At 42.9% G+C, this 41078-nt stretch carries 58 protein-coding genes; 52 read left to right on the top strand and 6 right to left on the bottom strand.

The features are described from left to right. Positions 1-29 precede the first annotated feature (29 nt). The 4 genes from J2T13_RS23965 to J2T13_RS23980 all read right to left on the bottom strand — a co-directional run bounded on the left by J2T13_RS23965 (position 30) and on the right by J2T13_RS23980 (position 3131). Positions 30-1511 carry a recombinase family protein gene (locus tag J2T13_RS23965; RefSeq protein WP_429374985.1) on the bottom strand — a complete coding sequence of 494 codons (1482 nt, stop codon included), beginning with the start codon at positions 1509-1511 and terminating at the stop codon, positions 30-32. Beyond that, positions 1508-1819, bottom strand: coding sequence for a recombinase family protein (locus J2T13_RS23970; RefSeq protein WP_429374986.1), 312 nt, complete (start codon positions 1817-1819; stop codon positions 1508-1510). The genes J2T13_RS23965 and J2T13_RS23970 overlap by 4 nt, the downstream gene beginning before the upstream one ends. Before the next feature lie 14 nt (positions 1820-1833). Then, positions 1834-2715: an ImmA/IrrE family metallo-endopeptidase gene (locus tag J2T13_RS23975; RefSeq protein ID WP_429374987.1), complete on the bottom strand. Its 882-nt coding sequence runs from the start codon at positions 2713-2715 to the stop codon at positions 1834-1836. A 65-nt stretch (positions 2716-2780) separates the two neighbouring features. Beyond that, positions 2781-3131 carry a helix-turn-helix domain-containing protein gene (locus J2T13_RS23980; RefSeq protein ID WP_429374988.1) on the bottom strand — a complete coding sequence of 117 codons (351 nt, stop codon included), beginning with the start codon at positions 3129-3131 and terminating at the stop codon, positions 2781-2783. Positions 3132-3320: 189 nt separating this feature from the next. Between J2T13_RS23980 and J2T13_RS23985 the strand changes: the two genes are divergently transcribed. From J2T13_RS23985 to J2T13_RS24230, 50 genes are all read left to right on the top strand, one after another. Further along, complete coding sequence (locus J2T13_RS23985) at positions 3321-3548, top strand: helix-turn-helix domain-containing protein (protein WP_429375082.1); 228 nt, start codon at positions 3321-3323, stop codon at positions 3546-3548. Positions 3549-3658: 110 nt separating this feature from the next. Continuing rightward, a complete protein-coding gene (locus J2T13_RS23990; protein WP_429374989.1) occupies positions 3659-3787 on the top strand; it encodes a hypothetical protein in 129 nt (42 codons plus the stop codon). Between the two features lie 206 nt (positions 3788-3993). Further along, on the top strand, positions 3994-4500 hold the full coding sequence (locus tag J2T13_RS23995; RefSeq protein ID WP_429374990.1) for a helix-turn-helix domain-containing protein: 507 nt from the start codon (positions 3994-3996) through the stop codon (positions 4498-4500). Between the two features lie 10 nt (positions 4501-4510). Next, positions 4511-4780, top strand: coding sequence for a hypothetical protein (locus tag J2T13_RS24000; RefSeq protein WP_429374991.1), 270 nt, complete (start codon positions 4511-4513; stop codon positions 4778-4780). Further along, positions 4777-5031, top strand: a complete 255-nt coding sequence (locus J2T13_RS24005; protein ID WP_429374992.1) for a hypothetical protein — start codon at positions 4777-4779, stop codon at positions 5029-5031. Before J2T13_RS24000 ends, J2T13_RS24005 begins: the two co-directional genes overlap by 4 nt. A gap of 112 nt (positions 5032-5143) precedes the next feature. After that, positions 5144-5383 (top strand): hypothetical protein, encoded by a 240-nt coding sequence (locus J2T13_RS24010; RefSeq protein ID WP_429374993.1) that lies wholly within the window; start codon positions 5144-5146, stop codon positions 5381-5383. Continuing rightward, positions 5367-5741 carry a hypothetical protein gene (locus J2T13_RS24015; RefSeq protein WP_429374995.1) on the top strand — a complete coding sequence of 125 codons (375 nt, stop codon included), beginning with the start codon at positions 5367-5369 and terminating at the stop codon, positions 5739-5741. Before J2T13_RS24010 ends, J2T13_RS24015 begins: the two co-directional genes overlap by 17 nt. Further along, positions 5738-6070 (top strand): hypothetical protein, encoded by a 333-nt coding sequence (locus J2T13_RS24020; RefSeq protein WP_429374996.1) that lies wholly within the window; start codon positions 5738-5740, stop codon positions 6068-6070. The genes J2T13_RS24015 and J2T13_RS24020 overlap by 4 nt, the downstream gene beginning before the upstream one ends. Beyond that, positions 6067-8058: a hypothetical protein gene (locus J2T13_RS24025; RefSeq protein ID WP_429374997.1), complete on the top strand. Its 1992-nt coding sequence runs from the start codon at positions 6067-6069 to the stop codon at positions 8056-8058. The genes J2T13_RS24020 and J2T13_RS24025 overlap by 4 nt, the downstream gene beginning before the upstream one ends. Next, positions 8059-8214, top strand: coding sequence for a hypothetical protein (locus J2T13_RS24030; RefSeq protein ID WP_429374998.1), 156 nt, complete (start codon positions 8059-8061; stop codon positions 8212-8214). 14 nt (positions 8215-8228) lie between these two features. After that, a complete protein-coding gene (locus J2T13_RS24035) occupies positions 8229-9293 on the top strand; it encodes a recombinase RecT (protein ID WP_429375000.1) in 1065 nt (354 codons plus the stop codon). Further along, on the top strand, positions 9293-10000 hold the full coding sequence (locus J2T13_RS24040; protein ID WP_429375001.1) for an MBL fold metallo-hydrolase: 708 nt from the start codon (positions 9293-9295) through the stop codon (positions 9998-10000). Before J2T13_RS24035 ends, J2T13_RS24040 begins: the two co-directional genes overlap by 1 nt. 195 nt (positions 10001-10195) lie before the next feature. Beyond that, a complete protein-coding gene (locus tag J2T13_RS24045; protein WP_429375002.1) occupies positions 10196-10483 on the top strand; it encodes a hypothetical protein in 288 nt (95 codons plus the stop codon). Between the two features lie 52 nt (positions 10484-10535). After that, positions 10536-11435, top strand: a complete 900-nt coding sequence (locus J2T13_RS24050) for a hypothetical protein (RefSeq protein ID WP_429375005.1) — start codon at positions 10536-10538, stop codon at positions 11433-11435. After that, complete coding sequence (locus J2T13_RS24055; protein ID WP_429375006.1) at positions 11413-11769, top strand: hypothetical protein; 357 nt, start codon at positions 11413-11415, stop codon at positions 11767-11769. Before J2T13_RS24050 ends, J2T13_RS24055 begins: the two co-directional genes overlap by 23 nt. Next, a complete protein-coding gene (dnaB, locus tag J2T13_RS24060) occupies positions 11726-13135 on the top strand; it encodes a replicative DNA helicase (protein WP_429375008.1) in 1410 nt (469 codons plus the stop codon). Before J2T13_RS24055 ends, dnaB begins: the two co-directional genes overlap by 44 nt. An 11-nt stretch (positions 13136-13146) precedes the next feature. Next, a complete protein-coding gene (locus J2T13_RS24065; protein ID WP_429375010.1) occupies positions 13147-13305 on the top strand; it encodes a DUF6906 family protein in 159 nt (52 codons plus the stop codon). A 35-nt stretch (positions 13306-13340) separates the two neighbouring features. After that, positions 13341-13496, top strand: a complete 156-nt coding sequence (locus J2T13_RS24070; protein WP_429375013.1) for a hypothetical protein — start codon at positions 13341-13343, stop codon at positions 13494-13496. A gap of 116 nt (positions 13497-13612) precedes the next feature. Next, positions 13613-14032 carry a RusA family crossover junction endodeoxyribonuclease gene (locus J2T13_RS24075; protein ID WP_429375014.1) on the top strand — a complete coding sequence of 140 codons (420 nt, stop codon included), beginning with the start codon at positions 13613-13615 and terminating at the stop codon, positions 14030-14032. Between the two features lie 24 nt (positions 14033-14056). Beyond that, positions 14057-15205 carry a hypothetical protein gene (locus J2T13_RS24080; protein ID WP_429375017.1) on the top strand — a complete coding sequence of 383 codons (1149 nt, stop codon included), beginning with the start codon at positions 14057-14059 and terminating at the stop codon, positions 15203-15205. Positions 15206-15231: 26 nt separating this feature from the next. Next, positions 15232-16410: a sigma factor gene (locus J2T13_RS24085; protein WP_429375020.1), complete on the top strand. Its 1179-nt coding sequence runs from the start codon at positions 15232-15234 to the stop codon at positions 16408-16410. 121 nt (positions 16411-16531) lie between these two features. Continuing rightward, complete coding sequence (locus J2T13_RS24090; protein WP_429375023.1) at positions 16532-17023, top strand: hypothetical protein; 492 nt, start codon at positions 16532-16534, stop codon at positions 17021-17023. A 695-nt stretch (positions 17024-17718) separates the two neighbouring features. Then, a complete protein-coding gene (locus J2T13_RS24095) occupies positions 17719-17856 on the top strand; it encodes a hypothetical protein (RefSeq protein WP_429375025.1) in 138 nt (45 codons plus the stop codon). Positions 17857-18026: 170 nt separating this feature from the next. After that, the gene (locus tag J2T13_RS24100; RefSeq protein ID WP_429375027.1) at positions 18027-18638 is read left to right on the top strand and encodes a hypothetical protein; all 612 of its coding nucleotides are present in this window, start codon (positions 18027-18029) and stop codon (positions 18636-18638) included. Positions 18639-18686: 48 nt separating this feature from the next. Next, positions 18687-19265 (top strand): terminase small subunit, encoded by a 579-nt coding sequence (locus J2T13_RS24105; RefSeq protein ID WP_429375083.1) that lies wholly within the window; start codon positions 18687-18689, stop codon positions 19263-19265. Continuing rightward, complete coding sequence (gene terL / locus J2T13_RS24110; protein ID WP_429375085.1) at positions 19258-20634, top strand: phage terminase large subunit; 1377 nt, start codon at positions 19258-19260, stop codon at positions 20632-20634. Before J2T13_RS24105 ends, terL begins: the two co-directional genes overlap by 8 nt. Before the next feature lie 4 nt (positions 20635-20638). Continuing rightward, positions 20639-22303 (top strand): capsid protein, encoded by a 1665-nt coding sequence (locus J2T13_RS24115; RefSeq protein ID WP_429375029.1) that lies wholly within the window; start codon positions 20639-20641, stop codon positions 22301-22303. 17 nt (positions 22304-22320) lie between these two features. Next, a complete protein-coding gene (locus J2T13_RS24120; RefSeq protein WP_429375030.1) occupies positions 22321-23907 on the top strand; it encodes a phage minor capsid protein in 1587 nt (528 codons plus the stop codon). Then, on the top strand, positions 23904-24107 hold the full coding sequence (locus tag J2T13_RS24125; protein ID WP_429375033.1) for a hypothetical protein: 204 nt from the start codon (positions 23904-23906) through the stop codon (positions 24105-24107). The genes J2T13_RS24120 and J2T13_RS24125 overlap by 4 nt, the downstream gene beginning before the upstream one ends. A 113-nt stretch (positions 24108-24220) precedes the next feature. Further along, entirely contained in the window at positions 24221-24802 is a 582-nt protein-coding gene (locus J2T13_RS24130; RefSeq protein ID WP_429375035.1) for a phage scaffolding protein, read from the top strand. A gap of 16 nt (positions 24803-24818) precedes the next feature. After that, positions 24819-25781, top strand: coding sequence for a major capsid protein (locus J2T13_RS24135; RefSeq protein WP_429375037.1), 963 nt, complete (start codon positions 24819-24821; stop codon positions 25779-25781). A gap of 13 nt (positions 25782-25794) precedes the next feature. Next, positions 25795-26103, top strand: coding sequence for a hypothetical protein (locus tag J2T13_RS24140; RefSeq protein ID WP_429375039.1), 309 nt, complete (start codon positions 25795-25797; stop codon positions 26101-26103). Positions 26104-26111: 8 nt separating this feature from the next. Beyond that, positions 26112-26474, top strand: coding sequence for a hypothetical protein (locus J2T13_RS24145; protein WP_429375042.1), 363 nt, complete (start codon positions 26112-26114; stop codon positions 26472-26474). 2 nt (positions 26475-26476) lie between these two features. Continuing rightward, on the top strand, positions 26477-26803 hold the full coding sequence (locus tag J2T13_RS24150) for a hypothetical protein (protein ID WP_429375045.1): 327 nt from the start codon (positions 26477-26479) through the stop codon (positions 26801-26803). Beyond that, positions 26804-27184 (top strand): hypothetical protein, encoded by a 381-nt coding sequence (locus tag J2T13_RS24155; protein WP_429375046.1) that lies wholly within the window; start codon positions 26804-26806, stop codon positions 27182-27184. It begins immediately after the preceding gene. Continuing rightward, complete coding sequence (locus J2T13_RS24160) at positions 27181-27567, top strand: minor capsid protein (RefSeq protein ID WP_429375049.1); 387 nt, start codon at positions 27181-27183, stop codon at positions 27565-27567. The genes J2T13_RS24155 and J2T13_RS24160 overlap by 4 nt, the downstream gene beginning before the upstream one ends. Positions 27568-27577: 10 nt before the next feature. Continuing rightward, complete coding sequence (locus tag J2T13_RS24165) at positions 27578-28021, top strand: phage tail tube protein (RefSeq protein WP_429375051.1); 444 nt, start codon at positions 27578-27580, stop codon at positions 28019-28021. A 71-nt stretch (positions 28022-28092) separates the two neighbouring features. Beyond that, the gene (locus J2T13_RS24170) at positions 28093-28395 is read left to right on the top strand and encodes a hypothetical protein (RefSeq protein WP_429375053.1); all 303 of its coding nucleotides are present in this window, start codon (positions 28093-28095) and stop codon (positions 28393-28395) included. After that, positions 28370-28756, top strand: a complete 387-nt coding sequence (locus tag J2T13_RS24175) for a Gp15 family bacteriophage protein (RefSeq protein ID WP_429375086.1) — start codon at positions 28370-28372, stop codon at positions 28754-28756. Before J2T13_RS24170 ends, J2T13_RS24175 begins: the two co-directional genes overlap by 26 nt. Continuing rightward, on the top strand, positions 28753-31746 hold the full coding sequence (locus tag J2T13_RS24180; RefSeq protein WP_429375055.1) for a hypothetical protein: 2994 nt from the start codon (positions 28753-28755) through the stop codon (positions 31744-31746). The genes J2T13_RS24175 and J2T13_RS24180 overlap by 4 nt, the downstream gene beginning before the upstream one ends. Next, entirely contained in the window at positions 31743-32111 is a 369-nt protein-coding gene (locus J2T13_RS24185; protein ID WP_429375057.1) for a DUF6711 family protein, read from the top strand. Before J2T13_RS24180 ends, J2T13_RS24185 begins: the two co-directional genes overlap by 4 nt. Positions 32112-32298: 187 nt before the next feature. After that, positions 32299-33882: a hypothetical protein gene (locus tag J2T13_RS24190; RefSeq protein ID WP_429375058.1), complete on the top strand. Its 1584-nt coding sequence runs from the start codon at positions 32299-32301 to the stop codon at positions 33880-33882. Then, on the top strand, positions 33882-34364 hold the full coding sequence (locus tag J2T13_RS24195; RefSeq protein WP_429375059.1) for a hypothetical protein: 483 nt from the start codon (positions 33882-33884) through the stop codon (positions 34362-34364). Before J2T13_RS24190 ends, J2T13_RS24195 begins: the two co-directional genes overlap by 1 nt. Next, positions 34364-35362 carry a hypothetical protein gene (locus tag J2T13_RS24200; protein ID WP_429375061.1) on the top strand — a complete coding sequence of 333 codons (999 nt, stop codon included), beginning with the start codon at positions 34364-34366 and terminating at the stop codon, positions 35360-35362. Before J2T13_RS24195 ends, J2T13_RS24200 begins: the two co-directional genes overlap by 1 nt. A 14-nt stretch (positions 35363-35376) precedes the next feature. Then, positions 35377-35673 (top strand): hypothetical protein, encoded by a 297-nt coding sequence (locus tag J2T13_RS24205; protein WP_429375062.1) that lies wholly within the window; start codon positions 35377-35379, stop codon positions 35671-35673. Between the two features lie 27 nt (positions 35674-35700). Beyond that, positions 35701-35880 carry a hypothetical protein gene (locus J2T13_RS24210; RefSeq protein ID WP_429375064.1) on the top strand — a complete coding sequence of 60 codons (180 nt, stop codon included), beginning with the start codon at positions 35701-35703 and terminating at the stop codon, positions 35878-35880. Between the two features lie 90 nt (positions 35881-35970). Beyond that, the gene (locus J2T13_RS24215) at positions 35971-36204 is read left to right on the top strand and encodes a hemolysin XhlA family protein (protein WP_429375066.1); all 234 of its coding nucleotides are present in this window, start codon (positions 35971-35973) and stop codon (positions 36202-36204) included. A gap of 1 nt (position 36205) precedes the next feature. Beyond that, on the top strand, positions 36206-36952 hold the full coding sequence (locus tag J2T13_RS24220) for a glycoside hydrolase family 73 protein (protein ID WP_429375069.1): 747 nt from the start codon (positions 36206-36208) through the stop codon (positions 36950-36952). 5 nt (positions 36953-36957) lie between these two features. Then, the gene (locus J2T13_RS24225) at positions 36958-37236 is read left to right on the top strand and encodes a holin (RefSeq protein ID WP_429375070.1); all 279 of its coding nucleotides are present in this window, start codon (positions 36958-36960) and stop codon (positions 37234-37236) included. 75 nt (positions 37237-37311) lie between these two features. After that, entirely contained in the window at positions 37312-39651 is a 2340-nt protein-coding gene (locus tag J2T13_RS24230; protein ID WP_429375073.1) for a collagen-like triple helix repeat-containing protein, read from the top strand. Positions 39652-39837: 186 nt separating this feature from the next. Here J2T13_RS24230 and J2T13_RS24235 read toward each other — a convergent pair whose 3' ends face one another. Further along, positions 39838-40035, bottom strand: coding sequence for a YqaE/Pmp3 family membrane protein (locus J2T13_RS24235; RefSeq protein WP_429375076.1), 198 nt, complete (start codon positions 40033-40035; stop codon positions 39838-39840). Positions 40036-40151: 116 nt separating this feature from the next. Beyond that, the gene (locus J2T13_RS24240; RefSeq protein ID WP_429375079.1) at positions 40152-40355 is read right to left on the bottom strand and encodes a hypothetical protein; all 204 of its coding nucleotides are present in this window, start codon (positions 40353-40355) and stop codon (positions 40152-40154) included. Between the two features lie 139 nt (positions 40356-40494). On the opposite strand from J2T13_RS24240, the gene J2T13_RS24245 reads away from it, so the two are divergent. Continuing rightward, complete coding sequence (locus J2T13_RS24245) at positions 40495-40701, top strand: hypothetical protein (protein WP_429375080.1); 207 nt, start codon at positions 40495-40497, stop codon at positions 40699-40701. Beyond that, on the top strand, positions 40701-40979 hold the full coding sequence (locus tag J2T13_RS24250; protein ID WP_429375081.1) for a hypothetical protein: 279 nt from the start codon (positions 40701-40703) through the stop codon (positions 40977-40979). Before J2T13_RS24245 ends, J2T13_RS24250 begins: the two co-directional genes overlap by 1 nt. Positions 40980-41078 lie beyond the last annotated feature (99 nt).

Raw genomic sequence — 41078 nt, forward strand, 5'->3', positions numbered from 1 at the left:
TTACCATACATATCAATTAACACACGATATTAATTGAAAGTGATCTTTTCGATAGATGCCGGTATGAATTTACCCTTACGAGCTTGAGCTTTTTCAACGGGGGTAAACAGCACAATTTCTTTGAAAATGTCTAATACGAGGTCGTGTCTTTCTTTGTCATTTAGCAGGGGCCAGAGATCAGGGAGCTCAAATAGAAGATCACCCGGTTCTGTGACCTCCTTATTTAGAGTTTCCGGCATTATCTTTAATTGTTCTACTATTGTCCTCTCGTTCGTAAGCTCGTCCCTCGTATGTTCTCTGAGTTCATTCTCATCAATAAGGTCATCGGCATACATGCGCTGCCATTTCTTTTTACGCTCTTTAACCTTCTCTAACTCCTTAACTAAAAATTCCCGTTCTCTTTCTTCAGTCGATTTTTCTATTGTGACTGCAATTTGCTTAAGTTGCTTATGGTCAAGAGAAATATCATTAATCCAATCCATTATTAAGTTTTCGACTAGTTCTTGTCGGAACATTGGCATCGTACAGCCTTTTCCCATTTGGCGGTTTCCGCACATATACGATTTTATTTTGTTGTAGCTTCCGTCTTTCCTCTTATTCTGGTGGTACCTGCCTGACATCTTATGCCCACACTTCCCACATATCAGCACGCCAGAGAAACAATATTCTCTCGACTGAGGGAAGCCCGTGAATGAACGGCGATCCATTTCAGCCTTGTGTTCCTGGTATTCTTCCCAAGTAAACAATTTCTCCTGTGAACCATCACCGAATGTAAGAGGGACAACGCCTTCCTTTTTGCGGCTGACATACTTTCCATTAGCTTTCTTCGTTCCATACCTGAGTTTGCCGGCATAATAGGGATTATCCAGTACGTACCATACGCTGAACGCAGACCATGTATATCCTCGCCGTATGAATCCCATTTCGTTCATTCTTTCTGCAACTGCCTTAATGCCATCGCCTTCCATATAAAATTTCCGCACTAGCCTAATCTGAGCTATCTCCTCCTCGACCAGACGTTCATACTTGTCATATCCAAAATTAATCGGACCTCCCGGACGACGCCCCTCAATCACCATTTGTTCCATACCCATACGTACACGCTCTGCGGTGTTCTCACGCTCCCACTGAGCGATATCAGCGACCAGGCGGATAAATAGTCTGCCTGTCGCTGTGCGCGTCTCAAATGACTCCGTACAGCTCTGAAACTTGACGTTATGCAACTCGAACATCTTTAATAGATTGTCGCAGTCACTCGCTGAACGGGTCATGCGGTCAAGTTTATAGACCAGCACCACATCAAATAAACGGCCCTCCACATCTTTAATCATCCGCTGCATTTCTGGCCTCTTTAAATCTTTGGCAGACCAACCATCGTCAATATAAACCTCAGCGACATCCCAATCTTGAGAATCAGCATATGAGATCAGTCTGCGCTTTTGAGCTTCAATAGAAAACCCATCGCTTGCTTGCTCATCAGTAGAGACACGAATATAAATGGCAGCCTTCATTCTTCGTGCACCACCGAATGAGATATATTTAATTTTTTCATCCTTTTTAAGAAAGCATTTATTTCTTTGATTTCTCGAAATAATCGGTAATGGCCACAAGTTACAATAACATCAAATTCTTTGTTTTCAGCATCCTCAATTAACAATTGCAACCCTTCACGATTAGAATCATGTCCACTTTTGCCCTCATCGCTGTAAACACCATACAATTCAGCTTTCTTAAAAGAAATGTACCTTTGACACAATTCAATTTGTTTCTCGATATGAGTTTCAGTGTTCAATGATCTAGCATAAATAGCAATTTTCATAGTAAAGCTCCTCCTTAGAAATCTCCATTTTCAAATATTAAAACTTGTTCAATGTCTTTCATCTGTACTACAAAACGTTTCGCTGCTCCACCGTATTTTAAACTGATAGTGGGAAAGTCGATGCCGATCTGCTCATCTTTATATCTCAAATCATTAACAGACAATTGGGTGCATTTATATCCATAGAAGTCTTCGATCTCCAAACGCTCAAAAGGACCATCTACAGAAAAAAAGAAGCCTGATTCCGAATTCATTGCCGCTGAGTCGGCTTCAATGACAATCTGAGATGGTCCAGGTATGTCTGCATTGCTGTCATAATAGGCATACAGTGTAATTCCATCCTCAAAAGGTAATTCAGTTGTTGCAGCCGTTTCATGTCGTGTAGTAGTAACATGCTTGGCTATTAAGACATCAAATTGTCCCTGCAAGATACGACGATCGATTTGAGTTAGGCGTTGCTCGGCTAACTTGAGTGTGACTTGGAATGTTTCAGCTATGTATTGAATTGCTTCGCTTCGTCTATCGGGAATTGGTAGAATTTCAAGCATAAAAAAAGGAATAGCGGCGTATAGAACAAATTGATCAGCTTCGGTTTCTTGGGCTTCTTTGAATAACCTAGCCATTTTTCTTTGGTCACCAAAGTGGCGAATGACATGACACAATTCATGAAAGAAATTCAGTCGAGAGGTAGCATTGTTATCTTTTATATTCAGGAAAATAACACGTCTTTCATTATCCGAAAATGGTTTGCAGGTGTCATAGAATACCTCAGCGTTAAAGCTTTCAGCAATCGCTTCGATATCGTTGAGATCTTCAGGGGCTTGAATGCAATTAGATAAATATAATTCATTGAGTAGTTGCTCGAGCACGGTCTCTTTATAGTAAGAGAAATTCATAATATGCACTCCTTAGGAACGTATGTTTGGTTTGATGGTAAAAAGAAAAGCCATTACTGGCTTAGTTATTTTTCATTATCTTCCATTTGTTTTTTTAGTCGTTCTTTAGTCTTTCTATACCGGAACAATGCAGCTTCCATTTCCTCAATTTCGTCTTCAGTGTATTTATCAGGCCCACCGAGAAAAGACATATTAGCTTCTATGAAGCGTAGTTTGTCAGTACGTCCAAGGAGATAGTCACCATCGACATCGAAAAAATCTGCAAACTTAATTAATTCAATATCCTCTACCGGACGCTTCCCCGCCTCAATACGAGATAAGACACTATTGTTCATATCTACTTTATCTGCTAGATCCAATTGTGTAAGTTTCTTTGACTCTCTCAGCTTTCTAATACGATCTCCTGTAATCGACATTTCCCACCACCTATTTTCCAATATAGCAATTATATAATATCATTTTTCTGATTTAGAAAAAGCTATTTTGCTAAAACAACAAAATTAGTATTGACATTGCTAAAATAGCAAAGTATATTTATGTTATTGGATTTGCTAATTCAGCAAATAATGGGGAGGTGCAAGATGAAAAAAGAAACTAAAATCACTATGGATATAGTTAACTTGTCATATGTGAAATATCGTAGATTGAAATTGAACTTGTCACTGCAAGACATGGCTGAGTCATTAGGATTTAAAAATGCTTCGACATATATGAAATATGAGGATGGAACGTATTTGTTTAAAGCTAATCACTTGCCTACACTAGCAAATAAATTGAAATGTACAATCAGAGATTTTTTTGAAGATACATTTGCTGAATTAGCAAAAAAATAAAAAGTCCGCAACATTTGAAGAGAAGGAGGTGATCTAGCTGGAAGATTGTTTGGTCATATGAACAAAGCTGTCCTCATTATACAATCATTAAATTTTAGGAGTGATCATTAATGAAGCCGAAAGGTATGAGTGAAACTGCTTGGATGAAACTTCATATTAGGGTCAAAGGCTACATGATCAAATATGAAAAGCAACTTCGGGAAACTTTGGAGAGTAAGCGCCAGAAAAATGCTTCGTGATAGAAGAAAGCCGCTGGAGCTGTACTGGCTGCCAGCGACGAAGGGGATGACGATAAGGGGGAACGTCTTGCTTACAACTAAATTTTATTCTAAACAAACGCCACAAAACAATCGGAGTAGTGAGCCATATTGTCCGTTTTGAAGTCTTAAATGAGCTATATTGTCCAGTTTATCGGATGCTATCGGACAGAAGGAGGTGAGATAATTTGTCTATAGGAGATGTGTTTCAAGAGTTCCGTAAAGAGAAGGGTTTGACGCAAGAGGAATTCGCTGAGCAAACATTTTTAGATCGATCCTCTGTTGCCAAAATCGAGAATGGAAAGCGACCGGCACCTAAGGATTTCATGTTACGGACGGCAACCACTTTTGATGAACCGCGCCTTTACTTGGCAGCACAAGAGGAAGTCACCGATGGTGCCTGCGTTCCATGGTTGGACAACGCAGACTTACATAGAGCTGCTACACATTATAAATCGATGGAAGAAGCAGAAGAGGCACTGGCCGCAATGAAGACTGCACCTATCATGAAACGGCCTGATCAATTGACTGCGGCGGATCGTGAAGCGATTAAGATAACAATTTTTGAATGTGTTGAGGCGATAACCGCCCTCACTCATCATGTTGCAGTACTTTGTAAGGAATACACGTTCAGTTGGTTGGGAATTTGGAAGGAACATCGCGCCGAATTAAAAGCCAAAAAATATATGAATTGAGGGGATCAAAGTGGACAGAACGCAGTTGGTCACAGAAGCAAAGCAGGCTGGAAGAAACGCTAAGTATAACCTGCAGGTCATCCAGAAGAATCCAACAAAGATGTTGCCAGGCAAGATGGAGAATGCAGAATCGTACTTGAACATGATGATTAACTTTGCAGAAGAAGAAATGAAAAATGCCCGCCGGCTAGGGCGGACACAGTTGAGAACTCGGTTAAAGAATCTCGTTACGTCTATTTTAACCCCTGAGAGCCATAAGGGCAAGGGTGAAGTAGTATGACCCATTCCATTCAATTGGCACAGTCATATGTTGCATCTTCTCAGGATATGAAGTCAAACACCAAGGCAGTTGTTGAAGCTCTTGCAGAAGGTCGCATAGAAAGTGATGAATTTCAGAGGCTTTGGGTAGAGAGGGATGCATTCTTTCTATCTTGGAACAATGCAACTGCAATATTACGGGAGCTACCATTTGAAGAGGCTTTAACTACTTACAAAGAAATTGAACGTTTGCGAACTCAAGTAACTCAATAAAGGACAGGCCATTCGGCCTTGTCTCACAGCGTCGGGTGATTTCATAACCTACCCCCATTCGGCGTTGTGAGATGCGGCTGAAGCATCAATACATATGAAAGGAGGACAAGCCATGCAAGTCATTCAGAAGTTGACCGTTGTATCGAATCCGACACGAGTATTTGAAGTTGGGACTGAGTTAAACGGTAGGGAAGTTATCGAGATCAGACAGGTTGGCCACGAATATGAGGATCATGTTCATTCGGAATTCATCATCCAAGATGAGAATGGAGATTTGATTTCAAGTATTGAAAATGCACCGGTGATCTTGGATTACAAACAAATTGTTGAGCACGATGAAACTGAAAAATGACCCTTGGCATAGGGTCATCGGCATTAATAATTCACTTGCCCCCATATTAGCAGATTGGGGGCTCAATACACAAGAGGGAGTGATCGGTTTGAATAAAGCACTTTCGGCTTATTCGCTTGATATTAGTAACGCAAACATTGAAACGATCGTTGAGCCAGCAACGCTATATGTTCCACCGGTACTGACAATTCGAGGGTCCTTTGGATCCATTCAACTTCACGCAATTAACGAACAACTGGCAGAGATAGAATGCGCTCTGCGGCAACACTTGGAGGGTATTCGTTACTCGGAGACACCGGATCAACAGCTGATTTTGAATGCTGAGATCAATCAAGCTATAGAGGAGGCAATCGCATGAACAAGCAGGATATTGTAGTCAGATTGTTGGCATTGCCCGCAGAAATCGCAAAAGCTGAGGAAGAAGTGTTACAGGCGAATGAATCTTTGGTGTCGGCAAAGGAACTGCTTCAGGGAAAGGAAGATGATCTGTTGCTCGGCAATATGATCGATGGCAAGAACGCTGAGATTAGGGCGGCTCAGATGCGTCAGAATACGGTGCATGAACGCGAGATTTTAGCTGAAGCCGAATTAAACCTGAAAAATGAAGTCACTCGCCTTGGGAGATTACGTGATGAGTTCCGAGCGCTACAAGCAGTAACCTCTTTGCTTAAGGGGGATGTTGCATGAAGAAGATTATTTTAGAGAGCTTGACGTATCGTAATTTTAAGGGGTTCCGTGAGTTTGTCCTGGATACCAAAGGTGGCAATACCGATGCCCTAGGAGATAACGGTACCGGAAAGACAACTTTGTTCGATGGATTCATATGGCTCCTGTTCGGTAAGGACAGCAGCAACAAAACGGATTTTAAGATCAAAGGTTTAGACGCTGCAGGTAAAGTTCTACAGCACAAACTCGAGCATGAGGTCGAAGGTGATTTCCTAATCAATGGCCGCCGTAAAACCTTCCGTAGAGTATATGCAGAGAAATGGACCAAGAAGCGTGGATCCGCTACGGACACCTTTGAAGGACATGAAACTAGCTATTTCATTGATGGAGTGCCTTACAATGCAGGCGAGTATAAGGCGGAAGTTGATTTGATCATCAAAGAGGATTTGTTCAAGCTATTGACCAGTCCAACGTTTTTTAATGAGCAGCTGAAGAAAGAAGAGCGTCGGAAGGTATTGTTGGAGATCTGTGGAGACATAACAGATGCCGAAGTTATTCATTCGAACGACGCTTTAGAACGTCTTCCTTCTATATTAGGAGATCGAGACGTTGAATCTCATCGTAAGGTTGTGGCAGCCCGTTGCAAAGCAATCAACGATGAGATTAAGGATATTCCAATCCGTATCAGTGAAGCACAACGGAGTCAACCGGACATTGCTGATCTAGATGAAGAACTACTGCATGATGACATCGATCATATCCGTAGTCAGATCAAGGGCAAGGAATCGGAGCTCCTACGAATCCAGAATGGTGGAGAGTCAGCGGTTAAGGAGAAGCGGTTACGCGAGATCGAAGGAGAACTGATCTCTATTGAGAACCGACTGCAGTCTGCGGTCCTGGATAAAGTATCTGTAAAGCGTGATGAGGTTGGCCAACTACAATCTGAGTTTGATGCATTACGTCGTCAGTTAGATGATAAGCAACATCGGATTAAGACGAATGAACGGACGATTGATTCCCGTAAGCTTGAATCAGAACGATTAAGAATAGAATGGACGGAAGTGAACGGATCGGCATTCGAGGGGCATGAACATGATGAGAATTGTCCGACTTGCCGACAAGCCTTGCCTCAGGAACAAATTCATGATGCATTTACAAAGGCTGTCGCTTCGTTCAACAAGAATAAATCGGAACGATTAGAACAAATCAGCGCCAAGGGTAAGGTTTCCACTGAGGAAGCTCGTCAGCTAGAGCAGAATAATATCCGCTTGGCTGATGAAATAAATATTTTGACTGATAAGTTAGCTATTTTACAAAAAAATCTAACAGCAGCTGAAGTCCAACTTACCGATCTACGGTCTGGAATTCAGGACCCAGGATCTGATGCAGAGTATCAAAAGCTAACAGAAGAGTCAGAAATGATTAAGCAGGAGATCACATTATTACGGGATTCTGCAAAAGAAACAATTTCTAAAGTACAGGCTAGTATTACATCCTTGACTACAGACCTTCGTAATCTCGAAGAGGACAATGCTAAATTTGCTCAGGTTCGTAAGACTGAAGAACGGATTGCTGTATTGGAGCAACAAGAGAAGGGATTGGCTGTCGAATATGAGCGCCTGCAGGAAGAGTTATTCCTGACAGAAGAATTTACTCGCACGAAAGTGTCTCTTCTAGATTCTAAGATCAACTCGAAATTCAAGTATGCCAGGTTCAAATTGTTTGATGAGCAGTTGAACGGTGGGTTAAAGGAGCTCTGTGATACCACTTTCAACGGTGTCCCTTACGGCGGCGGTCTAAATAATGCAGCTGAGTACAACGTTGGTTTGGATATCATTAACACACTCAGTCAGTACTACGATATATCAGTTCCAATTTTCTTCGATAATGCTGAGTCTGTGACAAAGCTGATCGATACAGATGCTCAGGTGATCCGTTTGATCGTATCAGAAAAGGATAAGAAGCTTCGCATCGTGACTAAGAGTAGCGACATACAGGAGGCGATTTGATTGTTGTTATGGTTAGGTGATCAGATCGAATATCGCACTACTGATGGAAAAACAATGATAAGTAAAGTAGCTGGTGTAACTGGCAGTAAAATTTATCTTCAAAACGGTGGAGTTACCTATGAAAGCTACGTGATTAGAAAAATAGAAAATAAATAGTGGAGGCGATTTAATTGAGCACCGCAGATCAAACAAAGCAACAATCAGCTCCGGCAGAGATTGCCAAGAAAGAGCCAACGCAATCAGAACGCTTTATGACCAAGGTTATTAGTGAGTTCGGATCCAATGTTGGAGAGGTTGCATTAACCAATTTCCAGAAGCGTCTAGCTCAAAACTATTTCATTGCTCTTGATTCAGTTTTAAAGACTACCGAAGAGAAGCGTTTGAAAAAGGCTGAGAAATACCGTGATGCATTGCCTGTTACCTGGGCTAACGTGAACATGGACAAGCTTGCCCGTGATGTGGTGGCAATGGCAAGAGTCGGATTTGACCCTTCTCAACCTAATCACATTAATCTGATTCCTTTCAAAAATAACAACACGAATAAGTATGACATTGCCTTTATCGAGGGATACCGTGGTATTGAGCTTAAGTCTACAAAATATGGTATGGATGTACCTGACCATGTTGCAGTGGAATTGGTCTACTCATCCGATAAATTCAATCCGATCAAGAAGGACATGAACAACAAATACGAAGGCTATGAATTTGATATCGTAAATGCTTTTGATCGGGGCGAGATAGTAGGTGGCTTTTACTATCATCTATTTTCGAAGGCTCCTGAAAAGAATAAGCTCGTCATCATGACGATCAAGGATATTGAAAAGCGTAAACCTGATCACGCTAGTCCTGAGTTTTGGGGTGGAGAGAAGGACAAGTGGGTGGACGGTAAGAAGGCCGGCAAGGAACAGGTCGAAGGCTGGCGTGAAAAGATGTGTTGGAAGACAGTGTATCGGGCTGCGTTCAGCGACATCACGATCGACTCACAGAAGATCGATGACGATTATCTACGTTTAAAGCAGATGGAGAGTGACCTCTCTGAAGCTGAGGTTGCACAGGAGATCAAGGCAAATGCGAATGGAGATATCATCGACATTACTCCGGATCCAGTAACAGCAACTAACGCTTCACAGAATCAAGATCCGGATCCACAGCAAGAGGGGTTAAATCAGGATGAAATGGATTTTTCCGGTGATGTTCCACCTATGAAAGGGACCGGCGACGGTCCGGACTTCTAATGATTGATATAACTTGTCTCGGCTCCAGTAGTGCAGGAAATGCCTATCGTATTACAGATGGGCATACCTCGCTTCTACTGGAAGCTGGTTTTCCTTATAAGTCGATTCAGCGAGAACTACAGTTCAAGATGTCGGGCATTGCAGGATGCTTGATCACACATGAGCATCTGGATCATTCAAAGGCTGCTCCTGACATCATGCGAGCAGGCATCAACATTTATACCAGTCAAGGGACAGCAGATGCCAGAGGGTTGTCTGGGCATCGTCTGAAGGTCATTAAGGCTTTAGAACAATTCACTATTGGAACATGGACAATACTACCTTTCGATATTCAGCACGATGTGGAGGAGCCGTTGGGCTTCCTTCTTGCAAATACAGTAGGGGACAAGCTGGTATTCCTTACAGACACTTATTACTGCAGGCATCGATTTAGAGATCTGACTCACATCATGGTCGAATGCAATTATTCGCTAGACATTGTAAATCAGAGAGTGTCTGCAGGTACGTTACACCCAGCACAGAAGAAGCGACTTCTTCGCTCACACTTCGGTCTAGAGCATGTAAAAGATTTCTTGAAAGCCAATGATATCCGCAAAGTTGAGGAAATATGGTTGCTTCATCTATCAGATGGAAATTCAGACGCTGCTAGATTTAAGAGTGAGATTCAGGAGACAACAGGCAAGTTGGTCTATGTGGCTGATAGGTAGGTGATACATCTTGATCGAGGACAAGCCTTTGATGAAGAGCATGATGGGTCAGCGGATTTGGAAGCTAATGCAGGCGGATCCGGAAGGCTTTAAACAGGAGACCAGGGCATACTTTGCCAGTGCTTATCCTGGATGGTCGGTTGTTCGGGTCAAGTATCCATTAGTGTTTTTGAGAGATGATAGGGGGCTAGATTGATGACTACGACTAGAGAAAAGATAAGTACGGCTGTGTTTGATCAGTTGGAAGCATTGCTTAATGCAGCCACTGAGCAAGGTACTGGTGGTACGATTGAGCACTTTAAGGCTGTAGCCTATGGAATTGGCGCTCAGATGGCTGTTATGGGTAAGCCGGAGCATATACCACAGTTTATCAATGTAGTGGTATCAGAACTAGGACGTGGGTTGGAAGCCGGATTGCAGACTGCTCATGGTCTCAATGCTCACTTAGATATCCAGATTCAAAGTTTTCGAAGAGATAGATAGGATAACTCATTTTAGAGGATAAGAGCATGGCTGTTGCGGAAGGGGGGAGTGCATGACGGAATCAGCCAGAGAACCAACTATATCCGACCTCCTATATCAGTTTGAATCCATTAGTGGACCGGAAGAGTACGGACCTGAAGGACTAGCTATCATGGTCGCATTGTGGCGTAAGTCTTGCAAGCTAGGTTGGAGATCAGCTTTCCAGATGACCAATACGGAACTAATGGTTCAGACAGGTATTAAGAGTCGAGACACTATTAACAATCACAGAAGTAAACTCGTCAGTGCCGGATTTATCGGGTACACGTCTCCCCCACGTGGAGGGTCTAGAGGAGATTATATAGTAAGTTTTGATTTATTAAATGAAGGTGAAGCTGTCCAAAATACGGACCACTTTATAAAAGTAGCCTGTGAACCTGTCCGAATTTCGGACTACTCTAGCAAAGTAGACGGTAAAGTGGTCCAATTTTCGGACACTGTATTAAAAGATCTTATTACTACTACTCCTATTATTACTGAGTTTGCAGAAGAATTTTCAGAAGATTCAGAAACAGATGGAATGATTGGTATTTTAAACGCTTATTCCAAATTGCATGGGAAGTTCGATTTTCACGTTAAACCACGAGAGCGTAATGCCATGGGTAAGATGGTCGCCGGAGGTATGCCTAACCCTTTTACCATCCAAACTATGGAGAGCCTATTGGAGGCAAAGCGCGAACGTGAAGGTGATAGATTCAAAATGCCAACTAGTTTTTTATACTATGTGGATGCAATCGAAGAAGCCTGGTACAACTCCCAAACTACCAACGCGCCGATCGTTGGAGTCGCCCCGGGAATACCATTGAAGCCAAAAAAAATGACTAAACACCAGCGGGAACAGCAACAAGAGATTGACGATCTTCAGCGATTCATCGAGGAGGAGGAACAACGTGAACAAACTGGAAGTAGCTAAGCTTTACAAGGTGATCAAGAAGCGTTATTCAAATTTTGATGCAAGCCTTGAAGCTGTTGAAGATGATCTTGGGATGCTGAAAGATATTCCTTACGAGATTGCTAGGGCAAACGTAAGACAGCACATCATGACCAATGACTTTCCACCGAAGATTTCACAGATTCGTGGGAGACTCGGTGAACAGTTGGAGCGACAACGAATGCGCGAGGAAACACAGTCCTATTTTGCACAACTAGAATTGTGGAAGAGGACAGCTGTTCCACCACCGGACGGAATGAGGGAGGCACTACATGCGAAGCTTGGCAGAACTAGAGCAGATAGATCCACCGAATAGCCAGGACGCTGAAACGTCTATCTTGGGAGCCGTCCTGATCGATGCAACGGGGGAAGCCATGGAAGAGGCATCTGCTTTACAGCCTAAGTCCTTTTATAACAATGCACATCGGATCATCTTTGAATCCATGGTTGAACTCTCTGAAGCAGGCGAGTCAATAGACATTGTGACGTTATCATCTTTTCTGAGCAATCATGGCCAACTTGAGACAATCGGCGGTGTGAGCTATTTATCTAGGGTAGCTCATTCAGTTCCGACCGCTGCTAATATCGAACAGTATATCGGGATTTTACAGGATAAATACATGTTACGTCAGTTGATCGATGTAGCTAAGAAGCAATTTATTGATGCCGTTGAGAGCGGCGATGCTCAGCAAGTTATTGCTAGTATGCAAGTGGCTGCGGCTAAGTTATCCGATCAGGTAGCACCAAAGCAAGAGTTTATGAGGGTTAGGGATGTAGCTATCGCGGTATACGAAACTCTGGAAGAACGATATGAGAATCGGGATAACGGAGGGATAACTGGATTACCGAGCGGATTTGATGATCTGGATGCTATGACAGCAGGGTTCCAAAATAACGATCTTATCATCGTTGCTGCTCGCCCTTCGGTCGGCAAAACGGCATTTGCGCTTAATGTAGCTCAGAACGTTGCAGTTAAAACGAATGAGACCGTGGCCGTGTTCAGCTTGGAGATGTCAGCGCCGCAGTTGGTGCAGCGGATGATCAGTGCAGAAGGGAATCTAGATGCTAGTAAGATCCGAACAGGTAGATTGGAAACCGATGATTGGAGCAAAGCATCCAATGCCATAAGTATTCTTGGTTCAGCGAATATCCTGATTGACGATTCACCAGTCCTTACGGTTCACGAAATCAGGAATAAATGTAGGCGTTTGAAAAAGAAAGAAGGACTGGGCTTGATCGTGATCGATTACCTGCAGCTGATTGCTGGGTCCGGTAAACGCGGTGAGAATCGTCAGCAGGAAGTGTCTGAAATCTCTCGCACTCTCAAACAGATAGCTCGTGAGTTGGAAGTGCCGGTCATTGCTCTGTCCCAGTTAAGTCGGGGTGTAGAACAACGCCAGGACAAGCGACCTATGATGTCAGACCTTCGGGAATCGGGATCCATTGAGCAGGATGCAGATATCGTTGCCTTCTTGTATCGTGATGACTATTACGACAAGGATTCCGAGAAGAAGAACATCATCGAGATCATCATTGCCAAGCAGCGTAACGGTCCAGTCGGAACGGTAGAACTGGTATTTCTCAAGAATTTCAATAAATTTGCTAATTACGAACGAGCGCATGATTTCCAACCAAAACAACCTGAAGTGAAGGATACAAATAAACGCCGGTGGGCGAATTAGGGGGAACGGATATGAAGCATTTAAAGAAACCAACACGTCGTCAGAAGTTGGAGATAGTACGCCGGAAGTTGCTTCCTGATAGTTGGCTGGTTGAACGGGACAATGGTAAAGAATTGGTTATAGTCAGCAAGGATAAGGGACAAATTCGTAGGCTACGGTGGGGCGCATGAGTGGGCCTTGGAGTTGTTGGTCCGTTTATGAATACATGAAAATGCGTTTCATGAACACCGGATTAGTTCCCACTCATGATGAACTAGAGATTGAATTCGAGGGGATTGATCCTTCAGAGTTACTCGAGGGGATCGCGGAATTTGAATCAGTGATCTGTGATCGAAGAGGCGGTGTCCAGAATGTTGGTTGATCCGTTTTTTCAAGAGATTCCGTGGGAATTAATATACGACGATAAAGGGCGGCAGATCGGTGAGGTATATATGATTCGACCGTGGCTTAAGCCAGTTCGGAAAGAGGTGAAGCAACATGATTCAGTTTACGGTGTACGGCGAGCCAGTGGCGCAAGGGAGACCAAGAGCAACCCAACAAGGCGGATTTATTAAAATGTACGACCCAGAGAAGTCTAGGGATTATAAAGATTATGTAAGATTGGCAGCCAGCGAACATGCACCGGCTGCTTTGCTCGAGGGTCCGATAGGAATGATGGTCAGCGTTTACAGATCCATGCCGAAATATTTGAGTAAGTATCCTGAAAAGGCAGCTGCAGCTGAGCGAGGAGAAATCCTTCCGACATCAAAGCCGGATGCTGATAACTATCTCAAAGGTGTGAAGGATGCACTTAAAGGCGTGATTTGGAAGGACGACAGTCAAGTTGTAGATGCATTTGTCCGGAAGCGTTATAGCGCTAAACCGCGCATTGAGGTCAAGATTAAGGACTTATCCTAATAATAAAAATGGAGAGTGAAGAATATGAGCTTTATTAATTTTAAAGGAATAGTTAAAAAGGTGAATTTGAAATCTGCGGAAGAAACAGAGGTTACTATCAGCATTCCTGCATCTGAATTACATGGTCAATACAATACCCTTCAAAGCATGCTTGATTGCAAGGTGATCGGAGGATTCGACTCACAAATTGTGACTTACAACATATTGAAGAATGCTCGAACAGGTAAACCAATTACGAGCTATGTCGTTGATAATACAGGACTCGTGTCAGTGGCTAAGCCTGATGGAGAGCAACTATCTTTAGATTTAGGTTTACCTCCAGAGAAGATCGAGATCAAACAAGATCCCGCAAGTATAGATATGGCTATCATTGAAGAATTTATTTTGAGCGGTTTGGCTCCAACGTTTGACGATCTAGATCATGATTTTATTGAGATCACGGGGCGCTTGTCTGAAGGTGACACCTACCTTAAACTTGCTGGTGAAGAAGATATGGGTGTTGGAATCTTTGTGATGATGGTGGACGAGTATCGGAAGCGTGTCGCTCCTCTTGCTCAGAAATGGGATGAATGGCGTAATGGCGAGGTTCAGGCGGAACCTGCAGCTAAGGATGACAAGGATAAACAAGCAGAGAATAATGCAGCTGAAGAGGATCAGGTCGATACTGGTAATACTCCTGCAGAAGAAACTCCTGCAGAAGAAACTCCTGAAGGTGGAGGGAGTGAAGGAGAAGTTGAGCCTGGTACTGATGATAGTTCCGATCTTCCAGACTGGATGCAGGAAGGCAATGATTCCACTGGCAACCAAGAAGTAGAATTCGAGGATCCAATAGGCTCGAACGGTGAAGATAAATACAACAAGGGTACTCCAAGTCAGGATAGTAGCGAACCGGGCGAACCTGCTGGACTTGAAGAACTAAAAGAGTCTGCAGAACCGACTGCAAATGTCGTAGTGGATAGAGAAGAGCTTGAGCAGTTCATTCTTGATAATAAGCCGATGTTTGAAGACATACCTTTTGATTTCCCGACATTCCTGAAACAGCGGCGTGAAGATGGAATGACATGGATGCAAATCGCCAAGGGTGTTGGCATACCGAGTACTCAAATCAGTAGCAAGTGGACGGCATATAAGAAACGTGTGGCAAGTCAAATGAAAGGCGGGGGAGCAGCTTAGGCTGTTTCTTCTGAAGGGGCAAGATTATGGGTGTTCTAAAGCTCAGAGAGCACAACCCTCACTTGGGCGATAGGGAAGAAATTATAAGACAGGGATTAAAGTCAGTCCGTAAAATTGCTCAGAGATACAAGTCATTATGTTATGCGAAAGGGATCGATATAGAAGATATGGTAAGTGAGGGAACGATCGGGTTGCTGTTAGCTTACGATCGCTTTGATCCAGGAGAAAGGGAAGTGCATTTCAATGCATTTTCCTTTCCTTATATAAAAGGTCACATGCTTCAGTTTGTTCAAAAAAAAGCAGCGATCATTCGGTTCCCACAGCTTCCTGGACAATTGGTTCAAAAGATAGTTAGTGAAAATTTAGAAAGCCAGACTCCTGAAGTGGTTTCAAAAAGGCTTAACCTTAGTTTGGAGAAAGCCACAGATGCTCTTCAAAATAGTAAGTTGGCCATAGTTGGATCATTAAATCAAACAGTTAGATTAGGTACTGGGGAAGAGGGAAGCGAACTTATTAACTTTGTTCCAACTCATGATGATGACACTGTACTCCAGGTAGAACAATTCATAAATACATTAGATTCCTTTGAAAAAAGAGTGGTTCGTTTTTTATTGGATGGATTTAAAATATATGAGGTGGCAAGGCGGATGTCGGTTTCAAAGGACAAATTAAACAGTCGTTTGGATGGTTTGCAAAAGAAAGCATCTTCGTACTTTTATCATGTATCGGGAAGTGAGGGAATGGATATGAGAAGGGCTAATGTAACCAAGAATAAATATATGGAATTACGAGCGCAGGACCTTTCTGACGCTAAGGTAGCTGAACAGTTAGGTGTCGGAATTAAAGTTCTATATAAGTTCAAAAGGGAATGGGGTCTTGTTAAGAGTAGGCCTGAGAAAGTGAATATAACTATGAATCAATATAAGAATCTGCGAGAACAGGGCTTTATTGATTCTAAAATAGCAGAACGTTTTGGCATCGGAGACTCTGCACTATATAAACGCAAAAAGGAATGGGGCCTAATTGAGAGTAGGCCCCAGAAACAAACGAACAATCAAATTTTGACTGAAGCTCATATGAACAAACAAGAATACAACAGTAGTTCTGATGTGCAATCTGTTCTTATGAGTGAAAGGATATCCAATCTTGAATCTGAAAATAAACTGTTATGGGACATGGTTACTTTATTGAAGAGGAAGGCTTAAAAGATCAGTTTAATGATTCTGATTAGCAAAGACCCCCAATACCTGACCGGGCGCGGGGGTCAATCGGTAAATGTTTCCTTCATTCTCATTCAAATATAACATACGAAGGGGAATGAGGGGAATGGCTATGGTGTGGGGACAAGGGGAGCTCTTTGCAATAGCGTCAAAGGAAGAAATACAGCAAACCCAATTCTACCTCGGAAAATATAAATCTATGACACTCTTCATGACTGATTTTGAAAAGTACGAACGAGAAATGAAACAAGTGGCCATAGATGGCGAGGTAGCAAGACGGATAGATCAGGAAGATCTGCATGCAGACAAAACGGCCAATGCTGTTATTCTTTCAGAGAAGCAAAAGTGGGTGTACCACCAGTATCGTAAGTTTAAGATAATGATCGATCGGGCACATGGCCAGATAATAGATGAAGAAGTTAAAGAGGCAGTAGATATCCGGTATCTGAAAGGATATAGCCGTAAGGAAACAATTATGTTCATGCGTCGAGGAGTTGCTCATAGTACGGTGGACCGGCGTATCGACGACGGTATCGTATCGATTGCCAACACTTTGAAGCTCTCCGGATTTTTCGAAGAAATCAGTGAGAAATTCTGATGACAATGTGGGATATTACAGGACATTATGAAGACCACTTGAAGGTTTTACCGTGTTATATTTATATTGTAGAAATAGGCGAGAATGACACGCACAGCTGCATGAATGCGGCACTAACTGAGGCGTAACTCTTCTCGCCTTTTCTGTATCTAAAACAACTATAGGATTCGAGGTTGATAAAATGGAGCAAGTATTGGAGAAATGGGAATGCTTGAATGATGATTGCAATAGTTCGTTTCTCGTCGATAGGCTCAGTGCTATAGATAAGATACTTACTTGTCCATTCTGCAGGGGCGAGTGTGAAGGGGTGGCTCATTCAAGTCCAATAACCGACTCGGTGATAATGGATCAGTTGAATGGTTGCTTATACCCTTATTAAGATAGAGATCAAGCGTGAGCGTTTACGAGTAATTGTTTGATTCTATCCATAAATTCCATCATAGATCGTTTGACTCCGATTTCAGCAGCTTGTTAAAATGGTCTTGTCCTTCCTCTATAGTAGCTAAGTACGTATGCTTTAAAGCAAAGAGCAGAGCGTTTTTGCTGCGGACGTTACGGACGCTATTCTTTAGATGTGCAACAAAATTATCGATTATCGTAATTGTTTCATCAAATAACGTACATATTCAGATCAAGTCGTTCCTTATGGGGCGGCTTTTTCTATTTTATAAATTAATATTTTAGGAGGAATAGTGATGAAGTTAAAGAGGGTTAAGGATCCACCGGTGTATAAACAGCCAGTTAAATGCAAGAGGTGCGAATGGGGCGAATGGACAGGGACTAAGCAGTATTGTGGTTGGCAGAAGTGTGTTAAAGAGGTGAATACTTCCTAAATGTCGAAATAGGGCATGTGAGGGAGGTGATTGTTTTGGGAGCAAGCAGTCGCAGGTTCAAATCCTGCCATTCGCATTGATTGCTTTCTAAAAAAATTAAACCTCAGTAATATGTTTCCAGCTATAGTATAATGGCTTGGAAATCATTTGTATCTGAAGGAGGAGTTTTTTTGGTTAAGTTCACTATAGAGGTAACAGAATTGATATTACCTACACATCGTTTGCAGAAAGATGACACGTTCAGAGAGTTAGGAAGGGGGCCTTTCCTAATCGAGGCAACCGATAAAGTATTTAACGATTATTCCCAAGCAGAAAAGTGGAGAAAAGACCGACCTATTGTCGAAGTCGGAGATACACGAATCGATAATATAGGTGCCAGATCTCTGGCAGATCCGTATTTACATATCCGCCAGCATAGAACAGCCAAACCGATAAAAAGTTACTTTACAAAAGACGAGGTTGCAACTGTTTTACGTAAAGGGAACGACGAAACCCACAATTTTTTAGTTGTTGATTATAACGGAGATGTTCACTTAATCCCACGGGGAAATAATCGCGAAGGATATGCTGTGCGATTTGAATCCTTCCAGGCAGGTAATGGTTATGTCGGGCAGAACAGCGGGCTGAATCACCTCAACAATACATACCTAGCGATGATGGAGGGTTGGTTAGTTCATCTACATACAGGGGATGGCGTATACCGTGATTATTCTGACGGTCAAAAGACAGTCGACGAACTTCAACAAGAAGCGGAGCTAATTGTAAGCCAAATGAATTTTTAAGCACCCTAACCGGTGCTTTTTCTATTTTTACTAAAGGAGCTGATTGTGATGGCGTTGACAGCCAAGCAGAAAACATTTGTACAGGAATACCTGATTGACCTCAATGCCACACAGGCAGCGATCAGGGCAAGGTATAGCATTAAAACAGCAGAACAACAGGCAAGTAGGTTGTTAAGTAATGTTAAGGTTCAGGAAGCTATTCAAAAGGCGATGGGCCAACGGGAGAAGCGTACAGAGATCACACAGGATCGAGTGCTGCAAGAGCTGGCTAAGATTGGATTCTCTAATATCTCCGATTACCTAAGTGTTAATACATCTCAGCGTGTTGTGGCATATAAGGAGACAGACGATGGTGAAAGAGTTCCAATCACGGATTGGGTCCAGTTAGTGGAGGTATTTGATACAGAAGTTATTGATCGCTTGAAGATGGATGCTGTTTCAGAGATTAAACAGACTAAGGAAGGCATATCCCTAAAGCTTCATGATAAGGTGTCGGCATTGGAGAAGATCGGACGTCACTTAGGCATGTTTGTTGATAAGGTGCAGCATAGTGGCACTGTTGAGGTGAATAACCCACTCAAGGACCTATCCACCGAAGAGCTCAGGAAGCTGATCCGTGATGGTTGACATCGAATTAATTAAACGACATGCCCGAATCGAACTTGCTAACCGTGAGTTCTTTTCTTTTTGTCAGGCTATGGCTCCAAACTTCTACAAAGAGAATCGTCAATATCTAATTGATCTGTGCGACGAGATGCAGGAGTTCTATGAGTCTGATGATGACATTCTAATCGTCAACCTTCCACCACGTCATGGCAAGAGTCGTACAGCTTCTATGTTCGCACAATGGGTGTTCGGCAAGAATCAACAGGAGAAGGTTATGACTGGATCCTACAATGAGACTCTATCAACTACATTCTCTAAAGCAGTCCGTAATGGTATTTGCACAGAGAAGGCAGATGATAACATCATTGTATACAGTGACATCTTCCCAGAGGTACGCATCAAGCGCGGAGACGGGGCTATGAATCTGTGGAGCTTGGAGGGTGGGTATAGCAGCTATCTAGCCACCTCACCTACGGGTACTGCTACAGGCTTTGGTGCATCCATCTTAATGATTGATGACTTGATCAAGTCGGCTCTTGAAGCAAATAACGCTGATGTGTTAGAGAAGCACTGGGACTGGTTCACGAATACCATGCTTTCCCGTCTTGAGGAAGGTGGCAAGATCATCATCATCATGACCCGATGGGCTTCTGGCGATTTAGCAGGTAGAGCCTTAGAACACTTCGCAGAGGAAAAGAAGAGCGTTAGGCTACTGACCATGAAAGCCTTGCAGGATGATGGCACAATGCTATGCCCTGCCATCCTATCTCGTGAGAGTTACGACATGAAGGTTCGGGCCATGGGTGAGGATATCGCTTCCGCCAACTATCAGCAGATTCCAATCGATATCAAAGGTAAGCTGTACAGCTCCTTTAAGACGTATGCCGATTTGCCAAAAGACTTTATTGGAATATATGCCTATTGCGATACAGCAGATCAAGGGTCTGACTACTTATGCAATATCATCTGGGGCGTGTATCAGAAAGAAGCATATGTATTGGATATCATTTATACCAGGGAACCGATGGAGATCACAGAGCCGGCAGTCGCTAAGGCTCTTTTTGATTTTAAGGCGAACAAGGAAAGAATTGAGTCTAACAGCGGAGGTAGGGCATTCGCAAGGAATGTTAAGCGGATCCTAGAGAGTGACCTTAACAGTAATCACACGGACGTGAGTTGGTTCCACCAGTCTAAAAATAAAGTGGCCAGAATTAATTCCAATGCAACTTGGATCATGAATCACATCTATTACCCAACTAACTGGCGTGATCGATGGCCTGAATACTATAAGGCTATGACAAGCTATCAACGTGAAGGTAAGAACGCTCATGACGATGCACCAGACGCAACAACAGGGGTAGCAGAAACGATGTATATGTTAGGAGGTTAAGAGAGTGGGGTGGATCAAGAATATGGTTATGAAGATGCTGAGAATTAACCCGGCTCCAGAGAATAGAATCATTACGATTACGGAGCCACTAAGCTACAGAACAAACGTGCTGCGTAATAGACTGTGGTATCGTGGGGATCCGTCAGAGCTAGATCAATTTTACAAGCAAACTGCCAATGACTCAGTGTCGAAGTCGCGCTTTTGGGCTGCTGTCCCTTCTGCTGACTTAGCGATCAGGAAGATCCATAGCGGACTACCCGCCATGATCGTAGAGCGCCTATCTGACATTGTTATATCGGACATGGACGGAATTGAGCTACAGACCGAAGCACAGACGGATCTATGGGAAGAGATTAGCCAGGATAATGCCTTTGATGAGTTGTTGGGTGATAGTATAACCGAGGCGTTGCTGACAGGTGATGGATCATTCAAGGTCACAGTGGACACAGATGTGACGGAATACCCGATCATTGAGTTCTATAGTGGAGATCAAGTGGAATACAAGCGAACGCGTAACAGGCTGCAGGAAGTATTGTTCTTTACTGATTACACCGTCAAGGATAAGGATTATCGCTTAGAGGAGACGTTTGGACGCGGTTATATCAAGTATAGACTTCTTAATTCAGACGGTAAGGAAGTGTCATTGGCTACCGTTCCTGAGACAGCTCAATTAGTAGACGTTACCTACACAGGTGATTTCATCATGGCTGTTCCGCTGATGTTCTTTAAGAGTCAGAAGTGGGCTGGACGAGGTAAGAGCATCTACGATAGTAAAGCAGATAGCTTTGACGCGCTGGATGAGGTTATCAGCCAATGGGTAGATGCAGTAAGAGCCGGCAGAGTGCAGAAGTATATACCGGAAGACCTGATTCCGAAGAATCCAGAGACAGGCGCTTTTTTAAAGCCTAACCCCTTCGATAACCAGTTCATTAGGATCGGTAGCGTCATGGCTGAAGATGCAAAAGGACAGATCGATATGGTACAGCCTGCTATTCTGTATGAGGCATTCGTGAATACTTACTCTAGCGCCTTAGACATGTGCTTGCAGGGTATCGTCAGTCCGGCCACATTAGGCATTGACCTGAAGAAGCTAGACAATGCAGAAGCTCAGCGAGAGAAAGAGAAGGCTACATTGTACACTCGCGGTAAGATCATTGACCGTTTGAATGAGATTGTACCCGAGGTTGTAGCAATAGCATTGAAGGTCTATGACACACTTAATAACCGTAATGCGGGTGAGTATGAAGCGTCCGTTAAATTTGGTGAGTATGCCAGTCCGTCCTTTGACAGCGTGGTTGATACGGTAGGTAAGGCCAAGGCATTCGGCATTATGTCCATCGAGCAGTCTGTAGTGGAACTATATGGTGATACCTGGACCGATGAACAGAAAGCAGAGGAAGTAGCAAGGCTTAAGGAAGAACAAGGTCTAATGGATGCAGATCTACAAGGTATTAACCAGGATGTACCACCAGATGACAGTGACACGAATCTAGAGGGTGTAAGACAAGCTGGGCTAAATGGGGCACAGGTTACAAGTCTATTAACTGTTGTCCGATCTGTTAAGTCTGGGGAAATCTCTACTTCCGCTGCAATAGCTTTAATCACATCATCATTTGGAATGACAACAGATCAAGCTAAGAGCATTCTAGAAGATGCTAAGGTAATTTAGAGGCGGTGAATTTTAGAATGAAACCGTATGATATCGCCCAAATCTTTGCACAGATGGAGATAGACTTGATAGCCAGTATGAAGCGTAATTTGTCCCGTCACGAAGCTTGGGAAAAAGAAGAAGGCTTTGAGTGGGAACAATGGCAGAGCCGAAAGCTTGCCGGGCTGAAGCAATACCGGAAAGAGAACCGGAAGCTGTTGCAAAAGTATGGTGGTGCTATTGATACCGCATCCGAGCAGATGATTAAGGAATCATTTTTACACGGTGCATCTGGTGTTGACGGTACAATCAGAAGATTATGGGAACGGTTGAAGTCGTTATTTGCGTCAAGCCGATTAACCGTACCAATAACGGCTGTTGATGGCACGGATGATAGCTTTTTTCGAATTAACGAGAAGCGTTTGAATTCACTAATCACAGCGACTAAACAAGACCTGGATAAAGGTATGTTTGCCATGTTGCGTCAAACAGAAGACGTGTATCGGCAGACGATCTTTAAAACACAGGTATATCACAATGCGGGCGCATCATCTTTAGGTCAAGCTATAGACAGGGCAAAAATGGATTTCATTAGTAAAGGTATTAACTGTATCACATACGCGGACGGTAGGCGGGTTAACATTGCTTCCTACGCGGAGATGGCTTTACGTACCACCTCTCAACGCGCAGTATTTATGGGTGAGGGTGCTAGGCGGGGAGAATGGGGTGTTAAAACAGTTGTCGTTTCGGCACATAGCAACTCTTCGGATCTCTGTTTGCCCTGGCAAGGCAAAGTATACATTGATGATGTATACAGTGGTGGAAAAGCAGGAGACGGTAAATATCCTCTCCTTAGTGGAGCAATGTCTGCGGGGTTGTTTCACCCCAACTGCCGGCACAATATGAGTACCTTTTTCCCTGGTATCAGCTCATTACCTGCACCAGTTGATAACGGGACAGCATCGGAGAACTATAAGGCAGAGCAACAGCAGCGTTATATGGAACGCCAGGTGCGGAAATATAAACGGCGCGAGGCTGGCAGTATCGATCCGGCCAATCAAGTGGCTGCTACTGCTAAGGTCAAACAGTGGGAAGATAAGATCAAGGGACATATGACTGATAATCTACAGCTTCGACGGGATCAAAGTCGGGAGAAGGTACAAGGTGGGATTTCCGGTACTCAGCGTAAAGAGGTATTGAAAAAACTTGCAAATACTGCCAAGATAGAGGGTATAAGAAAGCACATCCGATCTGATCAACAACCGAAGAATATCGATGTAGGACAGCATAATAAGCATGCTATAGGGACACATGAATATAAGCAAAAGCAGAAGGATTTGAATAAAAAAGGGGAGTTTGGCCCATCGTATCTTACGATTAGTCAGGATGAAGTTGCACAGATGGTTAAGCAGTACGCAGGTACAGGTGGAATTAAACTGAATAAAAACGGTGTTTGGGATAACAAAGAAACTATTCTTACAAATGATACTATTATTGGAAAAGCTGTGAATAACTTAACCGGAGCAGAAGCGGATACGACGGTATTCAGAATCCACTATGGAAAAAATGAAGTTCACATCGTTCCAGATTACCCAAGTAAGAAGAAGGGGAGGGAAAATAAATGATTGATTATCACGATTTAATCGGGGAAAAGGTGAAGGTAGTAGATAAAGACGGAGACATTTTTGTCGGACCTATCATCTCTTATGAGGTTGGAATCATGGAAGACTTAGATTATGATTCGATAGGGATACAAGTGGGGGAGGGTTATTATATCGGCATCCCGATTCCCGACATTGTAAGCTGTGAAGTATTAGAAGACTAAAGCACTCTCGAATAATCGGGGGTGCTTTTCTTATGCCCTGTCGTATGGCTTAAAACTAGGCGGCCATCACCGGACGAGACCGGGATACCTAAGCGAAGATGGGGGAATAGAAGATGACAAAAGAACAGTTTATAGCATTAGGATTTACCGAGGAACAAGCAACAAAAGCCGCAGACGCTTCACAGGAGGAACTTAAGACTTATATACCTAAGCATCGTTTTGAAGAGGTGACAGAGGAAAATAAGACTCTTAAAGGTACTGTGAAGGAAAGTGAGAAACAGCTTGAAACTCTCAAGACAACAGCAGGGGCAAGTGAAGAGTTGAAGAAGGAAATCGAGAAGCTTCAAGGTGAGAATAAGACAGCCGCAGATAAGTACACGGCTGACCTTAAGGAGCTTACCCTTACTAACGCCATTAAGACAGCACTGAACGGCAAGGTACACGATGAGGGCATGGTAGCCGGGCTATTAGACAAGAACAAGCTTGTAATCGATGGCGATAAGGTTGTTGGGTTAGAGGATCAGTTAAAAGTTATTCAAGAGAGCAAGGCATTTTTATTCAAATCTGAGGAAGCAGCTCCTAACCCAACCTCTGTTCCCGGATTCCGTATTGGGACCGATGGCAAACAAGTTCCGGTGGAGGGCAAGCCAGCATCATTGATGGACGCAGTATCAGCTCACTTCAATACAAAATAAGAAGGGATGATTAAACATGGCAGTAACATTAGCAGAAGCAAAGAAAAACGTACAAGACGCTTTACAAATGGGGGTTATCGACGAGTTCCAAAAGAATAACTTTCTCTTGGAAAATCTTACATTTGATGATGCTGTATCCCCAACAGGTGGCGGTGCTACACTCACGTATGGTTACACACGACTGATTACACAGCCAACGGCTGCATTTCGGGAAGTGAATACAGAGTACACCCCACAAGAAGTCACAAAACAACGTTACAACGTTGACTTGAAAGTGTTTGGTGGAACATTCCAAATCGACCGTATCATTGCAGGCATGGGCGGTATTATCGGAGAAACCACGCTTCAATTACAACAAAAGGTAAAGGCAGCACAGGCGTTATTTAACGATACTGTTATCAATGGTGACTCAGCGGTAGATGCAAAGTCATTTGATGGACTAGAAAAGGCGTTAGCAGGTTCTAGTACCGAGTACATTCCAGGTAGTGCTATTGATCTTTCAACTTCCGCTGCAATAGATACAAACTATAAGGTGTTTCTGGACGAATTGGATGAGTTTCTGATGGGTCTTGACGGTGGACCGTCTGCAATAATGGGTAACCTCAAGCTGATTGCTAAGATTCGCGCTTGTGCTCGTCGTGCTGGGAGCTACACTACCGCACGTAATGACTTCGGTGGTCAGGTGGAATTTTATAACAGTATTCCATTGGTTGATCTCGGGGCTAAATCAGGCACAAATAATCCGGTTGTATCTATTGGTACAGAAGCAAATGCTGGCCTTACGTCTCTGTATGCTGTGCGCTTAGGTTTGGATGGTTTCCATGGGGTATCAATGGCTGGGCAACCACCAGTTAAAACGTGGTTGCCTGATTACACTACAGCTGGTGCTGTTAAGACTGGCGAAGTGGAAATGGTGGCTGCTGTGGCACTTAAAGCAACGAAGTCTGCTGGAGTTATGCGGAAAATTAAAGTGTCATAAGGAGGAATAGGGTATGCCAAAAGTATATGCACCGAATAAACAGTACATCGGACTATCAGCCGGTGTTTCTTTTGTTAATGGGATTGGAGAGTCTGACGATCCAAACGTGATCGAGTGGTTTAGGGATCACGGGTATGAGATCGAGGAAAAAAACGTAGTGAAGGCAACAGGGGAAGCTAAAGCTACTGAAGCAGCAAAGAAAGAAGCAGAGAAGCAGATCAAGGCACTACGCAAGAAAGCTATGGAACTTGGTATTGAGGACGCCACTGAGAAGGATGCGGAAATGCTGACAGCGGATATCGACGCTGTAGAGCAAAAGTAGGTGATCCTATGCCCTATGCAACGATAGACGATTACGACCAGTATGGAGATGGGCTAATTCCGTGGGTTGACTTGGAAAGGGCCCTCTCCCGAGCATCTGATCAGATTGATTCACTAACCTATAACAGGATCATGGCGCGGTGGGTTGATAACCTCACGCCTTTTCAGCGTACCAACGTAATCAAGGCAGTATGTCGGCAAGCAGACTTTATGTACCAGTATGGAGACTATTTAACAATGCCACTTGCTGGTTATAGCGCTGGAAGTATCTCGTTATCGTTTAAGGCTGTCCAAGGTGCAGGAGGTATACAAACATCTGAAAGTGTTTCGAACCTCCTGACGGCTACAGGATTAACGAGTAGGAGGTTATGATGATGCGTGGCAAACTACCGTTTCCTAAATGGATATTGGTTACTCCAGTAAAAGTATTTCAAATTGAAATGTCAGAAAACGGTGAGCCTGTTGAGGAATTAATCTTCGATGGGCTTTGTTGTTTTGACGAAAAGATCAGGCAGACGCTGGATAAGGATCGCCGCCTGGTTACACTTTCAGGAAAGCTTATTATCGAGGGTGACATTAACCCAGATAAGCTGATCGAAGGCTTTGTTAAGTTTGGAGAGATAACACGATCCATTTTCAGGGCAGCTAGACCACGTAATCCTAATGGGAGTGTGTTTAGTACGGAATTGGAGTTGATGTAGATGGTGAAAGTCAAAACCACAATGAATAAATCAGCACTTAACAAGCTGTCATCCTCGCAGATCCAAGCTCTAACTATGACCGCTGATGCAGTGAAGACGGACATTATAACTTCGGAAGTTGTCCCTAAGCAAACAGGTGAGTTAGAACGCAGTAGTCACCTGGATGATTCCCTTTCCAAAAGAGGACTTGTTAAACTGGTTTTTGATACACCCTATGGAAGGCGACTATACTGGCACCCTGAGTATAACTTCCGAATGGACAAGAACAGCAACGCCAAAGGTAAATGGCTTGAAGCATGGATATCTGGCGAGAAGAAGAACTTTGCTAAGAAAACATTCTGTGAATTGTATCGGCGGATAAATAGGGGTGTGATCAAGTGACACTTGCTGAGATCCGCGACTGGTTAAAGACACAGGTGGATTGCCCTCAGTGGTATATCGGAAAGATAGAGGGTAGCAAGCCACAATGTATAGGCCTTTATAACATAACGGGTGCCACACCAATGATTGCTATTGGCGGTCTGGATAACACCAGTTATGCTTCGAAAACTGTCTCAATCTTAATCCACTGGAGTAAAAATGCTGATACAGCGGAGCGTAAGGCCCAAGAGGTCTACGCTACGCTATTTGGTCATTCAGGGGAGATTGCTGGCAAGCGCGTGATTTCGTTTCAAATGCGTACTTCCGAACCTATCAGTGTAGGAACAGATGATGAGGGCATTTATGAATATGTAATTGAAATGACTATTATTTACGAGAGGTAAGGTGGTTTAAATGCCAGAAACAGGAGTATTTCCCGTACACAATAACAAGTTCAAAGTTAACACAGCAGGGCGCGGGGCTTCCGTAGGAACTATGGTTACTATCAAGGACTTGGAAACGTTTAGTTTGGCAGTAGATAGTAATGTTGAAGAGTGGACACCGATGGATCTTGCGGGTTGGGCACGTCAAGCAGTAACGGGTAAGAAATTAAGCGTTAGCTTTAGCGGTAAACGTAACTACGGAGATGCGGGTAATGATTATATTGCTGGGACTCTGTTGGCTACGGGGCAAGACGTCGAGACGGTATTTGAGTGGGAATTACCTTCTGGGGCTAGGTTGACTATGGATTGTGTAATCAGCCTAACAACTCCTGCAGGTGGTGACTCTACAAACATAGATGGTCTGGAGTTCGAACTATTATCAGACGGTCTTCCAAAATTCACTGCAGCACCTTAACGTAGTTAGCATTTAAGAGGGCTATTAGCCCTCTATTATTTTTAAAATATGATTATAAGGGGAAATGAGAAATGGCTATTATTAATATTACTGATAAGTTTTCAGCGGATAAGTCTTCCATTCAGCTGGGAGAAAAGGTTTATGAGGTTAATAATTCGATGGAAACGGTTATGAAATTCGAGGAGTTAGCTGGGAATGGTTCCATGGAATCCCTAGTTAGCGCTATGGAATACGCGATCGGAAAGGCTGCTGTAAAGGAATTGAACATTAAAAAGTTGTCTGTATCAAACTTCAAACTGTTGATTACCGCCATTATGGCATCAATGCAAGGAGTCACCCTGGAGGAAGCTGGCGCCCGATTTCAACGGATCTGATAATACAAGTACAGGGGAAAGCTTCTATGATATCCGCGAGGATTGGGACTTAATAGAAGCTTCCATTGCAACTCAATATGGCATACGAATTAGACAACAAGCTAATAGTATGTCTTGGTCTGAATTTTGTACTCTGATTGGCGGTTTAATGTCAGAAACGCCTTTAGGGGTAATCGTAGGCATAAGATCAGAGAAGGACTCAAAGACCATAAAGAGCTTTAATTCAGAACAAAAGAAAATACATTCCGATTGGAAGAAACGCATAGCAGACAAGAAGCTTCTATCCCCAGAGATTATTGAGAGGGATATGGCAGAGCTTGAAAGGATGCTTGAAAGCATGTTTGGGGGTGGTAAATCGTGAGTGTTGGTAGCGTAGGTCAGATCGACTTAGATCTCGGGCTGAACTATAAACAATTTAGCGGTCAACTCAACGACATATCCGGAAAAGCTACAGGTATGGTTGGAAACTCCTTTAAGAAATTAGGGGGTATTATTGCTGCTGCTTTTGCTGTTAGCGCTATGGTTGGGTTTGGAAAATCAGCCATAAACCTAGCATCAGATCTGCAAGAAGTACAAAACGTTGTTGACGTAACCTTTGGTTATATGGCTAATGATATCAACAACTGGAGTCAAACAACTTTGGATGCTTTTGGTTTGTCGGAGTTGTCTGCTAAGAAGTATTCCTCAACCATAGGGGCTATGATGAAATCGTCTGGTATCTCGGGAGTTGCTATGGAGGGGATGTCCAAAAAGCTCACAGAGCTGTCTGCGGATATGGCGTCCTTCTACAACCTTAGTAACGACTTTGCTTTTGAGAAAATCAGAGCTGGTATATCTGGCGAAACAGAACCACTGAAACAACTAGGTATCAATATGTCTGTAGCAAATATGGAAGCTTACGCATTAGCCCAAGGTATTACTACAAGCTACCAGAAGATGGATCAAGCTGGCCAAACGATGTTGCGATACAACTATCTCTTGTCTGTTACGGGTGATGCTCAAGGCGACTTTGCAAGAACCTCCAATTCTTGGGCTAACCAAGTTAAGTTGATGGGAGAGCAATGGTCTATATTCAAGGGTACTATGGGGGCTGGATTTATCAACATACTAACTCCAATAGTGCGCGGCATTAACTTCCTGATAAAGAAACTTCAAATTGCTGCTGCTTATTTCAAAGCCTTTACAGAGTTAATATTTGGAGCACAAGCGCCATCATCCAGTACAGGAGCAGCGTTAACTGATATGGGTACAGGAGCTTCAGATGCTGGGGGTTCTGTTGCTGACGTAGGCAAAGCAGCTAAGAAAGCAGGTAAGGACACTAAAAAGGCGGCAAAGGATGTCAAAGGTTCTCTATCATCCTTCGATATGCTGAATGTAATTGGTAAGGATGCGGCTGACTCCTTGGCTGATGCTGCAGATGCTGCGGGTTCTGCTGGAGGTGCTGGCGCGGGTCTTGGCGGATTAGGAGGTATGGGAGACTTAGGAAACTTTGGAGACTTGGATTTGGGAGTCCCTAAAATTGAAGCTCCTGATATGTCTAAATTCGCTCCTGTTATGGAGTTCCTTACAAAAGTCAAGGATATGGCTACATCTGTAGGCAAGTATCTACAAAGCGCTTTTGGACCAACTCTCAAACAAGCTTTGGATCTTATCGTACCTCCTATACAACGTTTTTGGGAGACTTTGAAGAGCGTAGGTACTGACCTAATGACTTTGTGGGCACCCCTTAAATCTTGGTTGTCTGGTGATCTTGTGCCGTATATGCAGAAATACATCATAACCATAGCCACAATTTGGGCTGGTCTTATTGATTCTGCGGAGAAGGTATTCGGCGGTATATGGGCAGCGGTGTTCCCGATACTAGAGTGGTTTGTTACCAAGGGGTTACCTCTTATGACGGACTTTGGTACTGGTATGTTGAGGATATGGGACAAATTGTTTGAGGTAGCCAAGGGCATATTCGACAAGCTTTGGACAGAGGGCGTTGAGCCTGGGTTGATGTTTGTATCTGACATGATTGTTGATGTGTTAGATATAATAAAGGGCTTCTGGGACAAGTGGGGTAAAAGTATTGTAGACAAGGTAGTTGAATTCTTAGACAACATAGGTAAACTGTGGGGTAAGCTTTGGGATACAATACTCAAGCCTATCTGGGATAACTTGATAGAACAGATGAGAAAACTTTGGGATAATCACCTCAAAGGTCTTATAACTGAGTTTACAAACTTTGTTGGTAAGCTAGTAACAGGCGCTCTTGATATATACAACAAATTTATCTTGCCTATGATAGGCTGGCTGATAGATAAGTTTGGACCAACCTTTGTGAATGTATTCAACTATGTTGTTGACATACTGGGTATCTGGTTGGGGGTAATAATTGATATTGTTAAGGGCGTACTAAAATCTTTGGGCGGTATTATTGACTTCTTGGTAGGCGTATTCACAGGAGACTGGAATAAGGCTTGGGATGGAATCAAGACATTCTTGTCTGGTATATGGGACGCTATTGTAGCTATAGTAGTGGGCTTAATTAAGACACTTGGTACTATAATTACGTATATAGGAGGACTATTCAAAACAGCTTGGGATAAGGGTTGGGAAGACGCCAGAAAAACTTTTGATAGACTCAAGGATATATTGGGTAACATAAAAGACGACATAGTTGAGATATTCGGCAACATAATAACTTATGTAAAGAGTACATTCACTTCTGCTTGGGAAAAGGGCTGGGAAAATAATAGAAAAGCCTTTGATAATCTCAAGAACGGTTTAAGCACAATAAAAGAAGGTATAGTGAAGATATTTGATAACATAATTACCTATATAAAAAATACCTTTACAACTGCTTGGGAAAAAGCTTGGGGTGGGATAAAGGACTTTGTTGGTAAGATGGGTACAGCTATGGAAAGCTTGTTCAAGGGATCGATAAACGTCATAATCGACTCTTTCAACTGGATGATCAAGCAGCTAAACAAGGTGAGTATAGACATACCTGATTGGGTTCCAGGAGATTTAGGCGGTAAGTCTTTTGGGGTTAACGTTCCAACCATACCAAGGTTGGCAAAGGGAGGACTTGCTACAGCGCCTACGTTAGCAATGGTAGGGGATAACAAGAATGCCCAAGTCGATCCAGAGGTCATAACACCATTATCCAAGTTACAAGGTATGTTAGGGGCCAGTAATAACGCTATGGTAGAAGTATTGCTAATGATACTTAATGCTATAGAGACTCAAGAAACCTCTTTATCTATTGACGGGGATAAGCTTACAAGAGTAATCAAGAACAACCTAGCATCAGAGGGCGGTAGAGTTGGTAAGAGTATGATAACTGTTGGGGGTGTGTCTGTATGATGAAGGTAACTAATGGAGGGGAGACAAAGAAAATCCCTGCGTTCACCTCATATGAGGTAACGGTACAACCCCAACAAAAGTCTGCTGAGCGTAATGGTAATGGTAAGCTTGTTAGAGAGACTTTGCCTGATAAGTGGGCTATACAAATGGAGTGGGAATTTGGAACGCCTGAAGAGTTCTACATTATGTTCAACTTCCTAAAAGGGTTAACCCGAGTAGATTTCAACGTTTCTTTTCCTGCGCCAACAGGCAAAATAGAGAGTGGGGTATTTTACATATCTCCAATATCAGCTAAATTATTAAACTTTTCAAGAGGGGCTTCTGGCTGGTGGAAAACCCTGAAATGCTCGTTTGTGGAGGTATGATATGGTTCCGGTATCAGAAGCGTATAGCAGAGCAGTAAGACAAGGAACAAGATCGTCAGATGCAAGAATTGTGTTTGGGGTTGTAGACGTAACTGCGGGGGCTGATGCAGCCCTCACCGTAAATACCGCACAACCATTTACCCCTATTGCCTCAGTTCTTGAGGATATAACGGACCCCGATTTTAATATGGGAACGCTTGAGCCAGACTTGTTTAGATTGGATGGTAGCTTCTATCTAACGCCCGATGATGTTAATTCTACAGACAACCTTGGTTGGTGGTCGCAAACAATGTCTGCATCCGATAGAAGCTTTGTTACTGAGCCTACTTTAACTGTTCTGTTTGATGACATGCATAGCAGTTTGGGTATAAGCCTATTTTTTGGTACAGAAGAATACTCCTCTGATTTTGAGGTTACCTGGTACCGAAGTTCTGCTGTTATGTCTCAGATACTGGTTGTAGCTAATAATTCTCAAGAGGTTAGTATTAACAAGCCGGTTGAGAACTATAACAAGATAACTATAAGGTTTCTGAAAACAAAACGCCCGTATCGCTATGTTAGGCTAATGTCTATGGTTTTTGGGCTTGAGGAGATATTTGATAATGACAGTATAATATCGGCTAGAGTAGTGGAAGAGGTTGATCCTTCTGCCAGCGTACTCAGTATAAATACTCTGTCGTTTACAGTCCTGAACCAGAATCAACGATTCAACATGTTGAACCCTGGTGGGATATACGCTTATCTACAGAAGAGACAAAAGATCAAGGCTAGAAGTGGTTTATTGCTTGAGGACGGTTCCTATGAATTTGTGTCTATGGGTGCGTACTACTTGTCTGACTGGAAGAACTCAACCGGGCTAACAGCTTCATTAGAGGCGACAGACGTTATAGGGCTGCTTGATAAGACTACTTATTCAGCATCGCCTTTCTGGGTTAATGAGCCGATAATAAACGTATTGAAACATATTTTAACTGATGCCGGCAAATTTAAACTGTCTATATTGCCGTCAGTGGCGTCCGAGGTAGTAAATGGGTATATACCAGTAAAGAGCCATAGAGAGGCACTGATGGATGTACTTATGTCGGCTCGTTGCGTATCTAAGATGGATAGAAACGAGACCATAGTTGTCGGGCGAATCGACTATTCTCAGGGTGTTGAGGAGATAAGCTTTGACACTATGTTAGGTAATCCAACCATAGAGCAGAAAACGCTTATAACCGCAGTACAAGCTAATGATTACACCTACGCGCTAGGAGCTACAGCAACCGAGATTAACAAGTCAACTATGGTTCTTGTAGGCACTCAAGAAACTGTTATAGACTTTGGAGGGGCTGCGAAGAACGTTTCTGTTGTGGTTACAGGTGCTGGGGTTATCGTAGGATCGCCTAAAATATCTGCCGTATCAGCAAAGGTTGTTATAACAGGTAGCGGTTCCTTGACCATTACAGTAACAGGTAACGTATACACCGAATTCACAAGATCGGTTACGTTGAGTGCGGGGGTTCTCTCTGCTGGGGAGATTCCGCAAGTAGCCACTCTTGGAGACAATAAACTTATGGTGGGTAAGGCTGAGTTGGTTGCTCAGAATTTGCTAGACTACTACCAGAAAAGGATAAAGCAATCCTTTGATTATTGGGATAACCCCTCCATACAAGCAGGAGATGTTGTTGATGTAGAAACAATATTTAGTAAGTTCAGCAGCGGTGTTGTAGAAAGACAAGAGATCACCTTTGCCCCTAATTTACAGGGTAGGATTGAGGTGACGGGGTAATGCCTTGGATTAAAACTGTAGTATTCAATAGAGGTAGTTACTACAACGTAGAGGATATAAACAGAGTTAACAACAACGTAGAGTTTATACGTCAGTTCCTTCTTCAGCAAGGATACACCCCTGCGTTGGTTAGTCCTGTGAAAAGCGATTACCAAAAAAGCGATTTCCCTACAGTAACAGCTATAAACAATGTAAGAAGAAATCTGAAGTACCTACTCTCTCTTGTACCAGAAGCCTTGCGTGTTGTAGAGTCCACAGGATTTATTGCTGGAACTTTCTATGCTGGAGAGGAGGGGATAATCTTTGGTTCCTCAACGGTTCCAACAATAACAATCAACACAGCAAGGCTTCAAACGTTTGATTTTAACAGGGCAAACGAGCTAGAGTTAACGCTACAATTGTTATACGACACTTTGATGGCACAGGTAGACAATTTCAAGAAAAGCGGTACATTCTATTCTGGCGAGGAAGGGTTGATATAATGGCATACCAAAAGACAACTTGGATTGATAGGCTTGTACAGTTTCCACGTAGGTTCACCAAAACCCTAGAAGGGGCAAACGTTGTAACGCTAACGCCTGATCCTGGCACAATAACTGAGCTTGGTACTTTTGTATCTGCTGCGGTTATGAATAATATGGAGTTAGGTATAGAAAATGCGGATGCGGCAGCAACAAAGGCAAGAGACGATCTTGTACTTGCCAACAACGCGCTAAATCTTAAGGCTCCATTGGCCAACCCCGTATTCACAGGCACGCCCAAAGTTGGATCTGCTACGATGATTACCGCAGATAATATAGCTACCTACACACCTCCTGTGGATACAGGTAATTATATAGGAGGCGATATGTATGTAAGTACGTTAGGATCGGATACTACAGGAACTGGGCAACTTGCATACCCCTTCAAGACTATTCAAAAGGCTTTGAATTCAGCAAAGAAGCATCTAGTAACTACTTTAATAATCAACATCAAAGCAGGAACTTACCCAGAAGCGATAACCATAAGCAATTTTGATGGGGCTAGGGGCATAACTCTACAGCCGCACGGTTCTGGGTTGGTAATCATTACCAGTGATGTGTATGTTGATGCGTGCAGCATGTCTTCTATGTATTTTTATAATCTAAATTTTACGGGCAGTATAACTTCTAGGGGGGACGGTGGATGTAGGTTTATGTCCGTATTGGGTTGTACATTCACCACTAATTCCTCTTATGGAATATCGTTTGAGACGGCTGGCGTTTTATCCGTACTCAACTCAACTTTTACTGGTAAGCCTACTTGTATAAGGCTAGTTGGTAGCGTTCTATTATCTATTTCCTCAGGTAACTCGGGATCTGGAAACGCCGTAGGTATATCCGTATTATCGGGAGCAATATTAACTGTTAGAGGCAATATTAGTATTGGAGCAGCAACTACATTTCAGGTAGAAACAGGCGGTACAGTATTCAACACGCCTTCAGGTAAAATATATGTTTAGGAGGTATATATAAAATGAATGGATACGTGTATTGGATTACAAATAGGTCAATAATTATTGTTGTTGATGATATTAGGGTGGTTGGCGAGACTACTTTGGAGGGTGCAACATCTTCAATAGCAGGTGTTGATACAACAGTAGCAGGTATATTTATAACTGACAAAGTATTTGCTGTTGGCGATATCTTACCAGATACCCTAGTAAATCGCGCTTCTGAGTTTATCAAGAAATCGCCTGAAGAAGAGGCTGACAACTTGCGCAGGCGACTTGCTGATATTGAAATGGCTTTGGCGGAAATGTTTGTTGTTTAAATACACAGAACCTAAAGGGGTGATGGAATGTTGCAGGGATATAAAGTGCGGATTATCGCTAACGCTTGTATAACTCGCTACGAAAACGGAGAGCGCGCAATGGACTCCATTGTAGGATACTATAACCAAACGGAGGAAATAACGAAATCAATCAAGGAGGAAATTTTGATAAGAGTACCAACTATGGATTTTGAAGCAACAGAATAGCAACAGACTTACAGCACCCATGGAGGTGTTTTTATTTTGCCCTCATAACTATGTGGGCTATTTGTATTCAGATAGAAATGAGGAATATCTATGGATGAAACTACAGAAATACTGCAACGGTTGACTCGAGTAGAGACTAAGCTAGATGCTCAATTGAACGCTAAAGATATTGCTCAGGAAGCGTTGGGTTCGGCTAAATCGGCGCACCATCGGTTAGACGAGATTGAAGCTGATCAAAAGTGGTTGTGGCGTACCATCAGCGGATCAGTAATAGGTATTGTGATGGCTGCTATAATAACGGCTATTAAAATGGGGGGATTATAAATTGACTAACACTGAATTTATTAAAAAGATCGCAACCTATGCCATCGCTGACTTTAAAAGTACAGGTGTTCCTGCATCACTCACAATCGCACAAGCTGCTCTAGAGTCTGCATGGGGTGGCAGTGGTTTGACAACTAAGGCCAACAACCTATTCGGCATTAAAGGAAAGGGATCAGCTGGGAGTTGTACGATGTCAACGACCGAATATGTAAATGGTAAGCCTATCAAAGTGGATGCCGCGTTTAGGGCTTATAACAATTGGGGAGAGTCTATTTTGGATCACTCAAAGTTGATATTGGGCGGCGTGTCCTGGAATCGTAATCTCTATGCCAAAGTCCTGAACAAGGATGGAAAAACGGCAGCAAAGGAAGTGGCTGCGGCTGGTTATGCTACCGATCCTAAATATGCGGACAAGCTAATTGCCATTATGGATGCACATAATTTATATCAGTATGACGTGAAGAATGTGCCACCTGTTACAGTGGTTCCTGATAAGAAGGGGGATGAAGACGTGTCAGAGGTAGTTGAGTTGAAAAATACCGTCAAGCTGCAGGAAGAACGCATAGTGGCACTGGAGAGACGGTTGAACATTAGTGGCAAAGAAACATATGTAAGCGGCTATTTGGAAGCAGTTGAGGCGGCTAAAAAGGCAGGAGCTATTACAACATCCGCGGATAAATCAAAGATGGAGCTTAACATGATCCAGATGCTTCATAACTTAAGTTTATTTAATAAAGGGGGGAAATAAGCAATATGAAAAATCAAAACTTAGTTGATGTGCTGGCCTTCGCTTCAGTGTTGGCCGTTTTTGTGTTGGCAGGGGTGCAGCTGGTTAAGCAAACAGTGAATGTACGGAAAAACATTACACCTCTTATCGGTCTAGTGATCGGATTAGTGATCGGAATTGTAGCTGTACCGTTTACAGATCTCGATCTTAATCTTAGATTGTGGGCTGGAGGACTGGCAGGGCTTAGTGCTACAGGGTTATTCGAGTTAGCGTTTAACAAGCGAGACGGTACGACAAAAGAATAATATTTTCACTCACAAGTGCGGTCCAATGCGGTCCGTTTTTTTGTTTTGCATTACACATGAGAAAGAAGGGATCGCATGCCAATGGATATGTTTAATCCTATTAAATTTACAGTGGACATAGAAAGACCTACGAAAATCTTGGAACCCATGGTAACACAAAACAATAGAGTTATATTCGTCATTACCGTGCATAAAGCAGGGAGAGCGTGGTCGCTTCCGGACGATATGACATTCACCTTAACAAGCCAAAACGTTAATAGTGTTTCGTTTTTTACACCAACTCAAGGGATTAAAACAGGCGACAACGAAGTCACGTTTACATTAGGAAACGAAGAACTAAGCGTAGTTGGACGCGTCAAAGCATCTGTACAGTTTATAGATTTGGATGGACGTGTAGACGCACTTCCCTTTACGTACAGAGTGTTGGACGACATAACCAAAGAGGTTAATTTAGACGACAATGAGACATCTTTAATTGAGCTTGTATTACAACGTGCACCACTTATCATTCAAGGAGCTATTGATGCTACTGATTATGCGAGAACTCAAGGAGATATCATCAACCTGCAGTTGCGCGGTGATAGGGGACCTGAAGGACCTCAAGGCCCGGCAGGTACTAATGGTGCTCCAGGAGTTGCGGGCACGAGAGGAGATCCTGGGGCACAGGGTATACAAGGGATACAGGGTATCCAAGGCATACCTAGTGGGAATCCTAAAGGGGCTTATGCTACCTTCGCGGCTTTGCAGGCGGCCTTTCCTACGGGGAATGGTGATATCTATTTAGTAGCCGCTGATGGTAAGTGGTATTACTGGAGCGGTACAGCGTGGGTTGCGGGAGGAACTTACCAAAGCACACTTATTGCCGATGGGGCTATTACGGCGGCCAAGTATGGCAACGGATCATTCACGCGGATCAAGTCTGGTACGTCGTTGGGAGCCATGCAGGACGGATTTTCACCTACGAGCGCAGACATACAGTTAACGCGTGATGCAACTGATCCTACGAAGTTGCTGGTGAAGTTTCTGGCTGGTTCGATCTTCTATTACAAGAATATCGAAACAAAAACACAAGTCACTCTGGGGGTATTAGAGTATGTGATCCCAAGTGATTACTCCTTAGTGTACAATACGACCGACAGCACACAGTTCTTTGTTAAGGCGACAAACGCCCTGACCAATATAGACCATATATTGGTTTCGAATTACTTAGGTAGGGATGTCGTGAATAACCTGTTCAAGGCTAAGCCGATGCTCTTCTATTCAGCAAACCAACCAACATATGCAGTATCTGCCACTACAAATGATATAACTGTTAACTTCGGAACGGACTTACGATTCTTCGTTAAGACTGGAGATAGAGTGAATTTCGATGTGATCACCATACCTCAGGCAAATATGGCTGTACCTCATGAGTCTGCATTGGTGTGCAACCTGTATACAAAGACATTGGAAGTGCGCGCCTATGCCTTACTTCGACCTCAGGACATTATATTGTTTGCCAACTACTTCAAGAGAGCCATAACCAATGCTATACAAGCACTTCCTGGTAAGGCTATAAGTACTGTTTTACCTTACGGGGCTCGCAACGCTGAGTCGGTAACTACTTTCTCCTTTAAGGTTGATCAGGATGGTTGTGTGGTGGAGGATGAGATATGGTTGTTCCAGGGTGGCGTTTCTAATCATGATATAAACTTCCCAGCCAACATATATGTACTGGATAAGAACACATTAGCCGAGAAGGCAATCATCCGACATTACCTGGGTCATGCCAACGGGGTCGATTACAGGAATGGAAGGCTTCTTGTCTATAATGGTGGAGAGTATCCGCCTGAACTGAACTTGTACCGGAGCCCATATGGTAAGCTGTCTTTGAACGTAACTGATGCGGCTAACGTACAGATTATCTTCAAAGAGGGAAACAAGCTGTTGGAGGGTGACGGAGCTGCTTGCTTCGGGGAAAATGAGCGTACGGTTTACTACAATGCCGGGCTGAAGATATACAAGATTACCTTGGGTATGGGAATCAACGACCTGTCTGATACTTCAACTGGTAAAACAGACATGACGCGTTGGGGAACCTACAGAAGCGGTAAGCAAACTGATGAGTACAACGGAACGGCGAAGATAACCGATATTTACGAAGGTTACATCGACTCGAGTACCCAACCTCAAGGGATGCACTATGACGGGTTCTTGTATTTGGCTACTGGCTATTCTTATTGTCATGCCTATAAGGTGCAATTGAGGAGTGATCTGACTTTTGCCGTGGTGGACGACTATAAGTACAGTTACGTCAACTACAAGAACGAAACAATAACAATTGAACCAGAGTCTGTATTCATAATTGATAACGATATCTTTGTTGGGGCGAGAAAAGGTAATCAAGAATCGTTTATTGTTAAGATGGCTTTATAGCATTACTTCTCAATAGAATTCTTTTGCTTGTAGTTTAGTTTGTGGAGTATTATTCTTCGGCAATTGTTAATATAAATCATATTAGCTCCATCCCACACTTCAGTTTAAGTTATTAAAATTGAATATAGACCTAGTAATTTTGGAAACCCCACTAACCGAAGTTAGTGGGGTTTCCTTTTAGGTACTTCATATATTTCGTTGATTGATTGCGCGAATTAGTTTTTCGTTTCTTTGATCTGCTTTATACGAGTTTACGACTAATATTGCATGAATAACCCCTGGTACATAAAGACAAATTGTAAGAATAATACTTAGAAAAAACTGTCCGAATTTACCGCAAGATAAGACTGCAAGTGGTGGAATGAAACAGAGAAGATAACGCATGATCGATCCCCTTTGTATGAATATTTGATTTCAGTTTATCAGAACTAGGAAAATATAACTATACATTATTAACAAATAAAAGAAGAACTAGAGGTATAAGACCTATGCGGTTTTTTTTAATGTAGCATCTGAGCAATACGTTCTATGTCTTCAATATCCGCGTAGGGAATCCACGTAGGGCCTTCTGATGTACGTATCTTAGCCCGTTCAAGATCGGTTGATACTTCTGCAAACCCGTTAATTACCTCACCGTTATGGAGCTTTACAATTACCCTTTGACTACTAGCTGCAGCTTTATATAATTCCTCTCTAGATTTCATCTGAGCCCTCCCTTCATATAGTAGAATATTCTACCATTTTATGATTGAATCCTTCATTCGTGGATAAATACACTTGAATAAGGAACGTTCGTTCGCATATAATAAACACAAACAAACGTTCGTATAGGGGGCTGATATCATGCCAATGAAATACTTAGGGAAAATCGTTGAGATCGTGTATATGGATCAATCAGGAAAGATCACACAGCGTCGTATTGAAGTAAATAGTATCCGTAATGGACTAATTAAGGCTACATGTCTAATGACTAGATCGCCACGTACTTTCCGCATCGATAACATTTTAGCATGGCAAGCTCCAAGAACAACGATACGGGAGGCGGTCTAATGCTTGCCGATGCAGAGCGTAAGCTTTTAAGGGTGCTATATAACTATTCTAAACGACACAATGTAATACCCACTATAGGCGACTTGGAAAGACTGACGGGAAGGTATAGGAATGGTATATGGGAGAGTTTGATCACATTAAGGAGCTTGGGCTACATCTATTGGGAAGACAAGGCTTCAATGAATTCTATACAGATTATTGAGGGATGGGAGAAAGAACCAAATAAGTCTGTAGTTCCTTCCTCATCTTCAAGGGAGAACATTAATTATTGGACCTAGTAATATTAGAAACCCTACAGCTTTCGATCTGTAGGGTTTCTTTTTATTATTATATAGAAGGAACAGATTCAATCGTGTGTATCTTAATATCTATGGATT

It is taken from the genome of Paenibacillus sp. DS2015, from assembly GCF_050433705.1.
Classification (GTDB): Bacteria; Bacillota; Bacilli; order Paenibacillales; family Paenibacillaceae; genus Paenibacillus_AQ.

Excerpts from the sequence above, each read along its gene's own strand:
- J2T13_RS23965 (WP_429374985.1), bottom strand. The coding sequence starts at position 1,511 with ATGAAGGCTGCCATTTATATTCGTGTCTCTACTGATGAGCAAGCAAGC.
- J2T13_RS23970 (WP_429374986.1), bottom strand. The coding sequence starts at position 1,819 with ATGAAAATTGCTATTTATGCTAGATCATTGAACACTGAAACTCATATC.
- J2T13_RS23975 (WP_429374987.1), bottom strand. The coding sequence starts at position 2,715 with ATGAATTTCTCTTACTATAAAGAGACCGTGCTCGAGCAACTACTCAAT.
- J2T13_RS23980 (WP_429374988.1), bottom strand. The coding sequence starts at position 3,131 with ATGTCGATTACAGGAGATCGTATTAGAAAGCTGAGAGAGTCAAAGAAA.
- J2T13_RS23985 (WP_429375082.1), top strand. The coding sequence starts at position 3,321 with ATGGATATAGTTAACTTGTCATATGTGAAATATCGTAGATTGAAATTG.
- J2T13_RS23990 (WP_429374989.1), top strand. The coding sequence starts at position 3,659 with ATGAAGCCGAAAGGTATGAGTGAAACTGCTTGGATGAAACTTCATATT.
- J2T13_RS24005 (WP_429374992.1), top strand. The coding sequence starts at position 4,777 with ATGACCCATTCCATTCAATTGGCACAGTCATATGTTGCATCTTCTCAG.
- J2T13_RS24010 (WP_429374993.1), top strand. The coding sequence starts at position 5,144 with ATGCAAGTCATTCAGAAGTTGACCGTTGTATCGAATCCGACACGAGTA.
- J2T13_RS24015 (WP_429374995.1), top strand. The coding sequence starts at position 5,367 with ATGAAACTGAAAAATGACCCTTGGCATAGGGTCATCGGCATTAATAAT.
- J2T13_RS24020 (WP_429374996.1), top strand. The coding sequence starts at position 5,738 with ATGAACAAGCAGGATATTGTAGTCAGATTGTTGGCATTGCCCGCAGAA.
- J2T13_RS24025 (WP_429374997.1), top strand. The coding sequence starts at position 6,067 with ATGAAGAAGATTATTTTAGAGAGCTTGACGTATCGTAATTTTAAGGGG.
- J2T13_RS24040 (WP_429375001.1), top strand. The coding sequence starts at position 9,293 with ATGATTGATATAACTTGTCTCGGCTCCAGTAGTGCAGGAAATGCCTAT.
- J2T13_RS24045 (WP_429375002.1), top strand. The coding sequence starts at position 10,196 with ATGACTACGACTAGAGAAAAGATAAGTACGGCTGTGTTTGATCAGTTG.
- J2T13_RS24050 (WP_429375005.1), top strand. The coding sequence starts at position 10,536 with ATGACGGAATCAGCCAGAGAACCAACTATATCCGACCTCCTATATCAG.
- dnaB (WP_429375008.1), top strand. The coding sequence starts at position 11,726 with ATGCGAAGCTTGGCAGAACTAGAGCAGATAGATCCACCGAATAGCCAG.
- J2T13_RS24065 (WP_429375010.1), top strand. The coding sequence starts at position 13,147 with ATGAAGCATTTAAAGAAACCAACACGTCGTCAGAAGTTGGAGATAGTA.
- J2T13_RS24070 (WP_429375013.1), top strand. The coding sequence starts at position 13,341 with ATGAAAATGCGTTTCATGAACACCGGATTAGTTCCCACTCATGATGAA.
- J2T13_RS24075 (WP_429375014.1), top strand. The coding sequence starts at position 13,613 with ATGATTCAGTTTACGGTGTACGGCGAGCCAGTGGCGCAAGGGAGACCA.
- J2T13_RS24080 (WP_429375017.1), top strand. The coding sequence starts at position 14,057 with ATGAGCTTTATTAATTTTAAAGGAATAGTTAAAAAGGTGAATTTGAAA.
- J2T13_RS24085 (WP_429375020.1), top strand. The coding sequence starts at position 15,232 with ATGGGTGTTCTAAAGCTCAGAGAGCACAACCCTCACTTGGGCGATAGG.
- J2T13_RS24090 (WP_429375023.1), top strand. The coding sequence starts at position 16,532 with ATGGCTATGGTGTGGGGACAAGGGGAGCTCTTTGCAATAGCGTCAAAG.
- J2T13_RS24095 (WP_429375025.1), top strand. The coding sequence starts at position 17,719 with ATGAAGTTAAAGAGGGTTAAGGATCCACCGGTGTATAAACAGCCAGTT.
- J2T13_RS24105 (WP_429375083.1), top strand. The coding sequence starts at position 18,687 with ATGGCGTTGACAGCCAAGCAGAAAACATTTGTACAGGAATACCTGATT.
- terL (WP_429375085.1), top strand. The coding sequence starts at position 19,258 with ATGGTTGACATCGAATTAATTAAACGACATGCCCGAATCGAACTTGCT.
- J2T13_RS24120 (WP_429375030.1), top strand. The coding sequence starts at position 22,321 with ATGAAACCGTATGATATCGCCCAAATCTTTGCACAGATGGAGATAGAC.
- J2T13_RS24125 (WP_429375033.1), top strand. The coding sequence starts at position 23,904 with ATGATTGATTATCACGATTTAATCGGGGAAAAGGTGAAGGTAGTAGAT.
- J2T13_RS24130 (WP_429375035.1), top strand. The coding sequence starts at position 24,221 with ATGACAAAAGAACAGTTTATAGCATTAGGATTTACCGAGGAACAAGCA.
- J2T13_RS24135 (WP_429375037.1), top strand. The coding sequence starts at position 24,819 with ATGGCAGTAACATTAGCAGAAGCAAAGAAAAACGTACAAGACGCTTTA.
- J2T13_RS24140 (WP_429375039.1), top strand. The coding sequence starts at position 25,795 with ATGCCAAAAGTATATGCACCGAATAAACAGTACATCGGACTATCAGCC.
- J2T13_RS24145 (WP_429375042.1), top strand. The coding sequence starts at position 26,112 with ATGCCCTATGCAACGATAGACGATTACGACCAGTATGGAGATGGGCTA.
- J2T13_RS24150 (WP_429375045.1), top strand. The coding sequence starts at position 26,477 with ATGCGTGGCAAACTACCGTTTCCTAAATGGATATTGGTTACTCCAGTA.
- J2T13_RS24155 (WP_429375046.1), top strand. The coding sequence starts at position 26,804 with ATGGTGAAAGTCAAAACCACAATGAATAAATCAGCACTTAACAAGCTG.
- J2T13_RS24165 (WP_429375051.1), top strand. The coding sequence starts at position 27,578 with ATGCCAGAAACAGGAGTATTTCCCGTACACAATAACAAGTTCAAAGTT.
- J2T13_RS24170 (WP_429375053.1), top strand. The coding sequence starts at position 28,093 with ATGGCTATTATTAATATTACTGATAAGTTTTCAGCGGATAAGTCTTCC.
- J2T13_RS24185 (WP_429375057.1), top strand. The coding sequence starts at position 31,743 with ATGATGAAGGTAACTAATGGAGGGGAGACAAAGAAAATCCCTGCGTTC.
- J2T13_RS24190 (WP_429375058.1), top strand. The coding sequence starts at position 32,299 with ATGGGAACGCTTGAGCCAGACTTGTTTAGATTGGATGGTAGCTTCTAT.
- J2T13_RS24195 (WP_429375059.1), top strand. The coding sequence starts at position 33,882 with ATGCCTTGGATTAAAACTGTAGTATTCAATAGAGGTAGTTACTACAAC.
- J2T13_RS24200 (WP_429375061.1), top strand. The coding sequence starts at position 34,364 with ATGGCATACCAAAAGACAACTTGGATTGATAGGCTTGTACAGTTTCCA.
- J2T13_RS24205 (WP_429375062.1), top strand. The coding sequence starts at position 35,377 with ATGAATGGATACGTGTATTGGATTACAAATAGGTCAATAATTATTGTT.
- J2T13_RS24210 (WP_429375064.1), top strand. The coding sequence starts at position 35,701 with ATGTTGCAGGGATATAAAGTGCGGATTATCGCTAACGCTTGTATAACT.
- J2T13_RS24215 (WP_429375066.1), top strand. The coding sequence starts at position 35,971 with ATGGATGAAACTACAGAAATACTGCAACGGTTGACTCGAGTAGAGACT.
- J2T13_RS24225 (WP_429375070.1), top strand. The coding sequence starts at position 36,958 with ATGAAAAATCAAAACTTAGTTGATGTGCTGGCCTTCGCTTCAGTGTTG.
- J2T13_RS24230 (WP_429375073.1), top strand. The coding sequence starts at position 37,312 with ATGCCAATGGATATGTTTAATCCTATTAAATTTACAGTGGACATAGAA.
- J2T13_RS24235 (WP_429375076.1), bottom strand. The coding sequence starts at position 40,035 with ATGCGTTATCTTCTCTGTTTCATTCCACCACTTGCAGTCTTATCTTGC.
- J2T13_RS24240 (WP_429375079.1), bottom strand. The coding sequence starts at position 40,355 with ATGAAATCTAGAGAGGAATTATATAAAGCTGCAGCTAGTAGTCAAAGG.
- J2T13_RS24245 (WP_429375080.1), top strand. The coding sequence starts at position 40,495 with ATGCCAATGAAATACTTAGGGAAAATCGTTGAGATCGTGTATATGGAT.
- J2T13_RS24250 (WP_429375081.1), top strand. The coding sequence starts at position 40,701 with ATGCTTGCCGATGCAGAGCGTAAGCTTTTAAGGGTGCTATATAACTAT.